The sequence below is a fragment of the Perlucidibaca sp. genome (assembly GCF_057084925.1).
In genome coordinates this window covers 1-55918 of the sequence record NZ_JBXMRC010000011.1, presented here as the reverse complement: position 1 = coordinate 55918, position 55918 = coordinate 1, and the positions used below count along the sequence as shown (strand labels likewise).

At 56.1% G+C, this 55918-nt stretch carries 58 protein-coding genes (1 of these 58 cut by a window edge); 38 read left to right on the top strand and 20 right to left on the bottom strand.

From position 1 onward, the window contains the following. A protein-coding gene (locus AC14IB_RS03535) for a LysR substrate-binding domain-containing protein (RefSeq protein ID WP_484230586.1) crosses the window boundary here: on the top strand, positions 1-546 show its 3' portion. The gene continues 369 nt to the left of window position 1, outside the view; only the last 546 of its 915 coding nucleotides appear in the window; its start codon lies beyond the left edge, outside the window; its stop codon occupies positions 544-546. A gap of 76 nt (positions 547-622) precedes the next feature. Here the strand turns inward: AC14IB_RS03535 and rpoD are convergent, their stop codons facing one another. From rpoD to rpsU, 4 genes are all read right to left on the bottom strand, one after another. Next, positions 623-2560 carry an RNA polymerase sigma factor RpoD gene (rpoD, locus tag AC14IB_RS03530; RefSeq protein ID WP_484230585.1) on the bottom strand — a complete coding sequence of 646 codons (1938 nt, stop codon included), beginning with the start codon at positions 2558-2560 and terminating at the stop codon, positions 623-625. A gap of 78 nt (positions 2561-2638) precedes the next feature. Next, positions 2639-4660, bottom strand: a complete 2022-nt coding sequence (dnaG, locus tag AC14IB_RS03525) for a DNA primase (protein ID WP_484230584.1) — start codon at positions 4658-4660, stop codon at positions 2639-2641. Positions 4661-4734: 74 nt separating this feature from the next. Beyond that, positions 4735-5178: a GatB/YqeY domain-containing protein gene (locus AC14IB_RS03520; RefSeq protein WP_068857968.1), complete on the bottom strand. Its 444-nt coding sequence runs from the start codon at positions 5176-5178 to the stop codon at positions 4735-4737. Positions 5179-5256: 78 nt separating this feature from the next. Further along, positions 5257-5472, bottom strand: coding sequence for a 30S ribosomal protein S21 (gene rpsU, locus AC14IB_RS03515; protein WP_068857969.1), 216 nt, complete (start codon positions 5470-5472; stop codon positions 5257-5259). A gap of 141 nt (positions 5473-5613) precedes the next feature. Between rpsU and tsaD the strand changes: the two genes are divergently transcribed. Next, the gene (tsaD, locus tag AC14IB_RS03510) at positions 5614-6636 is read left to right on the top strand and encodes a tRNA (adenosine(37)-N6)-threonylcarbamoyltransferase complex transferase subunit TsaD (RefSeq protein ID WP_484230583.1); all 1023 of its coding nucleotides are present in this window, start codon (positions 5614-5616) and stop codon (positions 6634-6636) included. Between the two features lie 7 nt (positions 6637-6643). On the opposite strand, the gene plsY is transcribed toward tsaD, so the two are convergent. Next, positions 6644-7231, bottom strand: a complete 588-nt coding sequence (plsY, locus tag AC14IB_RS03505; RefSeq protein ID WP_484230582.1) for a glycerol-3-phosphate 1-O-acyltransferase PlsY — start codon at positions 7229-7231, stop codon at positions 6644-6646. Between the two features lie 100 nt (positions 7232-7331). Here plsY and folB point away from each other — a divergent pair, with 100 nt between their 5' ends. Beyond that, a complete protein-coding gene (gene folB / locus AC14IB_RS03500) occupies positions 7332-7691 on the top strand; it encodes a dihydroneopterin aldolase (RefSeq protein ID WP_068857972.1) in 360 nt (119 codons plus the stop codon). Positions 7692-7694: 3 nt separating this feature from the next. Here folB and AC14IB_RS03495 read toward each other — a convergent pair whose 3' ends face one another. The 6 genes from AC14IB_RS03495 to pdxA are packed head-to-tail and all read right to left on the bottom strand — an operon-like array spanning position 7695 to position 12787. Further along, complete coding sequence (locus AC14IB_RS03495) at positions 7695-8456, bottom strand: pteridine reductase (RefSeq protein ID WP_484230581.1); 762 nt, start codon at positions 8454-8456, stop codon at positions 7695-7697. Positions 8457-8468: 12 nt separating this feature from the next. Beyond that, positions 8469-9728, bottom strand: coding sequence for a multifunctional CCA addition/repair protein (locus tag AC14IB_RS03490; protein ID WP_484230580.1), 1260 nt, complete (start codon positions 9726-9728; stop codon positions 8469-8471). After that, a complete protein-coding gene (locus AC14IB_RS03485; protein ID WP_484230579.1) occupies positions 9725-10549 on the bottom strand; it encodes a symmetrical bis(5'-nucleosyl)-tetraphosphatase in 825 nt (274 codons plus the stop codon). The genes AC14IB_RS03490 and AC14IB_RS03485 overlap by 4 nt, the downstream gene beginning before the upstream one ends. 12 nt (positions 10550-10561) lie before the next feature. Continuing rightward, a complete protein-coding gene (gene apaG / locus AC14IB_RS03480) occupies positions 10562-10957 on the bottom strand; it encodes a Co2+/Mg2+ efflux protein ApaG (protein ID WP_484230578.1) in 396 nt (131 codons plus the stop codon). Beyond that, entirely contained in the window at positions 10954-11784 is an 831-nt protein-coding gene (gene rsmA / locus AC14IB_RS03475) for a 16S rRNA (adenine(1518)-N(6)/adenine(1519)-N(6))-dimethyltransferase RsmA (protein ID WP_484230577.1), read from the bottom strand. The genes apaG and rsmA overlap by 4 nt, the downstream gene beginning before the upstream one ends. A gap of 13 nt (positions 11785-11797) precedes the next feature. Then, the gene (pdxA, locus tag AC14IB_RS03470; protein WP_484230576.1) at positions 11798-12787 is read right to left on the bottom strand and encodes a 4-hydroxythreonine-4-phosphate dehydrogenase PdxA; all 990 of its coding nucleotides are present in this window, start codon (positions 12785-12787) and stop codon (positions 11798-11800) included. A 285-nt stretch (positions 12788-13072) separates the two neighbouring features. Here pdxA and AC14IB_RS03465 point away from each other — a divergent pair, with 285 nt between their 5' ends. Further along, positions 13073-14149: a sensor histidine kinase gene (locus tag AC14IB_RS03465; protein WP_484230575.1), complete on the top strand. Its 1077-nt coding sequence runs from the start codon at positions 13073-13075 to the stop codon at positions 14147-14149. Beyond that, a complete protein-coding gene (locus AC14IB_RS03460) occupies positions 14146-14829 on the top strand; it encodes a response regulator (protein WP_484230574.1) in 684 nt (227 codons plus the stop codon). Before AC14IB_RS03465 ends, AC14IB_RS03460 begins: the two co-directional genes overlap by 4 nt. On the opposite strand, the gene AC14IB_RS03455 is transcribed toward AC14IB_RS03460, so the two are convergent. Beyond that, positions 14826-16229 (bottom strand): peptidylprolyl isomerase, encoded by a 1404-nt coding sequence (locus AC14IB_RS03455; protein ID WP_484230573.1) that lies wholly within the window; start codon positions 16227-16229, stop codon positions 14826-14828. The two genes, AC14IB_RS03460 and AC14IB_RS03455, sit on opposite strands and share 4 nt — an antisense overlap. Further along, a complete protein-coding gene (locus tag AC14IB_RS03450; RefSeq protein WP_484230572.1) occupies positions 16229-18847 on the bottom strand; it encodes an LPS-assembly protein LptD in 2619 nt (872 codons plus the stop codon). The genes AC14IB_RS03455 and AC14IB_RS03450 overlap by 1 nt, the downstream gene beginning before the upstream one ends. A gap of 77 nt (positions 18848-18924) precedes the next feature. Between AC14IB_RS03450 and AC14IB_RS03445 the strand changes: the two genes are divergently transcribed. From AC14IB_RS03445 to AC14IB_RS03395, 11 genes are all read left to right on the top strand, one after another. Continuing rightward, a complete protein-coding gene (locus AC14IB_RS03445) occupies positions 18925-19980 on the top strand; it encodes an aminoglycoside phosphotransferase family protein (protein WP_484230571.1) in 1056 nt (351 codons plus the stop codon). Next, positions 19977-20696 carry an N-acetylmuramate alpha-1-phosphate uridylyltransferase MurU gene (murU, locus tag AC14IB_RS03440; protein WP_484230570.1) on the top strand — a complete coding sequence of 240 codons (720 nt, stop codon included), beginning with the start codon at positions 19977-19979 and terminating at the stop codon, positions 20694-20696. The genes AC14IB_RS03445 and murU overlap by 4 nt, the downstream gene beginning before the upstream one ends. 18 nt (positions 20697-20714) lie before the next feature. Further along, a complete protein-coding gene (gene rpe / locus AC14IB_RS03435; RefSeq protein WP_484230569.1) occupies positions 20715-21428 on the top strand; it encodes a ribulose-phosphate 3-epimerase in 714 nt (237 codons plus the stop codon). An 8-nt stretch (positions 21429-21436) separates the two neighbouring features. Further along, complete coding sequence (locus AC14IB_RS03430; RefSeq protein ID WP_484230568.1) at positions 21437-22135, top strand: phosphoglycolate phosphatase; 699 nt, start codon at positions 21437-21439, stop codon at positions 22133-22135. A gap of 131 nt (positions 22136-22266) precedes the next feature. Further along, the gene (trpE, locus tag AC14IB_RS03425) at positions 22267-23760 is read left to right on the top strand and encodes an anthranilate synthase component I (protein WP_484230567.1); all 1494 of its coding nucleotides are present in this window, start codon (positions 22267-22269) and stop codon (positions 23758-23760) included. Positions 23761-23763: 3 nt separating this feature from the next. Further along, entirely contained in the window at positions 23764-24348 is a 585-nt protein-coding gene (locus AC14IB_RS03420) for an aminodeoxychorismate/anthranilate synthase component II (RefSeq protein WP_068857990.1), read from the top strand. Positions 24349-24359: 11 nt separating this feature from the next. Continuing rightward, on the top strand, positions 24360-25409 hold the full coding sequence (gene trpD / locus AC14IB_RS03415; protein WP_484230566.1) for an anthranilate phosphoribosyltransferase: 1050 nt from the start codon (positions 24360-24362) through the stop codon (positions 25407-25409). Between the two features lie 10 nt (positions 25410-25419). Next, on the top strand, positions 25420-26208 hold the full coding sequence (gene trpC, locus AC14IB_RS03410; RefSeq protein ID WP_484230565.1) for an indole-3-glycerol phosphate synthase TrpC: 789 nt from the start codon (positions 25420-25422) through the stop codon (positions 26206-26208). A gap of 42 nt (positions 26209-26250) precedes the next feature. Next, a complete protein-coding gene (locus tag AC14IB_RS03405; RefSeq protein WP_484230564.1) occupies positions 26251-26487 on the top strand; it encodes a type II toxin-antitoxin system Phd/YefM family antitoxin in 237 nt (78 codons plus the stop codon). Continuing rightward, positions 26484-26882 (top strand): type II toxin-antitoxin system VapC family toxin, encoded by a 399-nt coding sequence (locus AC14IB_RS03400; RefSeq protein ID WP_484230563.1) that lies wholly within the window; start codon positions 26484-26486, stop codon positions 26880-26882. The genes AC14IB_RS03405 and AC14IB_RS03400 overlap by 4 nt, the downstream gene beginning before the upstream one ends. Before the next feature lie 15 nt (positions 26883-26897). Beyond that, complete coding sequence (locus tag AC14IB_RS03395; protein WP_484230562.1) at positions 26898-27317, top strand: OsmC family protein; 420 nt, start codon at positions 26898-26900, stop codon at positions 27315-27317. On the opposite strand, the gene coq7 is transcribed toward AC14IB_RS03395, so the two are convergent. Both coq7 and AC14IB_RS03385 read right to left on the bottom strand, forming a co-directional pair. Continuing rightward, positions 27314-27952, bottom strand: coding sequence for a 2-polyprenyl-3-methyl-6-methoxy-1,4-benzoquinone monooxygenase (gene coq7, locus AC14IB_RS03390; RefSeq protein ID WP_484230561.1), 639 nt, complete (start codon positions 27950-27952; stop codon positions 27314-27316). The genes AC14IB_RS03395 and coq7 overlap by 4 nt on opposite strands. Positions 27953-27975: 23 nt before the next feature. After that, positions 27976-28320, bottom strand: a complete 345-nt coding sequence (locus tag AC14IB_RS03385; RefSeq protein ID WP_068857995.1) for a histidine triad nucleotide-binding protein — start codon at positions 28318-28320, stop codon at positions 27976-27978. A gap of 346 nt (positions 28321-28666) precedes the next feature. On the opposite strand from AC14IB_RS03385, the gene glnA reads away from it, so the two are divergent. The 8 genes from glnA to AC14IB_RS03345 all read left to right on the top strand — a co-directional run bounded on the left by glnA (position 28667) and on the right by AC14IB_RS03345 (position 37239). Then, positions 28667-30076: a type I glutamate--ammonia ligase gene (gene glnA, locus AC14IB_RS03380; RefSeq protein WP_484230560.1), complete on the top strand. Its 1410-nt coding sequence runs from the start codon at positions 28667-28669 to the stop codon at positions 30074-30076. A gap of 249 nt (positions 30077-30325) precedes the next feature. Beyond that, on the top strand, positions 30326-31192 hold the full coding sequence (gene rfbA, locus AC14IB_RS03375; RefSeq protein WP_484230559.1) for a glucose-1-phosphate thymidylyltransferase RfbA: 867 nt from the start codon (positions 30326-30328) through the stop codon (positions 31190-31192). Between the two features lie 93 nt (positions 31193-31285). Continuing rightward, the gene (locus AC14IB_RS03370) at positions 31286-32314 is read left to right on the top strand and encodes a glycosyltransferase family 2 protein (protein WP_484230558.1); all 1029 of its coding nucleotides are present in this window, start codon (positions 31286-31288) and stop codon (positions 32312-32314) included. Further along, positions 32311-33558 carry a glycosyltransferase family 4 protein gene (locus AC14IB_RS03365; protein WP_484230557.1) on the top strand — a complete coding sequence of 416 codons (1248 nt, stop codon included), beginning with the start codon at positions 32311-32313 and terminating at the stop codon, positions 33556-33558. The genes AC14IB_RS03370 and AC14IB_RS03365 overlap by 4 nt, the downstream gene beginning before the upstream one ends. After that, a complete protein-coding gene (locus tag AC14IB_RS03360; RefSeq protein ID WP_484230556.1) occupies positions 33555-34529 on the top strand; it encodes an NAD-dependent epimerase/dehydratase family protein in 975 nt (324 codons plus the stop codon). The genes AC14IB_RS03365 and AC14IB_RS03360 overlap by 4 nt, the downstream gene beginning before the upstream one ends. A 154-nt stretch (positions 34530-34683) precedes the next feature. After that, positions 34684-35436: an ABC transporter permease gene (locus tag AC14IB_RS03355; protein ID WP_484230555.1), complete on the top strand. Its 753-nt coding sequence runs from the start codon at positions 34684-34686 to the stop codon at positions 35434-35436. A gap of 1 nt (position 35437) precedes the next feature. Then, a complete protein-coding gene (locus tag AC14IB_RS03350) occupies positions 35438-36145 on the top strand; it encodes an ABC transporter ATP-binding protein (RefSeq protein ID WP_484230554.1) in 708 nt (235 codons plus the stop codon). 176 nt (positions 36146-36321) lie between these two features. Further along, entirely contained in the window at positions 36322-37239 is a 918-nt protein-coding gene (locus AC14IB_RS03345; protein ID WP_484230553.1) for a glycosyltransferase, read from the top strand. Between the two features lie 50 nt (positions 37240-37289). Here AC14IB_RS03345 and AC14IB_RS03340 read toward each other — a convergent pair whose 3' ends face one another. Then, positions 37290-37535, bottom strand: a complete 246-nt coding sequence (locus tag AC14IB_RS03340) for a hypothetical protein (protein ID WP_484230552.1) — start codon at positions 37533-37535, stop codon at positions 37290-37292. Positions 37536-37919: 384 nt separating this feature from the next. Between AC14IB_RS03340 and AC14IB_RS03335 the strand changes: the two genes are divergently transcribed. Then, complete coding sequence (locus AC14IB_RS03335) at positions 37920-38171, top strand: helix-turn-helix domain-containing protein (RefSeq protein WP_484230551.1); 252 nt, start codon at positions 37920-37922, stop codon at positions 38169-38171. Continuing rightward, positions 38168-39451 (top strand): HipA domain-containing protein, encoded by a 1284-nt coding sequence (locus tag AC14IB_RS03330; RefSeq protein WP_484230550.1) that lies wholly within the window; start codon positions 38168-38170, stop codon positions 39449-39451. Before AC14IB_RS03335 ends, AC14IB_RS03330 begins: the two co-directional genes overlap by 4 nt. Before the next feature lie 51 nt (positions 39452-39502). On the opposite strand, the gene wbaP is transcribed toward AC14IB_RS03330, so the two are convergent. Beyond that, positions 39503-40822 (bottom strand): undecaprenyl-phosphate galactose phosphotransferase WbaP, encoded by a 1320-nt coding sequence (wbaP, locus tag AC14IB_RS03325; RefSeq protein ID WP_484230549.1) that lies wholly within the window; start codon positions 40820-40822, stop codon positions 39503-39505. An 83-nt stretch (positions 40823-40905) separates the two neighbouring features. On the opposite strand from wbaP, the gene AC14IB_RS03320 reads away from it, so the two are divergent. The 12 genes from AC14IB_RS03320 to AC14IB_RS03265 all read left to right on the top strand — a co-directional run bounded on the left by AC14IB_RS03320 (position 40906) and on the right by AC14IB_RS03265 (position 52968). Next, positions 40906-42114, top strand: a complete 1209-nt coding sequence (locus AC14IB_RS03320; protein WP_484230548.1) for an O-antigen ligase family protein — start codon at positions 40906-40908, stop codon at positions 42112-42114. Beyond that, entirely contained in the window at positions 42104-44785 is a 2682-nt protein-coding gene (glnE, locus tag AC14IB_RS03315; RefSeq protein ID WP_484230547.1) for a bifunctional [glutamate--ammonia ligase]-adenylyl-L-tyrosine phosphorylase/[glutamate--ammonia-ligase] adenylyltransferase, read from the top strand. Before AC14IB_RS03320 ends, glnE begins: the two co-directional genes overlap by 11 nt. 1 nt (position 44786) lies before the next feature. Then, a complete protein-coding gene (gene rfbD, locus AC14IB_RS03310; RefSeq protein WP_484230546.1) occupies positions 44787-45692 on the top strand; it encodes a dTDP-4-dehydrorhamnose reductase in 906 nt (301 codons plus the stop codon). Between the two features lie 63 nt (positions 45693-45755). Further along, positions 45756-46028, top strand: a complete 273-nt coding sequence (locus tag AC14IB_RS03305; RefSeq protein WP_068857999.1) for a type II toxin-antitoxin system Phd/YefM family antitoxin — start codon at positions 45756-45758, stop codon at positions 46026-46028. Beyond that, positions 46025-46435 carry a type II toxin-antitoxin system VapC family toxin gene (locus AC14IB_RS03300; protein ID WP_068858000.1) on the top strand — a complete coding sequence of 137 codons (411 nt, stop codon included), beginning with the start codon at positions 46025-46027 and terminating at the stop codon, positions 46433-46435. The genes AC14IB_RS03305 and AC14IB_RS03300 overlap by 4 nt, the downstream gene beginning before the upstream one ends. 105 nt (positions 46436-46540) lie before the next feature. After that, entirely contained in the window at positions 46541-47464 is a 924-nt protein-coding gene (locus AC14IB_RS03295; protein ID WP_068858001.1) for a branched-chain amino acid transaminase, read from the top strand. Positions 47465-47521: 57 nt separating this feature from the next. Then, positions 47522-48445 carry a mitochondrial fission ELM1 family protein gene (locus AC14IB_RS03290; protein ID WP_484230545.1) on the top strand — a complete coding sequence of 308 codons (924 nt, stop codon included), beginning with the start codon at positions 47522-47524 and terminating at the stop codon, positions 48443-48445. Further along, entirely contained in the window at positions 48442-49272 is an 831-nt protein-coding gene (locus tag AC14IB_RS03285) for a polysaccharide deacetylase family protein (RefSeq protein WP_484230544.1), read from the top strand. The genes AC14IB_RS03290 and AC14IB_RS03285 overlap by 4 nt, the downstream gene beginning before the upstream one ends. Then, on the top strand, positions 49256-50263 hold the full coding sequence (locus tag AC14IB_RS03280; protein ID WP_484230543.1) for an ELM1/GtrOC1 family putative glycosyltransferase: 1008 nt from the start codon (positions 49256-49258) through the stop codon (positions 50261-50263). Before AC14IB_RS03285 ends, AC14IB_RS03280 begins: the two co-directional genes overlap by 17 nt. Next, positions 50260-51345, top strand: coding sequence for a glycosyltransferase (locus AC14IB_RS03275; protein WP_484230542.1), 1086 nt, complete (start codon positions 50260-50262; stop codon positions 51343-51345). The genes AC14IB_RS03280 and AC14IB_RS03275 overlap by 4 nt, the downstream gene beginning before the upstream one ends. Position 51346: 1 nt before the next feature. Continuing rightward, a complete protein-coding gene (locus AC14IB_RS03270; protein WP_484230541.1) occupies positions 51347-52144 on the top strand; it encodes a glycosyltransferase family 2 protein in 798 nt (265 codons plus the stop codon). Further along, positions 52141-52968 carry a glycosyltransferase family 8 protein gene (locus AC14IB_RS03265; RefSeq protein ID WP_484230540.1) on the top strand — a complete coding sequence of 276 codons (828 nt, stop codon included), beginning with the start codon at positions 52141-52143 and terminating at the stop codon, positions 52966-52968. Before AC14IB_RS03270 ends, AC14IB_RS03265 begins: the two co-directional genes overlap by 4 nt. On the opposite strand, the gene AC14IB_RS03260 is transcribed toward AC14IB_RS03265, so the two are convergent. The 3 genes from AC14IB_RS03260 to AC14IB_RS03250 form a co-directional block, all read right to left on the bottom strand. Beyond that, positions 52948-53991 carry a glycosyltransferase family 4 protein gene (locus AC14IB_RS03260; protein WP_484230539.1) on the bottom strand — a complete coding sequence of 348 codons (1044 nt, stop codon included), beginning with the start codon at positions 53989-53991 and terminating at the stop codon, positions 52948-52950. The genes AC14IB_RS03265 and AC14IB_RS03260 overlap by 21 nt on opposite strands. Positions 53992-54055: 64 nt before the next feature. Beyond that, a complete protein-coding gene (locus AC14IB_RS03255) occupies positions 54056-55219 on the bottom strand; it encodes an O-antigen ligase family protein (RefSeq protein WP_484230538.1) in 1164 nt (387 codons plus the stop codon). Positions 55220-55244: 25 nt separating this feature from the next. Continuing rightward, on the bottom strand, positions 55245-55918 hold a 674-nt coding region (locus AC14IB_RS03250; protein WP_484230537.1), incomplete at its 5' end, for a hypothetical protein.

Below are 55918 nucleotides of genomic sequence, written 5' to 3'. Positions count from 1 at the left end.
TTCCAGAGTGGCTTTCACGGCGATGCCCAGGATGATCTGCGAAACAGCCGTCTCGATTGGGTGGTCACTTCCAACCCCAGCCAGGTGCCAGGCATCAGCTATCAGCCGTTGTTCCAGTACGAGCCCTTGCTGGTGCTGAGCAATACCCATGCTCTGAACCAGAAGCGCGACCTTGTGCCGGCGGACTTGGCTGAGGAAACACTGATCACCTATCCCGTGGATAGCGACAGATTGGATATTTTCCAGCACTTCCTGACGCCGGCGGGTGTGATGCCGGCTAAGCTGCGGAGTACCGAGCTGACGCTGATGATGGTGCAGCTGGTGGCCAGTGGGCGTGGCGTGGCTGCGCTGCCGAGCTGGGCGGCGGCGGAGTATGTGGCACGAGGTTGGGTGAAGACGCGGCCGCTGGGCAGCGAGCCGGTGTGGTGCACGCTTTACGCAGCGATTCGCGAAGAAGACGTGGCCTTGCCGTATATGCAGGATCTGCTGACGACCATCCGCGACTGTAGCCAGCAGTTTCTCTCAGGCATCCGGCCCGCCCCCTGACGCTTGGCTGCTGCTATAAAAAAGGACCCCGAAGGGCCCTTTTTTATTCACCAAGCATTCATTAATCGCATGCAGCTCACTCGCTATCGAGGAATGAACGCAGGTGCTCCGAGCGGCTCGGGTGACGCAGCTTACGCAGCGCCTTGGCTTCGATCTGACGAATACGCTCACGGGTCACATCGAACTGCTTGCCGACTTCTTCCAGCGTGTGATCGGTATTCATGTCGATACCGAAACGCATGCGCAGCACCTTGGCCTCGCGCGGCGTTAGGTTTTCCAACACTTCGCGGGTGGCTTCGCGCAGGCCTTCGGCGGTGGCGGCATCGATCGGCGAGGTCATCAGCGTGTCCTCGATGAAGTCGCCCAGGTGGCTGTCTTCATCGTCGCCAATCGGCGTTTCCATGGAGATCGGCTCTTTCGCGATCTTCAGTACCTTGCGCACTTTGTCTTCCGGCATTTCCAAGCGCTCGCCCAGTTCTTCTGGCGTCGGCTCGCGACCCATCTCCTGCAACATCTGGCGTGACACGCGATTGAGCTTGTTGATGGTCTCGATCATGTGCACCGGAATACGGATGGTGCGCGCCTGGTCGGCGATGGAGCGAGTGATGGCCTGACGAATCCACCAGGTGGCATAGGTCGAGAACTTGAAGCCGCGACGGTATTCGAACTTGTCCACGGCCTTCATGAGGCCAATGTTGCCTTCCTGGATCAGATCGAGGAACTGCAGGCCACGGTTGGTGTACTTCTTGGCAATCGAGATCACCAGACGCAGGTTGGCCTCGACCATTTCTTTCTTGGCGCGACGTGCCTTGGCTTCACCGACGCTGACGCGGCGGCTGATGTCTTTGATTTCGGACACCGAAATGGTGTGCGCGGTTTCCAAATCGATCATGTTTTGCTGGGCACGAATGATGTCTTCGCGCTGAACATCCAAGGCTTTAGCGAGTGTTTTGCGCTTGGCAATTTCGTCGTCTAACCATGATAAGTTAGTTTCGTTGCCGGGGAAGTCCTGTAGGAACATGGAGCGTTCCATGCGGGCGCGACGCACACAGGAGATCATGATGGCGCGCTCTTGCGCACGCACCGTATCGACGCTGCTACGGATGTGTTCAGCAATGCCATCGTAGACGCGCGGGGTGAGCTTAAACATCATGAAGATGTCGGCCAGCTCTTTCATGTTGGTTTGCCAAGCCTTGGCGGAGCGACCGGTGCGGCCTTTCGCCTTCTCGGTCTTTTCCGCTTGCGTACGCAGAGCTTCGAAGCGTTCGCGCACCATCTCCATATCGAGACCAGTGTCGGCTTCTTCCTCTTCGGCATCGCCTTCTACTGCGGCTTCTTCTTCTTCGCCCACGACTTTAGCAACGGCGCCTTCGCCAACCACCAGCTCTTCTTCGTCGCCTTCAGGCAAAGAGATCGGTGCCGCAACAGGCAGGTCGGGATCTAAGAAACCGGCAATGACGTCGCCAATACGGCGCTCGCCAGCTTCAACCGCATCAAATTCGGAAATGAGTAAATCCACAGCACCAGGCCAGTAGGCCATGGCATGCAGCACATCGCGAATGCCATCTTCTATGCGCTTGGCAATGGCAATTTCGCCCTCGCGGGTCAGCAGCTCGACGGTACCCATTTCGCGCATGTACATGCGTACGGGGTCGGTGGTGCGGCCCGGTTCATTTTCCACGGAGGCCAACACAGCAGCGGCTTCTTCCGCTGCCAGATCGTCGTCGCGGGCTTCCGGTGTTTCTTCGCGCATCAGCTCATCGGCTTCTGGTGCGCGCTCATGCACAGGAATGCCGAGGTCGATCAACATCTGAATGATGTCTTCGATCTGTTCGCTTTCAGTAACAGTTTCCGGGAGATGGTCGTTAACTTCGCTGAAGGTCAGGAAGCCTTGTTCTTTACCCTTGGCGATCAGCGCCGCAAGTAATGAGTGACGCTGGTCAACGTTGTCGACCTCGGGCGTTTCATTTTCCGGTTTTTCGGGCTGTGCAGTATTGGTGTCGGTGCTGGTCATGCGGGCCCCCGGTTAAGCCTGTGCAAAATAAGAGCGGAATTATACCCGCAAGTGACTGAATTTGTCAGTAGAGCAAGCTTAGGTCGATGCTTCGCTTGCGGCCTGACGTTGAAGTTCAGCGTGTTGTCTTTTGATGTCAGTCAGCGCTTGCAAGATGCTGCGATCTGGTTGGTGTTGTAGTTGTTTGTTGAGGCGGTCGGCCTCTAATTCAAGGGCGCGTAGTCTCAGGCGGTAAGTGAGATGACGCGCTTCAATCTCAGGGTCCGCTGGCGTGAGCAGCCAAGCTTCTGCAGCAATAGCCGCAAGTGCATCACCTTCCGGCGTGCCGTGCCAGCTGCCGAGCAGGGCGGCCAAGCTGCGATCAGGGTCGCGCTGCAAGTCATGCAGTAATGCGTGCAGGACACTGGATTCAGGGTCATCAAGCGTGAGTAAAAGATCTTCGGGCCAGCGTGCGGCAAGCTTGGGTGCCTGAAGCAGCAGGCGAATCGTCTGCGCCGACAAAGAACGTAGTGCAGGGGGCTGCGTGCGCTCACGACGGGGCGTGAAGGGCTGCTTTTTGTCGTTACGACTAAATTTAGTCTCACCAAAAGTACCTTTACGCGCACCGAACTTGGGTGGATTTGCGTGTTGTTGGTCTTCGTGGTGCAGCCAAGCCATCGCGTCGGCATCTTCATCGGGGCCATGAGCCCAGTAGGGTTCATCCGAGCTCTGAGAGTCGCTTGTCGTGGCGGGCGGCTGTGCGCTGTACTGCGTGGTATCCACTGCCGCTTGCTGTTGCTGAACCACTTTCTGGACAGCGCGTTGGTTTAGCTGTTTTTCAATGACATCAACACTGAGCTCGGTTAGTTCACTGAGGCGTTGCAATAGCAGCGTTTTAAATAGGCTCTCGGGCACCAGAGCGAGCAAAGGTAACGCTTCGTTAGCAAGCTTTGAGCGCCCCTCCAGTGAAGTGAGCGTAATGCCCTCACTTAAATGTCGGAACAATTGCTCGGTGAGGGGTACGGAGTCAGCCTCAATTCGCGCCCGAAAGAGTTCAGGACCTTCGCGTCGGACCAGGCTGTCGGGGTCTTCCCCATCGGGTAAAAACAGAAAGCGGGCGCTAACGCCATCTTTTAAAGCGGGCAGGGCATTTTCTAGGGCACGCCAAGCCGCGCGGCGTCCGGCATTGTCGCCATCGAAGCAAAACACCACATCCGAAACAACCCGAAACAAGCGCTCGATATGGGCGGTGCTGGTGGCCGTGCCTAACGTTGCGACCGCTTCAGGAATGCCATTTTGGGCGAGAGCAACCACGTCCATATAGCCTTCCACGACCAAGAGTCGCGAGAGTTTGCCGGACTGGCGCGCCTCATACAGACCATAGAGCTCTTGGCCCTTATGGAAGACGGGTGACTCGGGGGAGTTCAGATACTTGGGCTTATCGTCATTGAGTACACGACCGCCAAAGGCGATGACGCGGCCACGGAAATCGCGGATCGGGAAGATCACGCGGTCGCGCAGGGCATCGTAGACGGAGTTGCGCTGCTCATTACGAATGAGCAAGCCGGCTTGCAACAGACGCTCGTTGGCAACAGGGTCTTGGCCTAAGTTCTGCAGCAGGTTATCCCAGCCGGGTGGGGCGTAGCCGAGACGAAAATGTTTTGCCACGGCGCCAGTGACACCGCGCTTTTTCAGGTAGCTCACGGCGCGATCACGCGCGGGGGCTTGGCGCAATTGCTGCTCGAAAAATTGCGCGGCTGATTCCAAGGCATCGTACAGGGGCTGTTGGGTATCTCGCGAGCTGTTGCCAGCTTCTCGGGTTTCGGGCAGTGTCATGCCGGCTTGGCCAGCCAGCTGTTTCAGGCCGTCCATGAATTCCAGACGATCATGCTCGATGAGAAAGCTCAGGGCATTGCCGGAGGCGCCACAACCAAAACAGTAGTAGAACTGCTTTTCGCGGTTGACGGTAAAGGAGGGCGACTTTTCTTGGTGGAATGGGCAGCAGGCGGCGTAATTCTTGCCGGCGCGTTTAAGTTTTACGCGGGCATCAATCAGATCAACGATATCGGTGCGCAGCAGCACTTCATCAATGAACGCTTGTGGAATTCGACCTGCAGACATGTCAGCTCGAGTCAGAAAAAGGCAATGCAGCAGTGTGCGATAGCATCACAAAGTGTGCAATGCAGGGCAAGGAATCAGCTGAGGCGAGTTTTCACTTGCTGAGAAAGCGCACCGACATCGGCGCGGCCTGCCACCATGGGGCGTAACAGGTTCATGACTTTGCCCATATCGCGAGCACTGGTGGCACCCGCTTCTGCAATAGCGGCAGAAATCAGCGATGCAAGTTCGGCATCACTTAAGGGCTCAGGCAAAAAAGTTTGCAAGATGGCAATTTCGGCCAGCTCTTTCACCGCCAATTCGGCACGACCACCTTGTTCAAAGGCAGCGGCAGATTCGCGACGTTGTTTCACCAGCTTTTCCAGCACAGCCAGTGATCGCGCATCGTCGAGCTCAATGCGCTCATCCACTTCAATTTGCTTGAACGCGGTTAGCGCCATGCGAACAACACCCAGACGATCTTTGTCTTGGGCGCGCATTGCGTCTTTCATGGCTTCGGTCAGGCGAGCTTTCAGAGACATGATGTAACCAGCATGCTAAAGGGATGCAACAACGAGAATTTCAGCGGGGCACATCGCATGATGCGCCCCGTGCTGAAATTAGTACAGGCGCTTAACCTTAACGGCTTCGCGTTGTACTTTCTTCGCGTGACGCTTTACAGCGGCAGCGGCTTTGCGCTTGCGCTCTTGCGTTGGCTTTTCGAAGAAATCACGCTTGCGCACGTCAGCCAGGACACCAGCCTTTTCACAGGAACGCTTGAAACGACGCAGGGCGACGTCAAACGGTTCGCCTTCTTTCACTTTAACTTGGGGCATGAATGCTCACCTGGGTTCAGAAATTCGATACGCCGACTGGGCGTGGGGCGCGGATTTTAGCCAGTTATCTTGCGAATGGCAAACCCCCTGTGTGCAGCGTTACACTGCGCGCCATCAAATAGCTTCAATTCAGGTGCCGAAATGCGTGTTTTGGGTATGGAAACTTCTTGCGATGAGACCGGCGTAGCGATTTATGACGATGCCGGCAGTGGGCAGTTACTGGCACATTGCCTCTATAGCCAAATCGATATGCATGCCGATTACGGCGGTGTTGTGCCGGAATTGGCCTCTCGCGATCACATCCGCAAAATGGTGCCGCTGGTGCGTGAGGTCATGGAGGCAGCGGGGTGCCAGCCGGGGGATATCGACGGCATTGCCTACACAGCAGGTCCTGGCTTGGCCGGTGCGCTGTTGACTGGGGCATTAATGGCACGCTCGCTGGCCTACGCCTGGGGTATCCCCGCGGTGCCGATACACCATATGGAAGGGCATTTGCTCGCCCCGTTGTTGGAGGCTGATCCCCCAGCCTTTCCGTTTGTGGCGTTGCTGGTGTCTGGTGGACATACCCAGCTCATGCGGGTCGATGGCATTGGTCGCTATGCCCTGCTCGGTGAATCGATTGATGATGCCGCGGGCGAGGCCTTTGATAAGGTCGCGAAAATGTTAGGGCTGAGTTATCCCGGTGGGCCGGCGGTTGCTCGCCTGGCGCAGACAGGGCGGGATGATGCGTTTAAGTTTCCGCGCCCGATGCTCGACCGACCCGGCCTCGATTTCTCGTTTAGCGGCTTGAAAACAGCGGTGCTCACCGCACGTCAGCAAACGGAGGACTACCCCAATAAAACGGCGGATATCTGTGCCAGCTTTGAGGCCGCGGCGGTAGATACGTTAATTCGTAAATGCATTCGCGCAATGCAAGAAACAGGCTTAAAGCGCATCGTCTTGGCGGGTGGCGTAAGTGCAAATAAGCGCTTACGTTCAGAGCTCGCGGAGGCGTTAAAGCCAATGCAGGCTAAGGCCTTTTACCCTGCACCCGAATTCTGCACAGACAATGGCGCGATGATTGCGTTTGCTGGCTGTCAGCGCTTACGGGCGGGTGAATCGGTTGGTTTAGGCGTGAGTGTGAGAGCGCGATGGCCGATGACGGAGCTGTCGGCCATCGGTTGAGCGATGCTTATTTAAAGCGCCGTTCAGTGCCTTTAAGCAGTGACACAATATTACTTTTATGGCGAGCCAGTAGTAGCACGCTCATGCCAACTACGCCGAGCATGGCTTGAGGCATGAGCCAGCTCGCCAGAAAAGGCGCGGCAATAAACGCAGTAATCGCCCCCACGGAAGAAATCCGCGTTAAGGCAAATCCGGCAACCCACAGTAGCACCACCGTCAAACCCAAACCCCAGTGAAGACTGAGCATCACGCCAAGCGCCGTGGCCACGCCTTTGCCGCCCTCAAAGCGGAAAAAGACCGGGTAGAGATGGCCTAGGAAAGCGGCAATACCAACGGCACTGAGCAAGACATCACTCATGCCATACTCGCGCGCTAGGAGCACGGGGATGACCCCTTTCAGCATGTCGCCGGTAAGGGTAAGCAAGGCAGCAGGTTTGCCGCCCAAGCGCAAAACATTGGTGGTGCCGGGGTTGCCGGAGCCGTCTGTGCGAGGGTCAGGCAGCCCCATCAAACGACAAACGATGATCGCCGCCGAGACAGAGCCCAGCAGATAAGCGAGAATCAGCGCCGTACAGGCAATTAGGTCGGGGCTCATGTCTGCTCCATGACTGAAAATGAATAAGTTGCAGTATCGCAGCTTGGCAAAAAACCTGTCGCAATCCTAGCAAGACAACCTGCGCGCGACGAGGCAACGAATGGATATTGTTTACATCCGAGATTTCAAACTCGAGACAGTCATCGGCATGTTCCAGTGGGAGCGCCGCATTAAACAGACCTTGAGTTTGGACTTGGAGATGGGCTGGGATATTCGCGCCGCAGCGGCTAGCGATGCCATTGCCGATGCGCTGGACTACAAGGCGGTATCGCAGCGTTTAAAAGCGCATGTGGAGACGGCGCATTACGAGCTGGTTGAGACGTTAGCGGAATCGATCTGGACCATCTTGCGAGAGGAGTTTCAGGTGCCCTGGATGCGACTGCGTGTCAGCAAGCCGGGCGCCGTGCGTGGCGCTCAGGACGTAGGTGTACTCATTGAGCGCGGTCAGCGCACGAGCTAAGCCTTAGCCCCAGACGCTGCGTCCACCATCTACCGCGATGATTTGGCCGCTGATGTAATCGCTGCCTTCAATCAGGAAGGCAATGGTGTCGGCGATGCTATCAAAACCGCCGACGCGCCCCAGTGGCACGCTGGCCAGAATTTTTTCTTGCAGTACCGGCGACATTTCGCCACTGCCCTCAGGCCACGCAATCGCCCCCGGCGCAACGCCATTAACGCGCACGCAGGGAGCCAGCTCTTTGGCGAGCGACTTTGTCATGGCCCCTAATGCGGCTTTCGCCATGCAATAGACCGTGTGCTCTGCTAGCGGGAACTCGGCATGAATATCAATGACATTGACGATGCTGCCCCGAGCGCTAGCTTGGAGGGCGGGAGTTAAGGCCTGGCTGAGAAAAAAGGGCGCGCGAGCGTTGCTGGCAAACAGGTCATCCCACTGCGCTTGTGAGGTTGTTCCTACGGGGGTGGGGTAGAACGAAGAGGCGTTATTCACTAGGGCGTCTAATCGCCCATAGGCATCAATGCTGGCGACTGCCAACGCGGTCACGGCACTGGCATTGCTCAGGTTGGCAATGAGCACACGGGCGCTGTCCGGGCGAAAAGCGTTGAGCTCATCGGCGAGCAGGTGAGCGGTGCGCTGTGAGTGAAAGCAATGTAGTAGCACGCGCCAGCCCTGTCGGTGCAGACGCCGTGCGGTGGCGGCACCGACGCGACGACCGGCACCGGTAATGAGCACTACGCGAGCATTTAACGGATCGTCATGAGTCATGGGCATCTCGTTTTAGCCTGGGCGAGGGCTCAGGTGTCGATAGTGGTTACGATAATCGGTGAGTTGACTCAGGCGTTGTTCGGCAATGGCTTTTGCCATATCAGCGCCTTTGAGGCCTTGGGCCAGCAGTGCAGGCATGTCGACCTGAGTGGCAGCAAATGCACCGAGCCAGTAATCCCGCTGCCAATAATCACGATCTTCCAAGCCGGTGCGGCCACGTGCATCCGCTTCACAGGCAGTCAGGAAGTCGGCAAAGCGTTCGGGGCGACGCCAAGCATCCAACAACGTCAATTTGCGCAGCAGCGTGTCTGGGCGTAATTCATCGGCGCGATGACAGTCGAGATGCCACTCGCCCACCAGCAGCGCCAGTTCCTGCCAGGCCTTGGGTGCGCGCAGGCGTTGGCCGATCGCGCGAATCAAAGGCAGGCCACGCGCTTCGTGGCCGGTATGGCGGGGCAGCACATCCGTGGGCGTGAGGCCTTTGCCAACATCATGGAGCAAGACGGCGTAACGTATCGCGGCATCGGTCGTTAGTCGCTCGGCTTGTTGCAGACTGAGCAGGGTGTGCAGGCCCGTATCCACTTCCGGGTGATAGTCGGCGCGCTGCGGAACGCCAAAGAGATGACTCACTTCCGGCAGCAAAATGGCAAGCGCACCGCAGTCCTGTAGGACATCAAAAAATACATCGGGGCGCGGCCCCGCCAATGCGCGTGACATCTCCTGCCAAACGCGCTCGGGTGTTAGCGTTTGCAGCTCGCCGCTGCGACTGAGCTGCTGCATCAGAGCAAAAGTTTCTGGCGCAATACGAAAACCTAGGGGTTTAAAGCGTGCCGCAAAGCGGGCAACACGGAGTACGCGCAAGGGGTCTTCGACGAAAGCTGGTGAGACATGGCGAAGCAGTCTTGCTGCCAGGTCCTGTTGCCCTCCACAAGGGTCGATGATGTTGCCATCGTCGAGTTCAGCCATGGCATTGATGGTCAGGTCGCGGCGTTGCAAGTCCGCCTCCAGCGTGACATCCGGCGAGAAATCACACATGAAGCCGTTATAGCCACTGCCGTGTTTGCGCTCGGTGCGAGCCAGCGCATATTCAGCCTGTGTTTGTGGGTGCAGGAAGACGGGGAATTCGTTGCCGACCTGGCGATAGCCCTGTGCCAGCAAGTCCTCTGGCGTGGCACCCACCACGACCCAGTCAATATCGACCACATCCAGGCCGAGCAGGCGATCCCGGACAGCGCCGCCGACGCGATAGGCTTGATAGCGCTGGCCGCTCATTGCAACCCCGGACGGCTGTGGAAGCGTCGGCCGTCTTCCAGCCGGTAGGCCGTGAGGTGGTTGCCCCAGACGCAGCCAGTATCCAGCGCAATGCACTGCGGCTGATGCGTGATGCCAAGAATGGCGGCCCAGTGCCCGAAAATAATTCGGGCGCTGCCCAAGGCATGGAGGTCGGCGGCATACCAAGGCTTCAGGCCACTGGGCGCGGTATTCGGCGAGTCCTTGTGCAGGAAATCGAGTGCGCCATCGGCATGCAGCAGTCGCATGCGGGTAAAGACATTGGTGATGGCTCGCAGGCGCGTCGTGCCGGCCAGATCGTCGCGCCAGATGGCCGGTTCGTTACCGTACATGTTGGCGAGATAGCTCAGGGCATCTGCGCCGCGAAGTGCCACTTCGACTTCCTGCGCGTGATCGCGAGCCTGTGCGGGTGTCCAGCCTGGGAGCCAGCCTGCATGGCAAAGCACATGCGGCTGCGCGGCGACATCCGGCAGCTCAATCAACAGTGGCCGTGCTTGTAACCACGTCATGAGTGCCGTGCGATCGGATGCGTCGAGAATGGGGAGCGTGCCGTCTTTCGCTTTCAGCGTGGCCAGACCGTGATGGGCGGCTAAGAGGTGTAAATCGTGATTGCCGAGCACGGTGTCTGCCGCCGCACCGAGGTCATGGATTAGACGCAGCGTGCCTAAGGAATCGGGACCACGAGCAACCAGATCGCCAGCAAAGTAGAGCCGATCTTGTGCCGGGTCGAAGGCGATGGTGTCGAGCAGGTTTTCCAGCGCGGCGCGACAACCTTGCACATCGCCGATGGCATAGTGCGCCATGCAATCTGCCCCTTAGTTGAGTACGCGCGGAATGGCCAGCGTAAAGGCTGGGATGGGCGATTCAAAGCGCTCGCCAACTTCGTTGATCATGCCGTAGCTGCCATGCATGCTGCCGACGGGGGTTTCTAGCACAGAGCCGCTGGTGTATTCGAAATGCTCGCCCGGTGCCAATGTGGGCTGTTCGCCAATCACGCCATCGCCCCGAACTTCCTGCACGCGTGCCTCGGCGTCGGTGATGATCCAATGCCGAGTCAGCAATCGCGCGGTGCGGACGCCTTCGTTACGAATTCGAATATGGTAAGCAAATACATAGCGCTTCTCGGCCGGATTTGATGGCTCCGCCAAGTACTCACTGCGCACTTGAATGCTGATGCCATGGGCATCGACCGAATGCACTGATTGGCTCATGGTTTGGCTTCCGCTAACGCATTGGTGATTGCGACATAGTCTGCCACGGACAATGTCTCAGGGCGACTGGTCAGGTTGACACCCGTACTTCGCAGGATTTCTTCGGGGTAGCGTCCGAGTGCATTGCGTAAGGTCTTGCGGCGCATGGTGAAGGCCGCCATGACCACCTCTGCCAGCAGCTTCTCGTCGCGGCAGGGGTAGGGCAGCTCGCTGTAGGGTGTCAGGCGCACGATGGCTGAGGTCACTTTCGGGGGCGGACTAAAGGCTTCTGGTGGTACATCGAACAGCCATTCGGGCTGGCAACGGTACTGCACCATGACGGACAGGCGACCGTAATCGTTGCTGCCGGGCTCGGCACAAAGCCGATCAACCACTTCCTTTTGCAGCATGAAATGCATGTCGCGAATCACACCCACATGGTCCAGCAAATGAAAAATTAGGGGTGTGGAAATATTGTAGGGCAGGTTGCCGATGACACGGAGGTCTGCCCCACCCAGGGCGGTTGCTAGGGGGGCAAAGTCGAACAGAAGCGCGTCGCCACTGTGAATAACGAGCTCGCCCATGCCGGCCAAGGTGTTGGGCAGGCGCGCGGCCAAATCCCGGTCCAGCTCGACCACCTGCATATGCCCTAGCGCGGGCAACAACACCTTGGTCAGCGCACCTAGGCCAGGGCCGATTTCGACCACATTTTGCTCTGTGCTGGGTTGAAAGCTGGCCACGATTTGCTGAATAACACGGTCGTCACTGAGGAAGTTCTGGCCGAAGCGTTTGCGCGCGACGTGACCTTCAACAACGCGACTGCCTTTCTTGCCCTGCGGATGACTCATGGTGTGTGGCTCATTAAGTTCTGTTTCTGGCGTGAATCATGTGGATGGCTTCCTGAACGGCAGCATGAAGACTGCCAACTTCAGCCAGGCCGGTGCCGGCCAGCGAGAGTGCCGTGCCGTGATCTACAGAAGTACGAATGATGGGCAGGCCGAGTGTGATATTCACGGCTTCGCCAAAGCCGGCGTGCTTGAGCACGGGCAAGCCCTGATCGTGGTACATCGCGAGCACGGCATCGGCATCGGCGAGCAGGCGTGGCGTGAACAGTGTGTCGGCGGGCAGTGGACCGGACAGGTTCATGCCCTGGGCCCTGAGTTGATTCAGGGTAGGCTCAATCACCTCAATTTCTTCGCGACCGAGGTGGCCGGACTCACCGGCATGCGGGTTCAGACCAGCGACCAAAATGTGTGGGTCGGCGATGCCGAAGTTCCTGCGCAAGTCATGATGCAATATCTGCAGGACCTGCGTTAGACGTTCCGGGGTAATGGCATCCGCTACGTCGCGCAACGGCAGATGCGTGGTGGCCAACGCGACACGCAATCCGGGGCAGGCCAGCATCATCACCACGCGAGGCACATTGCAACGGGCTTGCAGGTATTCGGTGTGACCGCTAAACGCGATGCCGGCATCATTAATGACCGACTTCTGCACGGGGGCGGTAATCATGGCGGCAAACTCATCGCTCAGGCAGCCATCGCAGGCGCGATCTAGCGTCGCCAACACGGCGTGCGCGTTGCTGACATCCAGATGCCCCGGTCGTTCGGTGTTCGCGAGGGGAACTTGCGCCACTTTCAGGGTGCCCGGCACATGTGCTGACGCGGCACTGGAAGGGTCATGTGACAGTAGCGTTAACGGGAGCTTTAGCCGTTGTGCTGCTCGCGTCAATAACTGAGTATCTGTGATGGCAATGAGTTCAGCAGGCCAAGCGGATTGTGCAAGCATGACCAGCAGATCGGGGCCGATGCCAGCAGGTTCGCCTGGGGTTAATGCAAGTCGGGGGATCATCGGGGGAAATCACATCCTGCGCGTCGGTCATCCACTCTATTGTGCCATAGCCAACCTAAGAGGAGTGGACACCGACGTCGGACATGCAATGACAAGACTTGCCGCATAAGACTTATCACCGGTAACCAGGGGTCCAGTTGACGCTGCTGGGTACAGTTGGCATTGTCTTGGTAGTACGCGGTGTCGCCAAGTAAAAATCCCGTAAAACTTCTCATGCCACCCGCTGCTCGTACTGCCTAAGGGAGATTCGCTATCCGCCGCCTATGGCCACATGCCAAGCCTTATTTGCTTGCCTTAATTACGGTCGCCGCGGCGAGCGCTGCGTCGTGGTTCTTGCAGCGTTATGTGTCCCTGCCGAATTTGGTGTTGCTCTTTATGTTAGCCGTGGTCTCTGTGGCCTACGTGGCGGGTGGGCGAGCGGCGCTATTGGCTTCGGTATTAGCCAGTTTGGCTTATGCCGGGCTGTATTTGCCAATCGGCTATTTGGATGCTGCTGAGCTCAGTCAGTATGCGATCACGGCAGTCATCACCATGGCCATGAGCGTTTTCATTAGCCAGCTCACCACGCGTTGGCGAGATAAGGCCTTGGAGTCGGCGGAGCGGGCTCGTGAGCTGGATAGACTCTATCGCTACACGCGTGAGTTGGAGACAGAGCGGCTACGCAACTCCGTGCTCAGCGCGTTATCCCATGATTTGCGTACGCCGTTGGCGGGGTTAATTGGTGCGTCTTCATCACTCATGTCGGATGAGGTCGTGCTCACACCAGCCGCGCGACAAGGCTTAGTCAGTCTCATTTATGACGAGTCTCGGCGTATGCAGGCGCTAGTGGAGAATCTGTTGGAGCTGGCTCGATTAGAGTCTGGGCCCGTGACGTTGCAGCAAGACTGGCAAGCACTGGACGAAATTATTGGCGCTGTGATGCCGACGTGGCGTGCGCAGCTGGCGCCAAGGCAGATCACGCTGAGCCTGCCGGATGAATTGCCCTTGCTGCGTTTTGATCCGCGTTTGATTGAACGCGTGCTGGTGAACTTATTAGAGAACATCGGCAAGTACACTCCACCCGAAGCCCAAGTTGTCATTTCTACACAGGTTTTCGAGGATCGCGTGGAGCTCGCCATTGCGGATGACGGCCCCGGCTTTAGTGAAGAGCCGGACCAACTGTTTAAAAAGTTTTATCGCGGCGATAGCGCAGGCCCCATTCCAGGAGCGGGTTTGGGTCTCGCGATTTGTCGCGCCATTTTAGAGGCTCATCACGGGCATATTCGTGCGGCGCGTGGGCAACCTCGAGGGGCTGTTTTTATCTTGAGCTTGCCTCGGCCTACGCAAGCAAGCCCCATCACTCAGGATGAGGACGTGTCATGACGGTTGATATTCTCATCATCGAAGATGACCCCAGCTTGTCCCGATTTTTATCGACCACATTGACTGCACAAGGCTATGCCGTGACCACGGCCATGCGTGCCGATGAAGCACTTGCTCGGGTCGCCTTAGATGATCCGGCGCTTATTCTGCTCGATTTAGGATTGCCGGATGGCGATGGCTTAGCGCTGTTGCCGGAGCTGAAGTCACGCTGTGATGCGCAAGTGGTCGTGGTTTCTGCGCGTTCGCAAGAGTCCGATAAAATCAGTGCGCTCGATGCCGGTGCCGAGGACTACCTTACCAAGCCGTTTAGTGTGGCGGAGCTGTTAGCGCGCTTGCGCGTGGCGCAGCGCCGACGCCTAGAGGCGATACCGGTTACCCAACAATACGCGGTGGGTGCATTGCGTGTGGACTTGGAGAAGCATCAGGTTTGGCTGGCTGAGGAGGCGTTGAAGCTAACGCCAAAGGAGTTTCAGTTGCTGGCCATCTTGGCGCAGTCTCGGGGACGCGTGGTCACCCATGCCCAGTTACTGCAGGCTATTTGGGGCCGTCACCACAGTGATGACACGCATTATTTACGGATTTATTTGCGACAATTGCGGCAGAAGATAGAGCCGAACCCGAGTGAGCCTAGGTATTTGCTCACCGAGCCCGGCGTTGGCTATCGACTCGCGGACGCTTAGCGCGCGCCGCGATAGTCCACATAAGCCTCGGAGCGTAGTTCGCGCAGCCAGGCACCCAGCTCTTCGTCATAGGCTCGAGCAAAGAGAATTTGGCGAGCGCGGTCTTTCAAAATGCTGTCGCGCATATCCTGCTTACGCTCGCCCTCTACACGCAAAATGTGCCAACCAAAGCTGCTTAAAAACGGCTGGCTGATCTGACCTATGGGCGTCTTGCCAATCATGCGGTCGAATTCAGGCACCATATCGCCGGGTGATACCCAGCCTAAATCGCCACCCTTTACCGCGGAGCCTGGATCTTGCGACTGCAAGCGTGCCAGCTCAGCGAAGTCGGCTCCCTTGGTCAGTTGGCGATAGATGCCATCCATGACTTGGCGAACATCGTCGCTGGACTGCAAGTCATTAGGGCGCATCAGGATGTGCCGAACCTGGCGTTGGGCCACGACCGTGGTGGGTGCGGGCGGCGGCGGCGGTAGTACCGACTCAGGCGCTTTCAGCTCACGGCGATCGAGCAGCCAAAGCAAGTGCCAGCCGCGCGGCGAACGAACTAAGCTAGGCTCCGTTCCTGCAATGCGTTGCTTAATGGGTTCAATAAGCAACGTGGGCATGTCCTCAAGCGCACGCCAGCCCAAAGGCTCAATAGCCGCGTCGCTGGTTTTGCCTTTCAGGCTATCAATGGCTTCTTCGGGCGTTACACCCGTGCGTTGCACGGCAAGTAGTCGCTCCGCTAGGGCAGTGAGCTGTAGCTGTTTACGCGGGGATGCGTCTTCTTCCATGGGCACGAGAATTTGTGTCACTAGGAATTGTTGAACGGCGGGTTTGACCTCAGGCGCTACGGGCTTTGCTGCGGGCTTGAGTTGTTCATCCAGCTGACGATTGAGCTCGGAGCCTGCAGGTGTAGACATAAACTGAGCGATGTCGGCATCGCTGATGCGAATACGCTCACCCATGCGCCGTTGACGCAGGCGTTCAATGACTTGCTCACGCTCTACTGCGGCGCGAACGCCAGCGAAACTGGTTCCGGGCGTGGAGTCGAGCTGGCTACGGAACTTATCCAGTGTCATGCCGTTTTGGCGCGCCATGCCATTGAGTGTGGCAATCACGGCGGTGTCGTCAGCACGAATGCCATTACGCTCAGCCAGCTGCATTTGCAGGGTCTCAAGAATGAGCTGCTCACGTGCTTGCTGACGCAAGGTTTTATCGTCAGGAACGGCGGCTTTGCGCTGCTGAGCTTGGAAGCGGAGATCTGCAACTCGCGTGTCGATGTCGGAATTCAGGATGACACCATCATTCACAATAATCGCGATTTGATCTAAGGGTTTGGCGGCAGCCCAGAGGTTGCTCGAGAGGCCCGAAATCAATAGGGTCGAAGTAAATATGAGTTTTGTTAGCGGGCGCCACATTAGAAGCTGTCCTCAGTTTTTGCGAGTTGTGAGTAACCAATTACGTTGCGTTCGAGCAGGGCATCTACGCGACTGCCAATACCAGCAAGACCCTTCAGTGTCACTTCAATAAAGAATGTGCTGGAGTTGCGGTCGGTATTCGCTTGTGCGGTCGTGTCAGTCACGGCGATATAGCTGCGCCTAAACACACGCACCTGCCAGCAACACGACTCATAAGAGACACCGAATAATGCTTCCTGGGACTCCTCAGCCAGCAGGTCGTATTGCCAAAGGCCAATGACTTTCCAGTTCACTCCAAACGGTTGAACGAAGGACACTTGGCTTTGGCTTACCTGCTTCTGACCAATGGTGGGGTCGTCGCGGCGGAAGCGATAACCTGCGTTATACACGCGCCCGGCATTTAACGGTAAATAGCTCGCGCCTACGCTGTATTGCGTGAATTTGCTGTCGTCTGGGTTGAACAGGAAGTCCGCGTAGACGCTGGTTTCCTCATTAGCCCGCAGGGTGATGTTGCCGGCAAAATCCGAGCTGCTGGAAATGCCGGGCTGGCCAACGCCGGAGCTGCAGGCAATGGAACTTGAGCCCGTGCAGCTAATTGGCAGGGTGACTAAGCGATCCCGGAAATAGTAAATCTGGCCTAAAGACGCTTGCAGGTGTTCAAAACCGGTATCGTCGAGATGACGGGTGGTGACGCCGAGCGAGAGCTGGTGTGCGTCATCGATACGGTCGTTGCCCGAGAAGCGCGTGTCGCGGAATAGTTGGTCGTAACTAAACGTACGCGTTGCTGTATCGAACACAGGCAGTGACGATTGGTTTCGATACGGCGAGTACAAATACAGTGCCCGTGGTTCGAGCGTGACACTGCTTCCGTTGTCGCTAAAGCGTTCAAAGAACAGACCAGAATCTAGACTGAGCGTGGGTAAAGTGAAGCTCGGTGCATCGGCTTTGCCCGCGGTGCCACTGCCCGTTAAGGCGTACTGCAAGTGCGACACACGCACGCCAGGACGCACAAATCCCCAAGGCTGATTGAAGTCGTAGCGTAACTGTGGGTCCAAGCGTAAGCGCACGCCGTTCACTTCATCGGCACTGCCATCATTAATGCTGCGTTGGAAATTAGTGATTTCCGCGCGCAGTTGATGCTGCCAGCCCGGCATTAGCGACGGGTCTGTGGTGAGCAATATCTGAGGCAAGCGGGTGAAGGGCTTGTCACCATCCGCGAGCGTGGGATCCAGCGTTTGGAAGCCTTGAGCGCGCGCTAGAAGATGCCAATTGCCTTGGTCGTAACGGACGTCACCAACACGCTCTTGGTAGGTTTGGTTGGCAATTTCTAAGCCGCTACCCAAGTCTGTCAGATAAAATGGATCACTCACATAGTTCAGGTCCGTGCGGGCGCTCCAGCCACTGTCCCACTGCACATCATGACGGTAACGACCGGATTTACGGTCTTCGCCAGTTTGTTTGTCATTGGCTAAGAGGGCACCACTGATTTCGCCACGGCCCAAGCTCTCGGTGAGGTAGCGGAACTCACCCTTCATGAGCAGACCCCGCTGCGTGTAGAGCGTGGGGGTGAGGGTGGCGTCGTAGTTGGGGGCCAAGTTCAGGTAAATCGGCTGGGCGTAGACAAAGCCGCCATTGGTTGACGTACCAAAGTGCGGTGGTAGCAAGCCGGTTTGGCGTCTGTCGTCAATCGGGAAGCGAAAGTAAGGCGTGTATAGCACCGGCACATCATTAATGCGTAGCTTGGCATCGTAGACCTTGCCCACGCCCGTATTTGGATCGAGCACGATGTTGCTGGCGAGAAACGACCAGCTGCGCTGACCTGGCGCACAGGTGGTGTACATGCCTTGATCGATACGCATGGAGCCATCGCTGAAGCGACGAATGCGCTCGGCGCGACCATGCGCATGCATGCTGCTGGAAACAAATTCGCTGGATAGCAATTGCCCGGCAGAGGTGTTGACGTTAACGACGCCCTGATCGCCCGTAAGGAGCAAGCCGGGCTCAGCTAAGCGAATATTGCCATCGAAGCGTGCGTAGTCACGATCTTGGGTGAGGTAGCCACTGTCGGCCTCGACCAAGCGCCCGGACTGTTGTAGGCGTACTTGGCCCTCCAACACGGCTTCGCCATTGTCACGATAGCTCAGGCTATCCGCCATGGCCTTTACGTCGGATTCGTTGAGCTTGCCGGCAATCACGGACGGGCCAATGGGTGTAACCCAAGCGCCTTCGCAGGTGGCATCCATCGGCGGCTGATCAATGGCGGGTAATTGCGCGATCTCTGCACGCGTCAGCCAGCCTAGTCGTTCACCGGCGGTGTCAATGTTGGGCAGGCCTGCGTTGGGTTTGGGCGGTAGACTGGGTTCGGTGTTCGGCGCTGCTGCTGTTGCTAACGCTGCACTAGGGGCTGCCGGCACTGAGGTTGGCGTAGCGACGGAGGCTGGCTCCGATGATTCTTGCGCAGCATAAACTGGCAATCCGGCTATGCTGTCTTGGCCATAGCCAGGTGCTTGAGCGGCTGCCCACAGCGGCGCAGCAGACAGCGCTAAAATAGCAGCCGATAGCGGGCGTAGCTGCAAGCGCAGCAAACACGTATTTTTAGCACGACGGCAATCAGTCATGGCAGGAGTCGTTGGGTCATGTCAGGATTTGCCGGATAATAGAGTCATTGCCCCTTTTCAGCTAGGAAAATCCCAAGATGGCCTTAGATGCCCGCGCCCAACGCCTTCAAGAATGGACGCAGACCTGGCTTAGTCGCCAACCCCATGGGTCACCTGCCGTGGGTGATCTGCAGGTGGTATCCGGTGATGCCAGCTTTCGACGTTACTTTCGTCAGCCCCTGAGTCAGGGCTCATTGATTGCTGTAGATGCCCCGCCAGAAAAAGAGAATTGCGGCCCCTTTGTGGCATTAGCCAAGGCGCTGCACGGCCATGGCCTGTGCGTGCCCGAGGTGCTTGCATGGTCGTCCAGTGAAGGCTTTATGTTGCTCACGGACTTGGGCGACACCCTGCTGCGTAGTGAACTCGCCGACGACACCGTGAATACGCTTTACGGCGCAGCCATGACCGCGCTGGTGCAAATGCAATCTTGCCCGTCCACGCCAGAGTATTTTTTGTCCAGCTACGATCGTGAGCGTTTGCTCACGGAAATGCGGCTGCTAAGCGAGTGGTTTATTCCTCAATTTCTTGGGTTGCAATTGAGCGAAGAGCAAGCAGAGACACTGGAGCAGCAGTTTGCCCTCATTGCCGAACGTGTCTCGCAACAGCCCTCGGTGTTCGTGCATCGCGATTACCATTCGCGCAATCTCATGCTGACGCCGCAAGGTGAGCTCGGCATTATCGATTTCCAAGACGCAGTACGCGGGCCGATCACGTACGACTTGGCCTCTTTGCTTCGCGATGCCTATGTGCAGTGGCCGGCCACCGATGTGGCACGCTGGGTTCAACAGTTCCGCGAAGAGCTACTAGCCAATGATGCGCTGGATGCCTCGGTCTCTGCAGACACGTTCCAAGCCTGGTTTGACTGGATGGCCGCTCAGCGACATCTAAAAGTCGTAGGCATTTTTGCGCGCTTAAGCTTGCGCGATGGTAAGCATGGCTACTTAGCAGACACCCCATTGGTGTATCGCTACTTGCTAGACGAAATCGCTGATTACGACGAATTGCAGCCATTGCATCAGTTATTAATTGCGATGCTGCCAACGTATGTGGCGCGTTATCCGGAGGCAAATCAGCAACTCGGAGGCTATTTGTGAGGGCGATGATTTTGGCGGCTGGCTTGGGCACACGCATGCGACCGCTCACTGATAACACGCCCAAGCCCCTACTTGTGGTGGGCGGCAAGCCTCTCATTGTTTGGCATATTGAGGCATTACGCGCGGCGAGCATTACCGACATTGTCATCAACACCGCGTGGCTGGGTCATAAATTGGAAGCCGCATTAGGGGATGGTCGCCGCTATGGGGTGAAAATCCACTGGTCGCATGAGCCGGATGGCCAGCCCTTAGAAACTGCCGGCGGCATTGTGCAGGCGCTGCCCAAGCTGGGTCATGAGCCTTTTGTCTTGGTCAATGGCGATATTTGGTTGCGCAAACATCTCACGCCTCTGCGCGCTGCACTGACCCCGGGTCGCCAAGCACATTTGGTACTGGTTGATAATCCGGCACATCATCCGCAGGGTGACTTTCTGATGGCGTGCGGAGAGGCTCAGCCCGTCACCGGTGAGCGCTATGCGTTATCTTCGCGTGATACTGCGCTGGGAAGGCGCCTGACCTATGCCGGACTCGCGGTATATTGTCCCAGTTTGTTTCAGGGCTTGCCGCGGGGCATTAGGCCGCTGGCTCCTTTACTGCATGAAGCCATTGCGGATGGCTTGGTGAGTGGCGAGTACTTCCCGGGTCCGTGGGTAGATGTGGGTACCCCGGAACGTCTGCGTAGCCTGGATGCAGCCATTCGAGATGGATCAATTTAATTTTATTTTGAGGTCGTTATGGCATTAGTTGCCGCTGCAAACCCGGCGCTTCAGCAGCCCGATTTTTTGATCGCTCCCTCCATTTTGTCTGCCAATTTCGCGTGTTTAGGTGCAGAAGTGGATGCGGTGTTGGCCGCCGGTGCCGATGTGGTGCATTTTGATGTGATGGACAACCACTACGTGCCCAATTTGACCATAGGCCCCATGGTCTGCAAGGCGCTACGCAAGCATGGTGTGACAGCGCCGATTGATGCGCATTTAATGGTGCGTCCGGTGGACCGCCTGATCGGTGACTTTATTGAGGCCGGCGCGAGCATTATTACCTTCCATCCTGAGGCGTCGGATCACATCGATCGTTCGCTGCAAATGATTCGCGATGGCGGCGCGCAGTGTGGCCTCGTATTCAATCCCGGCACGCCACTGCACTATCTCGACTACGTCATGGATAAAGTCGATGTGATTTTGCTGATGAGCGTGAACCCCGGTTTTGGCGGCCAGAAATTCATTCCGGGTACGTTGCAGAAATTGCGCGATGTGCGTGAGCGTATCCGAGCCAGTGGCCGGGCCATCCGCCTCGAAATTGATGGTGGTGTGGGCGTACAAAATATTCGCGAAATAGCCGAGGCGGGTGCCGATATGTTTGTCGCCGGCTCTGCGATTTTTAATGCCCCGGATTATGCGGATGTGATTGCCAAGATGCGTGCCGAACTGGCGCTGGCGGTGCGCTCATGAGCGCTCTCATGAGCACGCTGAAGCCCCTGGCCGACTGGTTCGGTGAGCTGCCCCAAGTTATTTTAATGGACCTCGATGGCACGCTAGTCGACAGCGCTGCCGACATTGCGCTGTCTTTGAATCGGGCGCTAGCGGACCTCGGCTTGGGCTCGGTCTCCGAGGCGCAAGTCCGAGACTGGGTGGGGCGAGGTGCTGCACGTCTAATCGAAGTGGCACTTCAGCATGTGGTGCCACATCACGCGCAAGACCCACAAAAGCACGCGGTAGAGGCGCGACTGTTGGCGGCTTTTATGGCGCGCTATCAAGACTCCGTCTGTGAGGCCAGCACGGTGTATCCGGGCGTGGCAGAGTTTGTTGCGGCGGCGCGGTGCGCAGGTATTCGCCTCGCCTGCGTGACGAACAAGCCCTATCGTCCGGCGGTGGCATTGCTGGAGGCGTTGAATTTGCTGGATGCCTTCGAGATCGTTATAGGCGGCGATACCCTCGTGCATAAGAAGCCTCACCCGGAGCCGTTGCTACATTGCCTGCGTCATTTTCAGGTCACGGCTGCGCAGGCGCTCATGGTGGGCGACTCCCGCAACGACGTGGATGCCGCCAGAGCCGCAGGCATCAAGTCCCTGGCGCTGCCCTATGGCTACAATCACGGTGAGCCGATTGAAGCCTGTGCGCCGGATCGTTTGGTTGCGTCCTTGGCCGAGTTAATTTAACTTCCTCACATTAATTCTGAAGGCTACAGCCATGTGTGACGTGCTTCTCAAGCTTGGCAGCATCGGTTGGCGATGGTGACGCATCCGCCATTGCCTGTTGTGCTGTCCTGATTTTGTTTGAGTGAGTGCTCATGAACGCTGAAAAATTCGCCGCGCTGGCTGCGCAAGGCTACAACCGCATTCCGGTAGTCCGGGAAATCCTCGCGGATCTCGACACCCCGCTGTCTTGCTATTTAAAGGTCGCTGACCAGCCCTATACCTATTTGTTTGAATCCGTCCACGGCGGCGAGCAATGGGGGCGTTATTCCATGATTGGCCTGCCTGCGCGCATTTTGCTGCAGGTGCGCGGCTATGACGTGACGATTCAGGTGGATGGCGTGGTCACCGAGTCGCTGAGCGTGACCGACCCGCTGGCCTTTGTCGAAACCTTCCAGCAGCGCTATCGCGTGCCCGAGCTGAGCGATCTGCCGCGCTTCACCGGCGGCTTGGTCGGCTACTTCGGCTACGACACCGTGCGCTATGTCGAGAAACGACTGGCCGGCGTGGTCAAGCCTGATCCCATCGGCACGCCGGACATCTTCTTCATGGTCTCTGATGAGGTCATGGTGTTCGACAAGGTCAAAGGCTCGCTGTTTCTGGTGGTGCATGCCGACCCGTCGCAGCCGGATGCCCTGAGCCGTGCCGAGCAGCGCCTGAGCGAACTGGTGACGATGATTCGTGCCCCGCGCGGCCAGACCTCAGTCGATGCCTTTGTGCCCGGCCAGGTCACCCGCGAGCAGGACTTCGTGTCCAGTTTCGGCGAGCAGAATTTCAAGGCGGCGGTGAATCGCATCAAGGATTACGTGCTGGCCGGCGACATCATGCAGGTGGTGCCATCGCAGCGTCTGAGTGCGCCCTTTGTGCAGCCGCCGCTGACGCTGTACCGCGCCTTGCGGCATCTGAATCCGTCACCGTATTTGTATTTTCTGCACTGCGGCGATTTCCATATCGTCGGCTCCAGCCCGGAGATTCTCGCGCGCTCGGAAAATGGTCAGGTGTCGGTACGTCCGATTGCCGGCACGCGCAAACGCGGCAGCACGCCGGAGCGCGACCGTGAGCTGGAGGCCGAGCTGCTCGCCGATCCCAAGGAAATCGCCGAGCATCTGATGCTCATTGACCTCGGCCGCAATGATGTCGGCCGTGTTGCCGAGATCGGTCAGGTGCGCGTCACCGAGAAGATGGCCGTCGAGCGTTATTCACATGTCATGCATATCGTGTCCAACGTCGAAGCCACGCTGAAGCCGGGCGTGACCGCGCTCGATGTGCTGAAGGCGACGCTGCCAGCCGGTACGCTGTCTGGCGCGCCGAAAGTGCGTGCCATGGAAATCATCGACGAGCTGGAGCCGGTGAAGCGCGGCATCTACGGTGGCGCGGTCGGCTATCTGGCGTGGAACGGCAACATGGATACCGCGATTGCCATCCGCACCGCCATTCTCAAAGATGGCCAGATGCATGTGCAGGCTGGCGCGGGTGTTGTGGCCGATTCCATTCCCGAACTGGAGTGGATGGAAACCCAAAACAAGGCGCGGGCGCTGATGAAAGCGGCCGAGCTGGCCTCGACCAATCTGGTCAAGGCGGAGGACTGAACCATGCTGCTCATGATCGACAACTATGACTCCTTTACCTACAACCTCGTGCAGTATTTTGGCGAGCTGGGTGAAGAGGTGGTGGTGTATCGCAATGATGAAATCACGCTCGACCAAATCGCGGCGCTGAAGCCCGATCGTCTGGTGATTTCACCCGGTCCCTGCACGCCGACCGAGGCCGGTATTTCCATCCCGGCCATCGCACGGTTTGCTGGCGAGATTCCACTGCTCGGCGTTTGTTTGGGGCACCAAAGTATTGGTCAGCACTACGGTGGTGATGTGGTGCGCGCACGGCAGGTCATGCATGGCAAAACATCGCCGATCTTCCACAAGGACACGGGTGTTTTTGCCGGCCTCAACAACCCGCTCACCGCCACGCGCTATCACTCGCTGGTGGTGAAGAAAGAAACCTTGCCGGCTTGTTTAGAAATGACCGCGTGGACGCAAACCGAAGACGGTGCTGTCGATGAGATCATGGGTCTGCGCCACAAGACGCTGGCCGTGGAAGGCGTGCAGTTTCATCCGGAATCCATCCTCACCGAGCAGGGTCATGCTCTGCTGAAAAACTTTCTGACACAGACGCGCTGAGTTTCAAACGCATGGATATCAAGCAGGCGCTGGCCCGCGTAGTCGAGCGCATCGACCTCAATACCGCCGAAATGCAGGATGTGATGAAAGCCATCATGAGTGGGCAGTGCAGTGATGCACAGATTGCCGCACTGTTGGTGGCGCTTCGCATGAAGGGCGAGTCTATCGATGAGATCGAAGGCGCAGCCCGCGTGATGCGCGACTTAGCAACGCCGGTCCACATCAGCCAAACGCAGTATCTGGTCGATATTGTGGGAACCGGCGGCGATGGGGCCAATTTATTCAATGTTTCCACGGCGGCGGCAATGGTCGTTGCGGCGGCCGGTGGTCGCGTGGCGAAGCACGGCAATCGCGCCGTGTCGTCGAAGAGCGGCAGTGCCGACCTGCTGGAAGCTGCTGGGATTAATCTCGCGATTAGCGCGGAAGAGGTCGCACGTTGCATCGACACCGTGGGCGTCGGCTTCCTCTTTGCCGTGAATCATCACGGCGCCATGAAGCATGCCATTGGTGCGCGACGCGAGATCGGCTTACGCACCCTGTTTAACATGTTGGGTCCGCTGACCAATCCGGCCTTTGTGCAGCGTCAGGTGGTCGGTGTCTTCAATCCGGCACTCTGCCGCCCGATGGCCGAAGTGCTGGGTCGTCTCGGCAGCGTCCATGCCCTGGTCGTGCATGCGTCCGATGGCCTCGATGAGGTATCGCTCGCCACGCGTACGCATGTGGCGGAGTGGAAAAATGGCGCCGTGAAGGAATACAGCGTGGTGCCGGAAGATTTAGGTGTTGCCAGCCAGAGCCTTGTTGGGCTCATGGTGGGCGATTCGACAGAATCGCTGGCACTCATTCTCGATGCTCTCGGCAAGCAAGCTACCGAACAGGGCCGAAAGGCTGCGGACATCATCGCGCTCAATGCCGGTGCGGCAATTTATGTTGCCGGCCTCACAACGAGCTGGAAGCTGGCCGTAGCCCTCGCCGAGGATGTCATTAGCACGGGTCAGGCGCTGGAAAAACTCAATGACCTGCGCTTGTTTACGCGCGCCTTATTGCCTCAAAGCCCGACGTGAGCCCAGCCGTATGAGCACCATTCTCGACAAGATCATGGCGCGTAAGCGCGAAGAAATCGCAGCACGTCGCAAGCGTCATTCCCTGAAGGATCAAGAGGCCTTTGCCCGTGAGGCCGACCCAGTGCGTGGCTTCACTCGCGCCTTGCAGACGACCATCGCCTCCGGCCGCCCCGGCGTCATCGCTGAGATCAAGAAGGCATCGCCGTCCAAGGGTGTGATCCGTGCGGATTTCCAGCCCGCAGCCATCGCCGAGTCGTATCAGAAAGGTGGTGCTAGCTGCCTTTCAGTGCTCACCGATGTCGACTTCTTTCAAGGCAGTGATGACTACCTCAAGCAGGCGCGTGCTGCTTGCGATCTGCCGGTGATTCGCAAGGATTTTCTCTGTGACCCGTATCAGGTCATCGAGGCGCGGGCACTCGGCGCCGACTGCGTGCTGCTGATTGTCGCGGCCTTGTCGGATGCACAGTTGCAGGAGCTCAACGCCTGTGCCATCGAACAGGGGCTGGATGTGCTGATCGAGGTGCATGATCGTGCCGAGCTGTTGCGTTCGCTGCCGCTGAGCAGCCCGCTGGTCGGCATCAATAACCGCAACCTGCACACCTTCGAGGTCAGCCTGCAGGCCACGCTGGACCTGCTTGGCGATATCCCGCGTGACCGCACCGTAATCACCGAAAGCGGCATCTTCACCCGCGATGACGTGGCGCGCATGCGCGATAACGCTGTGCATGGTTTCCTTGTGGGCGAAGCGTTCATGCGCGCTCCAGAGCCGGGCGAGAAACTGGCGGAATTATTTTTCTGAGCCTATACTGACTATTTGAAGTAGTCATTTTGGAGGCGAGCCATGTCGGCCTATCTGTCTCAGATATCGAAAACGGAATTCAAGGCCCGCGCGCTGGAGCTGTGTCGTCAGGTTGAAGACAGCGCCCAGTCACTGATCATCACCGATCATGGTCGCCCCACGCTGGAGCTTCGCCCCTGCCAGCCCGCGCAAGATCCCCTGCTGATGCTGCGCGAAACGGTATTGCGCTATGACAATCCGCTGGAGCCGGTGGATGTGGACTGGTACGCCAACCTGTGATCTTGCTCGATACGCATGCGCTGATCTGGTGGGTGAGTGGCGATGCTCGCCTGCCTGAGTCAGCCGAAACGCTGATTTGTCAAAATCTGGCCGAGAACGCTGTACTCATTTCCGCGATCTCGGCGTGGGAAATAGCGCAGCTGGTGGCTCGAGATCGCCTGGTGTTATCGCGCCCCGTCAGCGATTGGCTGGATTTGGTGCAGGCTATCAACGGGGTTCGTTTTGTGCCCATTGATCATCGCGTAGCGGTGGAGTCGGTGAACTTGCCCGGTGACTTTCACAAAGATCCGGCAGATCGTTTCCTGGTGGCGACGGCGCGTTTGTTGGGTGCCACGCTACTCAGTTGTGACGATAAAATTCGCGCCTATGCGCATGTAAATACTTTCTGGTCTTGAGACGAGGTTCTTACTGTGGAAGCACGAATTACGTGGAATGGCGAAGTGAGCTTCAAGGCAAAGTCCGGCTCTGGTCACGAAGTTATTATGGACGGCCCGCCCGATCTCGGTGGTCGCAACCTCGGTGCCCGTCCCATGGAAATGATGCTGATGGGCATGGGCGGCTGCACCAGTTTTGATGTCATGACCATTTTGAAAAAATCACGCCAGCAAGTCACCCACTGCGAAGCGGTTCTGCAGGCTGAGCGTGCGGATGCCGTGCCAGCCGTGTTCACGAAAATTCATGTGCACTTTGTGGTGACCGGAACGGATCTGAAGGAAGCGCAGGTGAAGCGTGCCGTGGAGCTGTCGGCCGAGAAATACTGCTCGGCCTCCATCATGTTGCAGGCTGCCGGCGTGGTGATCACGCACAGCTACGAGATGATTGCTGCCTAAAGGTAGTACGTTGTTCCCGTCATCACCGTCGACATTGCCTGCATGGCTTTTTGAATGGGCTCGGGCAACGTGGCTGCCCCAGCTTTCAGGGCCATGTCGCGATGCTCTGCTTCATCGCTATGCATCTGCGCTAGAACGGCGCGCGTGCGCAGGTCGTTTAACGGCAAGCGCGTGAGATGCCCCTGCAAATGCTCGCAGACCTGACGCTCGGTCTCTGCCACAAATCCCAGACTCCACTTGTCACCGGCCATGCCGGCCAAGGCGCCAATACTGAACGACGCGGCATAAAAAACGGGGTTTAGCACGCTGGGCGATGCCCCGAGCTCGTTGAGACGTTGCTGGCACCAGGCGAGGTGGTCGACTTCTTCCTGCGCCGCGTGCTCCATGTCTTGGCGCACCGTGGGTAGGCGGGCCGTGAGGGCTTGGCCGTGATAGAGCGCTTGCGCGCAGACTTCGCCGGTATGGTTGATGCGCATGAAACCGCTGATTTGGCGCTGTTCCTCTGCGCTTAATCCCGCTTCGGGTAAATGCTCCGCCGGTGAGGCTCGGCTGGCGGACACGGCGTCGTGTGCGAGCGTGCGCAGCACCTTGTCGGCTTCGCCAATCAGTCGATCAAAAAACGTGTAACGGCGCATGAGTTTAGATCTCTTGTTTGGGTTTAGCCCGGAGGCCAGCTGAGTCGGCGACCGGCTAATAGATGCAAATGAATGTGATACACACTTTGTCCGCCATCCTGATTGCAATTCATCACCACTCGGTAGCCCTCTTCAGCGAAGCCATACTCTTTTGCCAGCGCAGTGGCTGTGGTCATGAGCTCGCCAAGCAGCGCAGCCTCGCTGGCCGGTACATCATTGAGCGTCGTGAAATGCTGTTTCGGGATGATCAGCAAGTGCGTGGGTGCGGCCGGGAATAAATCGTGAAAGGCCACCACGCGCTCGTTCTCAAACACGATGCGGGCATTCACTTCATGATTAGCGATTTTGCAAAAAATACAATCGGTCATACCGTTAGGCTCGTTAAACGCAGAGGGAAGTTTTCGCTGCCTAGACTAAGGGGTCTGCAGTGTAGACTCAATCAATGCTATGCTTCTGCGCCGGTTAAGCTGTGTGCAAAGCGAGCAATTTGCACCAAATTGGGGCATATACAGATTAATTGCACTTTTTTGGTGACTATTGAGCTGCTTATGCACCGAGTTGGCGCAACTGTGGGTGCTGGTTTCGTGGCACGCAATTTGCTAAAACCGTCCAGTGATGCTGGCACGCCCTCCCGTTCTAACCAACGGGCCGCGGCCTGAGTGTCCCGACGAATTCAAATCAAAGTCTGTGCAATGCTCTGTGGAGGAGCTAAACATGTCGAACAAAGTGCTGAAACTGATCAAGGAAAACGAAGCCAAGTGGGTCGATTTCCGTTTTACCGATACCAAGGGTAAGGAACAGCACGTTTCCTACCCATCCCACACCATTGACGAAGAAACCTTCGTTAACGGCAAAATGTTTGACGGTTCGTCGATCACGGGCTGGAAGGGCATTGAAGCGTCCGACATGATTTTGCTACCAGATCCAGAAACCGCTTTCATGGACCCCTTCTTTGAAGAGTCCACGGTTGTTGTGACCTGTGACGTTATCGAGCCGTCCACCATGGAAGGTTACGAGCGTGACCCACGCTCCATCGCCAAGCGCGCTGAAGCCTACCTGAAGTCCACCGGTATCGGTGACACCGCTTTCTTCGGCCCAGAGCCTGAGTTCTTCGTATTTGACGAAGTAAAGTGGGACATCAGCATGGCGGGTTCGTCGCATAAGATGATCGCTGAAGAAGCCGCTTGGTCGACCAACAATGACTACGAAGGTGGCAACACCGGTCACCGTCCACGCGTGAAGGGTGGTTATTTCCCCGTACCGCCAATTGACTCCGCTCAGGATCTGCGCGCTGCCATGTGCACCGCCATTGAAGCCATGATGGGCGTTGGCAAAGTTGAAGTTCAGCACCACGAAGTGGCTTCCTGCCAGTCCGAAATCGGTGTGACATTCAACACGCTGGTACGTAAGGCTGACGAAGTTCAGGTGCTGAAGTACGCTGTTCACAACGTCGCTCACGCGTTCGGCAAGACCGCGACATTCATGCCTAAGCCCATCGTTGGTGATAACGGTTCCGGTATGCACGTTCACATGTCCATCTCCAAGGATGGCAAGAACCTGTTTGCTGGCGACGAATACGCCGGCCTGTCGGAAATGGCGCTGTTCTTCATTGGCGGTGTGATCAAGCACGCTCGCGCGCTGAACGCCATCACCAACCCAGCGACCAACTCCTACAAGCGTCTGGTTCCACACTACGAAGCGCCAATCATGCTGGCCTATTCGGCTCGCAACCGTTCGGCATCGATTCGTATTCCATACGTCGCCAGCCCGAAGGGTCGTCGTATCGAAGCCCGTTTCCCGGATCCAGCAGCTAACCCATACCTGTGCTTCGCTGCTTTGTTGATGGCTGGCCTCGACGGCATCCAGAACAAGATCCACCCAGGCGCCGCAGCCGACAAGAACTTGTACGACCTGCCGCCAGAAGAAGAAGCCAAGATCCCAACCGTGGCTCACAACCTGGAAATGGCTCTGGACGCCCTCAAGGCCGACCACGAGTTCCTGACCAAGGGTGGCGTGTTCACCAAGGAAATGCTGGACGCCTACATCGAACTGAAGACCGAAGAAGCGCGTCGCGTAAGCACCTTCGTATCGCCGATCGAATTCGATCTGTACTACTCGGTGTAAGGCTCGGCGAGAGCCCGCTTTGGCGGGTGATCGAGCGGTTTAAAAAGCCCGCGAAGAGATTCGCGGGCTTTTTTATGGTTTTAGCGCGCGGTTTTGCGCGGTCATATCTAGCCCAGCCTAGCCTGTGGCTAAGTAGATAGGTCATTAATTTCGCTAGGCTAAAAGCTAAGGCGCCGTGAAATTTGGACATGCCAGCTTTATTTGGCTCTGCTACAATCCGCGCCACAAGAAAGAAGCTTGGAAGCTCACATGAAAGGAATCATTCTTGCCGGCGGTTCCGGCACTCGGCTGCACCCCATCACGCTGGGCGTGAGCAAGCAGCTTCTGCCTATCTACGACAAGCCGATGATCTACTACCCCATTTCAGTGCTCATGCTGGCGGGTATTCGTGAAATTCTGATCATTTCCACGCCAGATGACCTGCCGCAGTATCGCAAATTGCTGGGCACAGGCGAGCAGTTCGGTGTGCAGTTCAGTTACGCCGAACAACCGCATCCGGATGGCTTGGCGCAGGCGTTTCTGATTGGTGAAGACTTCATTGGTGAGAGCCCGGTTTGCCTAGTATTGGGCGACAATATTTTTCATGGTCAGCACTTCAGCGAGCAGTTGCAGCGTGCGGTAGCGCAGCCAAGCGGTGCCACGGTGTTTGGGTATTGGGTGAGTGACCCTGAACGCTTTGGTGTGGTGGAGTTTGATGAGCGTGGTAAAGCCATTTCCATTGAAGAGAAGCCGCTGCAGCCAAAATCCAGCTATGCCGTGACCGGCCTGTATTTCTACGACAACGATGTCATCGACATTGCCAAGGCGGTGAAGCCATCGCATCGCGGTGAGCTGGAAATCACTTCAGTGAACAATGCCTACCTTGAGCGTGGCGACTTGCGTGTGGAGCGGCTGGGCCGTGGTTTTGCCTGGCTCGACACCGGCACGCACGACAGTCTCCTTGAGGCCGGCATGTATGTGCAGACCATCGAGCATCGCCAAGGCTTGAAGGTGGCTTGCCTCGAAGAGATTGGCTATGCGAATGGGTGGCTGAGCAAGGCGCAGGTGTTGGTTCAGGCCAATGCATTGGGCAAGACAGCTTATGGTCAGTATTTGAAGGGGCTGGTCGGCAAGTAAGTGATGCAAGTAATTCGAGTCGTAATACCCGATGTACTTTTTAGAGCCGAAAGTCTTTGGTAATAGCAGTGGCTTTTTCATGGAAAAGATTACATGCATCCAAATGAGACAAATAATGTGACTTCCATAGTCCCCAAAGTTACCGTACTGATCCCGACCAAGAATGGTGGAGCTATCTTCGAAAAAGTATTGGAGCGTGTGGTTTCACAGTGCACGCCATGGCCTTTTGAAGTGCTGGTTATTGACTCGGGATCGAGCGATAGTACCCCTGAGGTCTGTAGCCGCTTTCCTGGTGTGCGCTTGCATGCCATTCCGCCGAAGGAATTCGGGCACGGCAGAACCCGTAATCTCGGTGTCAGCATGGCGCGGGGAGAGTTTGTTGCGCTGATCACCCAGGATGCGTTGCCAGTAAACGAGCAGTGGCTTGAGGCAATGGTAGCGGCGATCGAGCAGGATCCGGCTATCGCGGGCGTTTTTGGCCGACATATCGCCTATCCCGATGCCAATCCGTTCACTGCCCATGAACTTGAGCTGCATTTCGCCCGCTTTGACGCGTGGCAAGTGGTGCAGATGGACAGCCCCGAACGCTACGCCCGTGACCAAGGCTACCGCCAGATATTGCACTTCTTCTCCGATAATAATGCGCTGATCCGGCGCAGCGTGTGGGAGATGCTGCCATACCCGGACGTGGATTTCGCCGAAGACCAATTTTGGGCAAAGAAGATCATCGAGGCCGGCTACAAGAAGGTCTATGCCCGAGATGCCGTGGTGGTGCATAGCCATAACTATACTCTGTTTGAGCGGCTGCAGCGTAGCTTCGATGAGGCCTATGCTTTCCGCCGCCTGTTCGGTTATGTGATGTGCGCTGGGCCTTGGTCTCTGATGCGCTCGTGGCTAGCGCTGACCCATCGCGACATGACATACGCACGCCGCCACGGACTATTCGGTATGCAGACCATGGCTGTATTTCGGGCACCGTTCGACAATTTCATGCGCTTGGCGGGGCACTATCTGGGTTCCTATGGTGACCGCTTGTCTGAGGGGCTGCGTCAACGCCTGTCACGCGATAAAAGACTGATGTTGGGGCTGCATGCAGCCGATGGGAGAGGCGAAGCCCAATGACATTCAATTCGAAGTTTCACATGCTGCTACGCCGTTCCCGCGCTGCGCTGCATTACGGTCGCCAGAATGGCGTTGGTGCACTTATGGCGCTGATTATGCAGAAGTTGCGCAGCAGCCGTGGTGGGCTGCTAGCAAAAACACGAGTTATCGACCACTACGATTTCGTACATAATCGTCCGGTTGGCTCCCCAATTGTGCCTGACAGCGTGCCGCGCACGACCATTAACTGGGTGGTGCCGCCATGTGGTTACGGCTCTGGCGGCCACCTCAATATCTTCCGATTCGTCAAATTCCTTGAGAAGGAAGGCTTTGACTGTCGCATCGTGGTGGTTGGTGATCCGCAGCCGCTGTCAGCGGATCAGGCACGCAAGCAGATCAATGACTGGTTCTTCCCGCTGAGGGGCAAGGTCTACCTGGGCATTGAGTCGGTGCCGCCTGCCCACATCACCATCGCCACCAGCTGGCACACGGCCTATTACGTGCGCCGCTTTCAGCCCACGGTCCACCGCTGCTATTTCGTCCAAGATTATGAGCCGTATTTCTACGCTGCTGGGGCCGAATATGAGTGGGCAGAGGAAACCTATCGCTTCGGTTTCTTCGGTATCACTGCTGGCACATGGCTGAAGGACAAGCTGGCGGCCGAGTTCGGCATGCGGACCGAGGCTTTCGGCTTTTCTTTCGACCGCCACCTATATGCTCCACGCAAGCGCAAAGAGCCGAAAATCCGCCGCATCTTCTTCTATGCCAGGCCGCCGACTCAGCGCCGCGCCTTTGAAATGGGGCTGCTTGCTCTGGATGAAGTTGCGCGCCGTTTGCCGGATGTGAAAGTGGTTTTTGCCGGCTGGGATATCTCCAATTACCACATTCCGTTCGCCCACCAGAATGCCGGCACTCTCAGCCTAGACGCGCTGCCTGATCTGTATAGCCAGTGCGACGTGGCGCTGGTGCTATCATTCACTAACCTATCTCTGTTGCCATTAGAATTGATGGCCTGTGGTACGCCGGTGGTGAGCAACAGAGCCCCCTGCACTGAATGGCTACTGCACGACGGCAATGCCCGACTTGCTGTGCCGACGGTGGAGACCCTGGCTGACGCGCTGTTCGCCGTGCTGGAGAACCCGGCCGAGGCGGAGCGCTTGCGACAGGCGGGCTTCGCCACAGCCGCCGCGACCGATTGGCAGGTGGAAGCCCGCAAGGTTGGTGATATTCTGCGTAGCCTAGACACACTGGAGAGCGTGATATGACCAGCGCCACTGTCGACCTGTCGCGCTTACGCTGCGCAGTGCTAGGCGCTGGCGGCTTCATCGGTACCAATCTGTGCCGATCCTTGGTAGGGCGGGTCGACTCCCTGCGGGCCTTTGGTCGCCGTCAATCGTTCCCTGAGGCGTTGCGCGGCTGTGACTGGATCCCGGGGGACTTTGCCGATCCCACTTCTCTGCCTGCAGCTATCGCCGGCTGCGATGTGGTTTTCCATTTGGTGAACGCTACCACGCCGGCTAGTGCTAACGTCGACAAGGTCGCTGATCTCAACGCAAATGTCGCAAGCACCCTGCGGTTGCTCGATGCCTGTCGTGAGACTGGCGTGCGTCGGGTGGTGTTTGTGTCCTCCGGCGGTACCATTTATGGCATTCCAGGCGAGGTGCCGACGCCGGAGACAGCGCCAACCAACCCGATCACTGCCTACGGTATCAGCAAGCTAGCGATCGAGAAGTACCTTGGCCTTTACGAATATCTTTACGGGTTGGAATATCGTGTGCTGCGAGTTGCCAACCCCTTCGGCACTTACCAGTCGGCGCAGAAGAGTCAGGGTGTCATAGCCGCCTTTATGCGTCGGGCCCTGGCCAGTAAGCCAATCGAGATATGGGGAGATGGCAGCGTTACTCGAGATTACATCTATATCGATGATGTGATTGAGGCGCTGATGCTAGCTGCCACTCATCAGGGTGCGGGGCGTATCTTTAACATAGGCAGTGGAGAGGGTCGTAGCCTTAGTGACATCGTCGCTGCGATTAATGGGCTACTTGGAGCCGACACTCCGGTAGAATATCGGCCGAGCCGTCAAGTTGACGTGCCAGTCAGTATTCTCTGCGGTGCGTTTGCCGACAGTGAGCTGGGCTGGCGACCGCGCACCCTATTCGAAGAGGGGCTTCAATCCACTATTGCATGGATGAAATCTATAGAAACACTTTCTGATTGTAGTGATATTGTCGCTTGATGTTGTTGCGGTGATCCCGACGCGCAAGAATAGCCAATCTTGGAAAGGGGAAAGCTTCTCGCAGAGATGCAATTGCACAAATGAGCCGTTCGCCTGACACAGCGGGCTTTGTTATAATTTATATTTGTGGCAAAAAACTGTTAAGGCTCTCTCTTTGAAAACTACGCTACTAACTAACGCCATTTATCTGGCCTGGGCAGATACCAAGGCTCGCTATAAGAAAAGTGTGCTTGGTCCATTTTGGATCGTTCTCACGAATTTCATTGGGGTCATCGGCCTAAGTGTCATCTGGGCTAGTCTGTTCAAATTGTCATTGCAGGAATTTGTCCCTACGCTGGCCATTGGCCTCATTGTTTGGCAGCTAGTGTCTTCCTGTCTCATGGATGCCCCTGGAGCATTCAGTCGTGAAAGCCGCATGATTCGTAACCTGCCCATGCCGATCTGGTTTTTCGCATTTCGTCTGCTGGCCAAGCATGTCATTACTTTTCTGCACAACCTGCTCATCTTAGCGGGTGTCATTTGGTATTTTCATCTTCCGCTTGGGTGGGGGCTGTTGGAGTCTCTGCTGGCCATGGGGTTGGTCATTGCTAACCTATTCTGGGTCATCTGCCTTCTGGGCCTCGTTGGCGCGCGTTTTCGTGATGTGGAGCTGGCAGTCCAGTCATTCATTCCGTTGCTGTTCTTTATTACGCCGGTCATGTTCAAAGCCGACAAGCTGCCCAATGCCCAAGCACTAATCTGGGCTAACCCGTTCTCGTATTTCATTGAAAGTGTGCGAGCACCACTGCTCGGTCAGGCTGCGCACGCTAACACGCTGCCGGTGCTAGTGGGCATGTTGGTGGTCGGAGGTCTAGCCACGTTCTGGGTCATGAAGACGACCGGTCGTCGCATCGCATTCTGGGTTTGATATGACATACATGATTTTCGACAACGTGACACTGCAATATCCTATCTACGACTCTCATGGTATGAGTCTGCGCAGCCACTTAGCCCGTGTAGCCACAGGTGGAATGATCGAGCGTAATGCCGCTAATGTGACAGTAATCACGGCGTTGAAGGACGTGAGTTTCGAGTTGCACGACGGTGATGCCGTGGGCTTGGTGGGCCACAATGGGGCGGGTAAGAGCACCCTGCTGCGCGCCATGGCTGGTATCTACCCACCCACAAAAGGGCTCGTACGGCGTCGGGGCAAGGTGGCTACAGTGCTGGAGATTGGCGCGGGTCTGGATCCTGAGCTCACCGGTTATGACAACATCATTAACTTGGGCTTGATGATGGGTATGAGCTATGCCGAAGCCAATGCGTTGACGCCTGAGGTCGAGGAATTCACGGAGCTGGGCGACTTCTTGGAGATGCCTGTGCGCACCTACTCTTCAGGCATGACTATGCGGCTCATGTTCGCTGTGGCCACGGCGGTCATCCCAGAGATTTTTCTGCTCGACGAAATGTTCTCCACCGGAGACGCTGGCTTTCGCGAAAAGAGCGAGGCGCGTATCAGCAACATGATTCGTGCCTCGCGCATATTCGTATTTGCATCGCATGATTCGTCACTAATCGAAAAATACTGTAATCGGATCTTCACGCTGGAGCACGGTCGGCTCACAGAAGTGCGATAATCAACCGCACTAAGCGCTGCCGAGAATGGCATTGAACTACCCTTTTGCTGGGCAGATTGTCGCCTGAGTCCTCTGCCCGTCCTAATGCCCGGTCTTGCGTGGTGAGCAGTAAGGTCGGATAGTTTCCGCGTTGTTCGACTCGACAGCTTAACTCGTGCTGTTTACGGAGTATTTAGATGGTGCCTGTAACTGTACTCCTCTGCTCCTACAACGGTGGCTGCTATCTGCCGGCACAGCTAGATTCCATTTTGCCGCAGCAAGATTGCATGCCAATCCTTGTGGTTTCCGATGACGGCTCCTCGGATGGCAGTTGCGAAGTGCTTCAGCGCTATGCCACTGACCATCCTCAAGTGTCCTGGCGATCAGGGCCTGCTGAAGGCTTTGTCCGCAACTTCTTTAGCCTGATCAACGATGTCTCGATCACGGGAGAGTATTTTGCCTTGGCTGATCAGGATGACTTTTGGGCGCCGGATCACCTGGCACGTGCTTTGCGCTTTCTGGCCGCTGTGCCCGTTGATGTGCCGGCGCTTTACGCCTCCCGTACACGCCTAATTGATGCCGCAGGTGTGCCCATCGGCTGGTCTCCGCATCATCCGCGGCAATCGTCATTTCAAAACGCCCTGATCCAGAACATTGCCTCAGGTAACACCATGGTCTTCAATCTCGCGGCTCGCGACCTGCTAGCCAAGCTCGGCGCTCATGCCATGCCGGTCTGGCACGACTGGGCGCTCTACCAAGTCGTGACCGCCTGTGGTGGCCAGGTGTTCTACAGCCAGGAGCCCACGGTGCTGTATCGCCAGCACGGCAACAACGCGATTGGTGCGCAATGGACCTTAGCCTCGCGCTGGCACCGCGTGCGCCAGCTGCTGCGAGCTCGCTTCCGTGACTGGAATACCCAGAACTTGCACGCACTGGAAGGCATTGCCGAGCACATGACCCCGGAAAACCGTGCGCTCATGGCGCGCTTCGCCGAAGTGCGACAGCGCCGTACGCCATGGGGGCGCGTGATTGGCCTGTACCAGCTTGGGCTTTATCGTCAAACACGAGTGGGGCAGTTGGGGCTGTATGTGGCGGCGTTTCTCAAGCTGATGTAGTGGCGGCAGTTGTAGTGGTCAAGCACTTTAAGTGTTGTACTGCTCATGCATTACTTCAGCTCATACCAGACTCCGCGCCCACCACCCTGTTGGCTGAGATGGCACCGATCGACCAAGCTGCGAAAATACTGCTTCAAGGTATTGCGGTTGGATCTGGTGACCCGCCAGTGCTCGCGCGCGAACTCGATGATCTGCAACGACAGCTCCGGCAATGCAGCCAGCACAATTTTCTCTCGTTCGACCTTCTTCTCTTTGCGGCGCACCTGCTCTGCAAGCGAGCGCAGAAAGAATACCAACCACGGCTGCCAATTGGGTGTCGCCGTTCGTATCGTGTCCTGAGTTGGCTATTGCCGTCCCGGAAAGGGTGTATCTCCAGAAATACCACCACAAAGATACTGATGATCAGCAGCGGCTGAGCACCTCATTGGCGAATGTTAGTCAAAAGCTGAGGGGCACCAGCAATCTCACGCTGCGCACTGTGGCCGATGGACTTGAGGCCTGTGCTCAGATTGGAGGACTCTTGTCATTGCCCTGTTTCGGCTTGAGCTTAAATCGAAACAATTAATTCGATTTAAGCGCTTTCAGTGCCACTATCGTACATATCTAAATAATTCTTTCTATTTTGGTAAAATCGATCTTAAATCGACATAATCTAAAAAATTATTTCGTTCGAGATCGCTATGCTAGTCAAAGCTCATTCGACTGAACTCATCGGCCGCCTCGCTCGCGCCGAACGCAAGCGGCAAGGCCTGCGACAGGACGACTTCGCCGCCATGATCGGCAGCAGCCATGTCTTTTTGCGCGCAGTAGAGCAAGGCAAGCCAGGGGTGCAGCTTGGCAAGGTGCTACAAGCGTTAGAGGAGCTGGGAATTACGGTCTACCTCGATGTCGCCGAGGAAAGTGCCAGTATCATCAAAGAGCCAAAGGCATGAGCAGGCCGGAAGCCCGCACGCTAGCCATCTGGTTCAACGCGCAACGGGTAGGACAGTTGCGAGAGCAAAACGGCTTGTGGGCCTTGGACTATGACCCGGCATGGCAAGTATCTGCCACCGGTTTCGACCTCGCTCCTTCTCTGCCCCGAAGGGCTGGCTCCATTGTGGATGGTGCCAGCCAGCGACCCGTACAGTGGTTCTTCGACAACCTGCTGCCTGAAGAAGGCGCACGGGAGCTGTTGGCCAAAGATGCCCGTCTGAGCAAAGCAGACGCTTTTGGCCTGCTGGCTTGGTACGGTGGTGAATCAGCCGGCGCACTCGCCTTGCTGGCACCTGACGAGACACCTGAAGTGGAGGAGGGCAATGTGCTCCTGACCGACGAGGCACTGTCGGCACGCATACGTCAGCTACCAACTGTCTCGCTGACACATGGCGCACCCAAGAAAATTTCTCTGGCCGGTGCCCAGCACAAACTGGCTGTAGTATTCACTCCAGAAGGTTTGTTCGAGCCGCGCGGCAACACACCGTCCACGCACATCTTAAAGCCCGAACATCAGGACAAAGACAATTACCCGCACAGCGTCATCAACGAATGGTTTGCCGTGACGCTGGCCAAACGTGTCGGGCTGCCGGTTCCAGAGGTCATGCTGCGACATGTCCCCGAGCCGGTCTACCTCATCGAGCGCTTTGACCGTGCCTTATCGGCAGCCGGCATCATTCGGCTGCAAACGCTGGATGCCTGTCAGCTTTTGGGTCTGGACAAGTCATTTAAGTACACGCAGGCAACTCCTGACTCGCTGAACCGGCTGATCGACGCATGCCGTGAGAAGGCGCGTACCCGTCTGGCGCTATATCGCTGGGTCGTGTTCAATACCCTGATCGGTAACGACGATGCTCACCTGAAAAACCTATCGTTCTATGTTGAAGGCAGCGAAAGAGAGGCAACCGTGCGGCTCGCACCACACTATGATCTGTTGTGCACATCTGTCTACCGGAACGGCAATGACTGGGCAGGTGCCGAGCTTTCATGGGCGATGGGCGATGTCGAGTATGCGCATCAGCTGACAAATGAGCATGTGATTGCTTTTGGCGTGGATATTGGCTTGCCAGAGAAATTAGCGAGGAAAGAGCTAGACTTGTTAGCGAGTAACACAGAGGCCAATGGCATCAAGCTGTTAGGTGAGTTGCCAGCAGGTTCACATGCCGGAGAAGTTCGTTTTACCCGACAAATTGTGTACGGAGTCATTAAAGATATGAGCACCCGCCTCCGCATGAAATGACTCCGGTGCGGGTAAGCTGACTCAAAGTCATGCAGCTTGTGCGCTGCGGCCTCAATAAGCCCCTTTCCGCTGAATCACCACGCTCGCCGTCTTCAGCAAAATCACCACGTCGGTCCAGAGTGACCAATTCCGCACATACCACACATCAAGCGCCACGCGCGTGGGGTAGTCGGCTTCGCTGCGGCCGCTGACCTGCCAGAGACCGGTAATGCCGGGGAGTACTTGCTCGTAGTATGTTCTGTTTTCGGCATAGTGCGGCATTTCAGCGGCCGTGACGGGGCGAGGGCCGACCAGGCTCATGTCGCCTTTCAGCACGCACCAGAGCTGAGGAAGTTCATCGAGGCTGGATTGGCGCAGAAAGCGACCCAATGCTGTTACGCGGGGGTCGTCACGTAGCTTTCGGGTGGCTTCCCACTCGTCGCGACTTTTTTCGCAGCGGTTAAGTAGGGCTTCCAGTTGTGCATCAGCATCGATGGTCATGGTGCGAAACTTCGGGCAGCGGAAGATTTTTCCGTGCCGGCCTACGCGGTCATGCCAAAAAATGATGGGGCCGCTTTCTTGGCTTAAACGCAATGCAATAAGCAAGAATAGCGGGCTCAAAATCAGTAATAAAACGCATGACACCAAGTAATCAAACAGGCGCTTAATGATTTTTGAGGGTAGCTGTTTTAGGTGGTTGCTGGCGCGAAGGAGCAGGACCTCATGACTCAGCGTGTGAAAGCTGGTTAGGCCTTGTAAAGGTAAGCCACGAATGGCTGGGGCGATGAGGTAGTCGCGGCTTTGGCTTATCAACTGCCTGAGTAAATTATTAAGCGTATCAGCGTCTTCGTGTTCAAGCGCCAGCGCCACCAGTGCATGTGGGTGCTGTTGGAGGTAGGGCTGAGCCCTGTCAGGGCTGCATTGCACGATGACGCGATAGCCCAGCGTATTTTCGCTTTCCAGTGCTATTTTCGCTTCCGTACTGTTGCTGCCGGTGCCAATAAGAATGACGGGCTGAAACCACAGATTGAATCGGCGCAGCGTTTGGCGTGTTAAGCCTCGAGATAGGGGGAGGCCAATGATCACAGCGCACCAGGCAAGCATGGGATGCGCGCTAAATGCTTTATCCGTAGAGATGAGCAGGGCCGCATGTACCGCGGCCATGAGTAAGCCCGTGACCAATAACTCCTGTAGCTCATCCCAAAAGGGACGGCGCATAGAGTAGTGACTTAACGTCACGGCCAGTCGGTAGTAGCCCAGCCCCACACTGATGGCCAACAGACTAAAGGCCTCCGAGCTATGAGAGGTCAATAGCCAAAGTAATAAGCCGGTAAGACCTAAGTCAGTTAAGAATTGCAGTGACTTAATCAAGCGTTGTTGAAGTGGGGGCATCGTTCCTTCGAGGCGAGTTAGCGCTTATTTTTGGTATCCCGCATACTACCAGAAAATGGAATTAACGCTGATTAGGAATAGGTATGTTGAGCGCAAGTTTGCTGGGTCACATCGCACTTTTTATGACAGGGATACTCTGCTTAATTGTGAACTCTGGCTATAGCTATGGCCCCGCTATTTTGGCGCTAATGGGGTTATGGGCATCGCGGCAAAGGCCTTTTTTGCCAGACTTCACCAGCAAACTGTTCGCAGCCATTGTTGTGTTTGCTGTGGGGCAAGCTTCATTGGCGTTAGGTTGGGATGAAGGCTGGCGGCGCGCGGAAACCTATTTGCAGTTTCTCTTCATTATTCCCTTGATTTGGGCTGTGGTGAGGCTAAGGCTCGATGCAACGTATTGGTTTGTTGGTGTAGCACTGGGGGCCATGCTGACGATGTCGTGGTCACTATGGCAGCGTATTGTGTTGGGGGTGGAGCGTGCGGGTGGGCATACCTATGTCATCCAGCATGGTGATATCGGCATGTTGATGGGCTTTACGGCGCTGATGGGGGCGTTGTATTTCCGAGGGCGCCGAGGCTGGATGGTACTTATGTTAGTCGGTGCTGTAAGTGGCCTCCTGGTGTCGATTTTGTCAGGCACGCGCGGTGGTTGGGTGGGCTTGCCAATCGTGGGTTGGGTGGCTTGGCGAGCCTTTTCGCCAGAGCTTAAGCGAAGTGTACATCTCAGTGTTTACGGGGTGGTTTTATTGGCATCTGCGATAGTAGTGGCTGTGCCGGCTACGGGTGTGCAAACCCGAATCGGGCATGCGGTAGATGAGTTAGCGCGTTTGCAGCAGGGCGACTACTCTGGTGAATCGGTCGTGCCAAGGCTCATGATGTGGCAAATGGGCGTAGGGCTGATATTGGATAAGCCCCTACTAGGCTGGGGAGCAGAGGCCTTTGAAGCAGAACGCGATCGTCAGATTCAAGCGGGTGAGACTCGCCTCAGGATTCCGACCAATCATTTGCATAACGAGTTGATTGATATTGCTGTTAAGCACGGCTTGGTGGGCGCTGCGCTACTGCTTTGGCTTTATTGGTCTTCTGCTGCAGTGTTTCGTCGCGATCTTGGCGAGAAATCTGTTCAGGTGCGAGCGCTGGCGACCTCTGGGTTGTTATTGGTTCTTTTGTATATCGATTTTGGGCTTTCTCAGACCATGTTTTACCGCAACAGTGGGCGAGTGGTGTTTATTGCTTGGTTGGGTATTACGTATGGCTTATGGCTTAACGAAAGGCGAAAAGCACATGCAGGCTAGTTACTGCTCCCCCTGGCTACAGGAACGCTTGCAGCGAGGGTTGAGCTGCGCACCCGACCGTCCTGCCGATGAATCGTGGTTGCAGCGCGTGCAGCGAGCCGTGGCGCATTTGCCCCGATCTGAAGCGCGACCGCTCACGGAGCTGGCGCGGGGTGTCGATCCGGCCTGGCAGGCCGCCTTGCGCCAGCTGCGCACGCAAGAGCAGATGCGTTTTATCTCCCGCGACTTAAACCGGCTTTGCTCTCTGCCGGAATTAACCCGGGAACTGTCTGAGTTTGCCGATGCCGTGCTTGAAGTCGCGTTAGCGCAAGCTCATGCCGATGTTGCGCTACTGCATGGCGAGCCTATCGGCGAAAGCTCGGGTCAGCCTCAGCAAATGATCATCATTGGCATGGGTAAGCTCGGCGCGCATGAGCTGAATTTGTCTTCCGATATCGATCTCATGTTCAGCTATGCCGAAGAAGGTGAAACGCAGGGTCGCCGGTCGATCAGTAATCGCGAGTTTTTCATTAAAGTTGGGCAACGCATTATTCAATTGCTCGACCCCATCACGGCCGATGGTTTTGTTTTTCGCGTGGACATGCGCTTGCGACCGTGGGGTGATGGCTCAGCGTTAGCCATGAGTGTGGATGCCATGGAAACTTACTACGAGCGTCATGGCCGCGAGTGGGAGCGTTATGCGCTGATTAAGGCGCGTATTTGTGCCGGTGATCGCGTCGCTGGCGAGCAATTAATGCGAGCGCTGCGTCCTTTTGTATTTCGCCGCTACATTGACTTCGGCGTGTTTGAATCCTTGCGCGAAATGAAGGCCATGATTGAGCGCGAGGTGCGCCGCTTGGATCGGGAAGACAACATCAAGCTGGGTCGGGGCGGTATTCGCGAAGTCGAGTTTATTGCGCAGGCCTTTCAGCTTATTCGCGGCGGCGTGGATACGGCATTGCAAGAGCGTGAGCTACTCAACGTGTTGCCGATGCTAGGCGAACGCGGGTTGCTGCCCGCGAGTGCCGTGCAAGCGTTAGTTCACGCGTATTATTTTTTACGCGACAGTGAGCATCGTATTCAAGCCTTGCATGACCAGCAAACACAAATGCTGCCTGTGGATGCCGCGGATCGCCAGCGTCTTGCCGAGGCTATGGGCTTTGCTGATTGGACGGCCTATCGCGTGGCGCTTGCGAACGAGCGCGAGGTCGTGCACCGACATTTCCGCGATGTGATTGATGCCCGCGAGCCAGAGCCTGAGCAAGCAGCTCTTACGCCAGAACAATGGCCGCCCGCCATCCAAGCCCTGCTCGACAGTCGTGCGCTGGCCCAGCTCAGCGTGACTGGGCGCGAGCGCCTTGAGCGCCTATTGCCAACGTTGGTACGCGAGTGTGAGGCCCATGACAATGGCGAGCAAGCCTTGGCGCGTATCCTGCCCCTGATTGAAGCCACGCTGAAGCGCTCGGCCTATTTGGTGTTACTGAGCGAAAACCCGGAAGCGCTGAAGCGCTTAATTGACCTGTGCGCGGCCAGTCCGTGGATGGCTCAGCTGCTGGCGCGTTACCCGGCTCTCTTAGATGAGCTGCTCAATGCCGCCACGCTGTTCGCGCCACCCTCGCGCAGTGAGTTATCGGCAGACTTACGGGCGCAGTTGGCGCGAGTGCCAGAGGATGATCTGGAGCGGCAAATGGATATTCTGCGCCTATTCCAGAAAGGCCAAGTGCTGCGCGTTGCGGCTTCGGACCTTAAAGGTACTTTGGCGCTGATGAAAATTAGCGATTCGCTGACGTGGATTGCTGAGGCCGTTTTACAGGAAGTCTTACACCTGAGCTGGCGGCAGTTGGTGGCCCGACATGGCACGCCGTTGAATCGTCAAGGCCAGCCCTGCGATCCCGGCTTTATCATTGTTGGCTACGGCAAGCTCGGTGGCCTTGAGTTGGGGTATGGCTCTGATCTCGACCTCGTGTTTATTCACGATGCCGACGCCCAGCGCGACACGGTGGGTGGCGTTAAGCCCCTAGACGGCGCGAGTTTCTTTGCGCGCCTCGGCCAAAAAATCATTCATCTGCTCACCACCAGCATGGGCAGCGGCCTGCTTTATGAAGTGGACATGCGACTCAGGCCGTCGGGCGCATCGGGCCTGTTGGTGACTTCATTGGATGGCTTCGCGCAGTATCAGCGTGAGCAGGCTTGGACGTGGGAGCATCAGGCTCTGGTGCGCGCACGTGTCGTTGTTGGCGATCCTGCACTGGCGGTGCGGTTTGATGAGGTACGTGCCTCGGTGCTCTCACAAGCACGCAGTGACACGATGCTGCGCCAAGAAGTCCGCGAGATGCGGCAAAAAATGCGCGATCACTTGGCACCGAAAGACCCGGAAGAAATTGATCTCAAGCACAGCCCCGGCGGCCTTGTAGACATCGAATTTCTCGTGCAATACCTCACGCTGGCGCACGCCCATGCCCACCCTGAACTCACTCAGTGGCCGGATAATGTGCGTCTGCTCGATACCTTGGCGCAGGGGGGATTGATGCCTTTAGCTGATGCAGAGGCGCTGAAAGCGGCGTATCTGGCGCTGCGCCGAGCCGGACATGCGCGAGCCTTAGCGGGGGCCGACAAGGGCTTGCAAGCGGATGAGTTATTGACAGAGCGGACGCTGGTGCAGCGGCTGTGGTCCGACATTATGGAGCGTTGATTTGAGGATTTTGATAACGGGCAGCACGGGTCAGGTCGGCTATGAGCTTCAGCGTCAGCTTGCTGACATGGGCGTTTTAACCGCAGTCGATCGCCAGCAATGCAACTTGGCAGATCCCGACAGCATTCGCGCCTGCGTTGAGCGTGTGCAGCCCGACTGGATCATTAATGCCGGTGCCTGGACAGCCGTAGACAAAGCGGAAACTGAGCGTGATGCCGCTTTTGCCGTCAACGCCGAAGCGCCACGTCTGCTCGCCGAGTTAGCGGCAGCGCGTGGCGCCCGACTGGTGCATTACTCCACGGACTACGTCTTTGCCGGCGATAAGCATGGGCGCTATCGCGAAGATGATCCGGTTCAACCGCTCAATGTCTATGGCGCTAGCAAACTCGCGGGCGAGCAGGCGATTGCGGCAGTGATGGCGACGAGCCATTTGCAGGCTTGGACCTTCCGCACGACCTGGGTGTTTGGTGTGCACGGCAATAATTTTTTGAAGACCATGCTGAAGTTGGCGCAAACACGCGACAGTCTGTCCGTGGTGAATGACCAGTTTGGCGCTCCGACAAGCGCAGCCCTCATTGCCGCGGTCACCGCCCAGCTGATTCAGCAGGTTACTGCCGGGAAGCTGGTGGAGCCCGGCCTGTATCATCTGGCGGCAGCTGGCGAGACGCACTGGCAGGCGTATGCCCAGCGCGTTATTGCCCAAGCACAAAAACAAGGCTTGAGCACCCACATTGCCCCCGAGCAGGTGCAAGGCATTCCGGCTGTTCAATACCCTACGCCAGCTGCGCGGCCGGCTAATTCACGGCTGGATTGTCAGCGCCTAGAGTCTGCGCTGGGCATGAAACTGCCGGATTGGACCATAGGCGTAGATGCCGTAGTGGCGGATGTGGTGCGTACAGGGTTTTGACGCTGCAATGTTGTTTCGGGCGGCTTTTATAGGTACTATTTTCAGTATCAAAAGGAGTCGACCATGAATATCGTCAGTGCACAAGATATCAAGCGGCGTGGCATGGTGGTTATTGAGGAGGCCTTGCTGCAGGGGCCGGTGCGTATTCTCAAGTACAACCGGCCGGCGGCGGTGGTGCTTTCGGAAGAGGACTATCAGCACTTGCTGCAGGGCCAGCAGACGTACTCGCACTCGGTGCAGGAGTGGTTGGCTGCCTATACGCCCACGGGTGGCCGCAGCCGTGCCGACATTGATCGTGAACTGGCGCAAGAACGCGCCGACTGGCCTGATGCGTGAATGTTTTTCTCGATGCCAATGCGCTGATTTATCTCTTCGAAGGTGATTCCACGCTCTCGACCTCGGTGCAGCAGGTGATCTCCCGCTGCTTACAACCCAGCCATGCCGCGCTAATGATCAGTGCATTGACGTTGCTGGAGTGTCGCGTGCGGCCAATGCGGCATCAACAGCACGCGTTGTTGCAGCAGTACGATGCGTTTTTTGCCAGCACCAATCTGCGGATTGCCGAGCTCAGCCCGGCCGTGATGCAAATTGCTACGGTTCTTCGCGCTCATCATGGCCTGAAAACGCCTGATGCCTTGCAAGCGGCGAGCTGTTTGGCGCAACCAGATCAGCATGTGTTCATTACGGCGGATGCCGGCTTCCAGCGTGTACCCGGGCTGCAAATCGAATGGCTGCTACTGTAATCGCCCAGTATCCGAAAGCCCCTGCTTTGTGGTGCAATACGCAACCTGAATTTTCATGACGTGCTGGCCAGCGGCTGGCGCACAAGCCCTGTGGAGTGATTCAAGATGTCGATGTCTGATCGTGATGGCGTGATCTGGTATGACGGCAAGCTGGTGCCGTGGCGCGAAGCCAAGACCCATGTGCTGACCCACACGCTGCACTACGGCATGGGTGTCTTCGAAGGCGTGCGTGCCTACGCGACTGAGCAAGGCCCATCGATTTTCCGCCTGAAGGAACACACGAATCGTCTGTTCAATTCGGCGCATATCATGAACATGGCCATGCCCTACAGCCAAGACGAAATTAATGAAGCCCATCGCATGGTGGTGCGTGAGAACAAGCTGCCGCACGCCTACCTGCGTCCGATGGCATTCTACGGCTCCGAAGGCATGGGTCTGCGCGCCAGCAACCTCAAGGTGCATGTGATTGTGGCCGCCTGGGAGTGGGGCGCCTACATGGGCAAAGAGGCGCTGGAGCTGGGCATTAAAGTGCGCACATCCAGCTATACGCGTCATCACGTGAATATCTCGATGACCCGTGCCAAGGCCAACGGCAACTACATCAACTCCATGCTGGCCTTGCAGGAAGCCATCTCCGGTGGTGCTGAAGAAGCCCTGATGCTGGATCCGGAAGGCTATGTGTCTGAAGGCTCGGGCGAGAACGTGTTCATCGTGAAAGATGGCGTGATTTTTACCCCGGATGTGACTTCCTGCCTCGACGGCATCACCCGTAAAACGGTGATCCAGATTGCCGAAGAGCACGGCTACACGGTCAAGGAAAAGCGCATCACGCGTGATGAAGTTTATATCGCCGATGAAGCGTTCTTTACCGGCACCGCCGCTGAAGTCACGCCGATTCGTGAGCTTGACGGTCGCGTTATTGGCGCTGGCCGTCGTGGCCCGATCACCACCGTATTGCAGAAGGCTTACTTCGAGACGGTGACGGGCGTGCGCAAGGAGCACAGCGACTGGCTGACGCCCGTGGCATAACGCAAATGGCAAAAAGAGGGGCATAACGCCCCTCATCACTTTAAGGCGCCAGCTCGCATGCAAGATGCCCCTATTCAGCCTCTCGTCGTTTGGCGTCTCATGGATGGTAAGCCCGGCCACGAGAGTCAAACGCTGGGTCTGGTCAATGCCCTGAAAGGGCTCGCCGCTGAACAGGGATTTGCTGAGCCGCGTTGCATCGATATGCCCCTGGGTGACTATCCCTACACCCTTTGGGATTGGCTGTTTAAGCGCTTTCGCCCCGGATTCCTGCAGCCCCGCCCGGACTTCATTATCGGCGCAGGGCATCGCACCCATTGGCCCATGTTGTGCGCTCGGCGCAGCGTTGGCGGTAAGGCCATCGCGCTGATGTCCCCGACCTTGCCCTCTTGGTGCTTCGATTGGGTGGTCGCGCCTGCCCACGACGGCCTCAAGGGTCGTAACGTCATTGTCACTCAAGGCGTCCTTAACGCCATGCAGCCAGCCGCCGTTAAACGCCCCGGCTACACCGTGGTGATGGTTGGGGGGGTGAGTAAGCATTTTCTCTGGGATGACGCACAGGTGCTGGCGCAGTTAGAGCAAATCATGGCGCGACACCCCCAAGTACGCCTGACCGACTCGCGCCGCACACCCGCCGCACTGCGCACCACCTTGGCCGCGCGCTGGCCAGTCGAGTATCAGCCATGGGAACAATGCCCGCCGGGCTGGCTCGCCAGTGAGTTGGCCATCGCTGAGAATGCGTGGGTCACCGAAGACAGTGTGTCGATGATTTACGAGGCGCTGACGGCGGGGTGTGCGGTGGGGCTGGTGGGGCTGCAGCGACCCGAGGGTAAGCCGGGGAGGTTGGTGCGGGGTGTGGAGGGGTTGCTGAAAAATGGGTTGCTTTGTAAGCACCCAGGAGCGCTCGTTTCTCAAACCATTAACCGAACCGTTTTGGCAGAGGCACGTCGAGTAGCTTATGTCATATGGGGTACTCGCACATGACGGGAATGATGCTGGGCGGAATGATACTTGGTGCAATTCTGCTGTGGTTTTCCCACCGTTATGCGTGGTGGCGACCTGTCGTGAATTGGCAGCGTCCGCGCATCCTGATGTACCACATGGTGCAACCGCATCGTGCGGGTGCGAAATTCAATGGCCTGCGCGTCACGCCAGAGCGCTTCGAGGCGCAGGTTCGCTGGCTGCGTGAGCAGGGCTTCAGCTTCTACACCATGAGCGAGCTGTGGGCACAATGGGATCGCTTGCCCGAGCGCGCTGTTGCCATCACCTTTGATGATGGCTATGCCGACAATCTTCACTATGCCTTGCCGATCCTTGAGCGTTATAACGCCAAGGCCACCATTTATGTCGTGGTTGATCGCCATGATCGTGACTGGTCGACCTACAAGAAAGCACATCACAATTCCGGTGAGTTGGCGCGCGAAACCAAGCTCAGTGACGAAGAGATTCGACAGCTGATCGCCAGTGGCCGCGTTGAAATCGGCTCGCATACGTTGACGCATTGCAACCTGCGCACCACGCCTGAAGACGCCAGACGCCATGAGTTACTGGCATCGCGCGAGCAGCTGGAGGCTCTGACGGGCAAGCCTGTCCGCAGCTTTGCCTACCCCTTTGGTATTTATAGTGCGGATGATGTGCGGCTGGCACGCGAGGCTGGCTACGAAACTGCTGTCACCACGATCGAAGGCATTGATGAGCTCATGCCTCGCCCGGAGCCGCTGGATCTGAAGCGAGTCAAGGTCAGTGGAAAGGATAACCGGCTGGCATTCGTCATGAAAATGCGCGGAGGTCGGCGTGGCTGGAGCAAATAAGCTGAAGCTGTGGCTACTCACGGATGGCGCTCCTGGCCATTGGAGTCAGAGCCAAGGAATCGCGGATGCGCTTGCACAAGCGTATGAGGTCGAGATACTGCGTGTCATGCTCAAGGTCCGCAGCTCACTTTGGAAGCGTCTGGGGCGGCTTTGCTTGCCGTGGATACGCAATCCTGCATTCTGGCTGGCCCGGGTTTACGACCTGAAGCTGCCGGTCGGCCAGCCGGACTTGATCATTTCATCCGGTGCCAACACTTTGCTGGCCAATGCCTTGCTGGCACGCCAGCGGCAAGCTCCCAATACATACAGCGGTACGCTCAAGGGCTATGACGCCAGTGCTTATCGCGTCATCTTTACAGTGGTCGGTCTGGGCGTGCCGAATAATTATGTGCTGCCTTTGCCGCCTGTTCCTGCCGATATTTTCAATGTGCCAGCGTTGACGACGGGTGCCGAGCCCTTGGTGGCGGTGCTTGTTGGCGGCGACGGTGCTGGCTATGAGTTTCGGGAGGCGGACTGGCAAGCCATGGCGGCCTGGCTCAATGCTCTTGCAGCCGAGCGTGGTGCCCGATTGCTGCTGACCACATCACGACGTACGGGTGTCGACGCCGAACGTTTGCTCAAAGCGGCTTTGCCAGCTGACGTATTGGCGCAAGCTGTCTGGTGGTCAGAGGCACCGCAGCCGGTTGTGCGTGACTTCTTGAGTCGAGCGTCGTGCGTCGTCGTGACCGAGGAGAGTCTGACCATGGTGGCTGAAAGCATTTATGCTCGCCGCCAGGTATATACATTGATGCCACGAAGCGCGGCTCCCAATGACAATGATGGCCGGGCATTGGCAGCTTATGCCGAGGCCGGGCTGATTCAGCGTATTCCTCTGGAGCAGCCAATTCAGGCCATTCCGGGCGGTCCCGAGTTAGCCGGTGGGTTTCCGGATGTGCCACAGTTGATTCGGTCGGCTCTTGAGCCTTATTTAGCCGGGAAGCAGGTGTCATGAAGAGCGTCTTGATTTGGGGGCGTTACGGCAATTACGGTCCGGACTATCCGCGTAATCGGGTTATCGAGAGTGTGCTGCGTGAACTGGGCCATGAGGTTACGCGCTTTCTGCCTCGGCTCTCGTTTCTGGCCGACTGGGAATATGCCTGGCGTGGCGGCAGAAAGCCTGACCTGATCTGGGTGCCCTGTTTTCGTCAGCGTGACTTGCCTGCGGCCAGTCGCTATGCGCGACGGCACCAGATTCCGTTGGTGTTCGATCCGCTCATCAGCTCGTATGACAAGCAGGTGCACGAGCGTCACAAGTTCGCCGCCGAGAGTGCCAAGGCCCGCCGCTTGCTGGCGTGGGAACGTGGACTGTTTCAACGAGCCGATTGGCTCATTGCGGATACAGCCGGTCATGCAGACTATTTTTCCGATGAGCTCGGTGTAGCCCGCGAGCGTCTGGTCGTTATTCCGGTGGGCGCCGAAGAGGCTGTTTTTGCGCCGCAGCCTTGGCCTGCCAAGCCGCCTGGCTCACCACTGGAGCTGACATTCTTTGGTACGTTTATCGGGCTGCAGGGGGTGGATGTTCTGGCGGAGGCCATCCGCACTTATGAAGGCCCACCGGTGCGTTGGCGCCTGATTGGGGAAGGGCCGATGCGAGAGGCCTGCCAAACACTGCTGGCAGATTTGTGCATTGATGGCGCTGGTCCGGGAGTTATCTTTGAGCCTTGGGGGCCGTTGCTGGAGCTGCCGGGTCGACTCGCCAGCAGTGATGCCATTCTGGGTATCTTTGGCTCCACCGAGAAGGCGCGGCGGGTTATTCCGAACAAGGTTTACCAGGGCTTGGCGATTGGCCGCCCTGTCATCACCGCCAGTACACCAGCGTATCCGGATAGTTTGCGGGCCGATGAGGATCAGGGCTTGTTCTGGGCCTTGCCGGGTGATCCGGCCAGTATTCAGGCGGCTGTTCATCGCCTGCATGAGCGACATAATTATTTAGTCTCGTATGGATTATTGTCTCGATCTACGTATGAGAAATATTTTTCCAATGCACTAATTGCCCGGCAGCTGACACGATTGTTGGCGCTTACTGGAGCTTGAGATGAGTAGTAAGGTATCGGTAATAATCCCGAACTTCAATTACGGCCGCTATGTGGCTGAGACACTGGATTCGGTGCTGGCCCAGACTTATCTTGATTACGAGATTATATTTATTGATGATGGCTCTACTGATAACAGCCTTGAGGTAGCTCAGAGCTATCCGGTTAAGGTTCTTGCTCAGCCTAATCAGGGGGTCTCCGCGGCACGTAATAACGGCGCTGCCTATGCTTCAGGTGACTATCTGTTATTTCTGGATTCTGATGATTTGCTTTACCCAGATACGCTCGCAGTAATGGTTGAAGCTCTTGATGTGGCTCCAGCCTCGGTGGGTTATGTCTATGGTCAGTTGCAATACTTTGGAGAGAAGAATGATATTTTCCCATCTGGCCCATTTGACCCCGTTCGACTCTCTCATGCGAACTATATCCAGACAAGTGTAATGATCCGAAAGTCTGTTTTTGATGCCGTAAACGGCTTTGATCGTGGTTTTGACCTCCGCGAAGACTGGGAGCTTTTCATTCGTTGTTGGCACCATGGCTATTCAGGTCAGTTCATGGAGCGCCCTTTGATTCGTTACCGTAAGCATCGCCCAAAGCAGGTTGTACGAAGCATGAGTAAGCGTCGCAAGCGCCTCTCGGATGTAAAGCTGGTCTGGCTGTACCCGCAATTCTTCTGGCGCAAGTTGCTTGGTAGTCCATTGCGATTGCTGTATCACTATGTGTTCTTTTTTCACAAGGACATGGTGGGGCGTTTGGGGCCAACAGGGTTGCTAACCCCTTCCAAAGAGGTCACGAAATGAATGTGGTTTATTGCGTTCATGATGAGTCTGATTACAGCAAGAACTTGTTGCCAGCGCTGGCTGCGTTGTATGAAAATAACCGGAAAAATGATATTCAGGTTACTATTATTCATCTCGGCATCAGTTGGGTAAGTGAAATCAATGCGCTCGCATCAAGTTATCAGCGGCAAGTGAACTATATTCATGCTACTGATGAAGATATCGCGCAGCTCAGAAGTCTGCCAGTAATCGGGTTCTTGAACATTGGTACTAATCTTCGATTCCTAATCTTTAAGTACTTTCAAGAGCCTGTTCTGTATCTTGATGTTGACACATTGGTGGTCACGGATATTTCTGTTTTGCTGTCGGCTTCACAAGGGCCCGTTTTGGCTGTATTGGAGCCCAGTGCGGATTTGCGTCGTGAGAAAGCAGAGTCTCTAGCTGTCACAAGTTATTTTAATGCCGGTGTGATACGCATAGATGCTGCTGCATATGATTATGATGATGTCATGAGTTCTGTTAGTGAAATCTTGCGGAGATATGGCGAAAAAATCACATGGGGCGATCAAGATATTCTAAATATTCTGTTCGCACGAGATAAGCAATTACTTGACGGGGCTTACAATTTCATACCATTTCTGAGTGTCGGAGAGCCGTGTATCATTCATTATGCTGGGCGCAAGCCATGGTCTATACGATACCGCTTCTGGCAGCCAGGTGCGCAGTATCGTACTTACATGGGCTACCGAGAGATGACTCTGCTGCGTGACCAAGCCTTGTCGGATTTCAACTTTAGGCGCTGGTTGCAATATAAGTTCTATGCCCTATTTTTCGGCTATCAGTGAGGAGCAGAACATTTCTAGCTGTTGCGCAATGCTTGAGTCTGAGTGCTCGCGCAAAGCCTTGGCTCGACCGGTGGCTGCGAGAGATTGACGCAAAGAGCTGTCGTCGCGCAATGTCACAATGGCACGAGCTAGCGCCGGAGCATCTTGAGGTGTCACCACATAGGCGGTTTCTCTGTGAATATACATGCTGGATGGGCCGTCAATGTCTGTTCCAATCAAAGGCTTGGCGTATGCAAAGCTTTCAAGAATCACCAGTGGCTGAACATCCCATTCCGAAGTGAAGCACATGACGTCGACACTGTTATAAAAGTCGGCCTTCCCGTTGGCTGGAATCCATCCAATGAACTCGACCTGCTCCTCCAGCCCGTATTGCCGGCATTGTGCTTGCAATTGATTGCGCTCCTCGCCATCTCCTGCGATTCGCGCATGCACCCTGATGCCTTCTTGTTTGAGCAGATGCAGTGCATCCAGCAAGTGATGCAGGCCCTTGTTACGAGCCATGCGGGCGATAGCGCCAACCGTGAATACCTCATTTTGAGCCGGGCGCAGAAGCTCGGGATCCGGGATTGAGACTGCATTGGAAATAACTTGGCAGGGCTTTCCAGCTGCTCCGGCCTGCTCAATGAGCGTTTTCATGAAAGGGGTAATGCAGATGAAGGCATCGGCAGGCAAAGTGCGCTTGATATTGTGACTGTGGTTGAAGGCAACGACCGGCCCGAGTCCTCTGGAAGCGCGCTTGAGCATGTAGATGGCCCGCCCGCTATGACAAATGCAAAGATCAATGCGACTGGCGCGGAGCAGCTGACGGGCTCGCCAGCTGGCGATTAAATCGTAGTGACCATGATTACGCAGTGTATGCACCGTGATTCCCGCAGGGAAGTCGATTGGAATTTTGCGTTGGTCTTCCGGGTCGATTAGCAGGGTGACTTCATGTCCAGCTGCCGCGAGCAGTTCGGCTGTCTTCAAGGTGGCGATCCAGCGACCGCCGGTGGAGTCGCCATAAACAGCATTTACTATTCTCATGATGCTCTCTGGAAAGATGATCTTCGTTAAGTTAATGGTGGGTCGCTCAGCAACGGGCTGAAAGCTAAGAGTGAAGCTTTTTTGGGGACATTCTTAGGTCATGACTTATCATCGCGACACCTAGGCCAATGTAAAGACCAGAAAGGCTGCTAAAAAACTTTATGTCGAAAAAGCCAAGCAAGAAAAAGAATATAAGAGCGGCGGCACTTATGACACGGATCTCGTGTCTATTTTTACGAATTAGAGAGAAAATCAATAGTATTGCCGCCATGAATATAGTTAGCGACAATACGCCGCCCGAAAAAAGAACCTCAAGATATATGTTGTGCGGCATTTGTAACTGGCCGCCCTGCAGGTATTGATTGGGTATTTTCTTGAAAACATTATTCCCAAAGCCTAGCCATGGGGACTCTTGCCATATTGAGATGGTGTGTCTCCAGAGCTCGAATCTTCCGCTATCGCCCATGCCGCGATTTGTAATATTACTGATTATCATAAATATAATTGGTGCGCCTGTCAGTATGGCCAGAATGCTGACTATCATAGCCTTTATTTTCAGTCTGATAAAAATATAGCCTAGAGTTATGGCAAGAATTGCGCATAAAATTGGGCCTCGAGAGCTGGCCCAGAGCTCGATTTGAAGATAAGTAATAAATATTGTTATTTGGATTAAAAGATTATTTTTTAAGGGGGTTTCTTTGAGCGAATAAATGGCGCAAAGCATGATGAGGAAGCATATACCACCTAGTCTGGCTGGGTGTGCAAACCACTCCAGTTCCATGGAAAATATAGCCTCAGAGCGCAGAAGACTGTCTGCGGAGAAAAGATGAACGAAGAAAACTGTCGCCAAGCTAGTTATGGCGGCAACAAAAAGCAGCTGCGCCCCTTGTCTGCTGTTTAGCAAAATAAATATGGCCGTTCCGGCCAGAAATCCTCGAAATAAATCTATTGTCCCTTTGATGGAGGTCGCATAATTGGAGGAAAAAAATAGGCCGACTGTTATGCTTAGAAGTAAATAAAACGCGGGCCTGAAGTTGTCATATATTCTGCGTGCAGAAACGATAAAATCTGAATGCAATATGGCGCCAATGATGCTGATGGAACACCATGGCATCCAAGGGAATGGAGACAGAAAAAATCCAAGTGCGATAACAAGCATGGCAATGCTATCCCGCAATGACTGCGGCTCTTGTTGCACTCTGGTAGTACCTCTGATCCAGTTATTCAATTTACATTCCTGCACGGGGTTAATGCTATTTAAATAGATTGCTAGTCTTTATTTTTAGTAGCGCTGTCCATCTTATGTCAAGTCTCGATAGTGGCCATGATAGTGCCAATATTAGTGCGAGTGTGATAATGAAATTTTCTTGAATGCTTATGTTGCCTTTTATATAAATAAAGCTTGAGAAAGAAAGAATTATAATTGTGTGTAATGCGTAAAATGGGAAAGATAGTTCTCCTATTATTCTTCCGAAGCGACCATCGAGCCATGTTTTTTTAGGATAGGCGAGCAATGTTATTAGTAGCAGTGTGCTGCCTAGGGTTTGAATTAGTACTCTGAGATAGTTTTCTGAAATTATTGGCATAAGGGTAAGATTCAGTGCCCAAGAGAAATCGCCAGTTGGTTTTGAATATGAAAGCAAGAAAACTCCAGTCAGCGCGATCGAAGTTGTCCTCAGAGGGCTCAAAATGAGGCTTCTCTTGCATAGGAGTAGTGCAATTAAAAATCCGGAAAAAAAGGGAATAAATTGTTTGGATATCCCGATTGCTATGGCAGCTATGAAAAAAAGTAGCCAGAATTTTGTGTTCTCGGTTTTTATTTGAAGCGCAGTGATGATAAATATGAAGTAGCTGCCTAATATTTCGCGAGGCATTGTCCATAAGTTTGTATTTAAATAATTTTCTTTTGAGAAGAAAACATCAAATA

What these genes read in the sequence shown, in the direction of transcription:
- AC14IB_RS03305 (WP_068857999.1), top strand. Translation starts at nt 45,756, where the DNA reads ATGAATATCGTCAGTGCACAAGATATCAAGCGGCGTGGCATGGTGGTT.
- glnE (WP_484230547.1), top strand. Translation starts at nt 42,104, where the DNA reads ATGCAGGCTAGTTACTGCTCCCCCTGGCTACAGGAACGCTTGCAGCGA.
- AC14IB_RS03270 (WP_484230541.1), top strand. Translation starts at nt 51,347, where the DNA reads ATGAGTAGTAAGGTATCGGTAATAATCCCGAACTTCAATTACGGCCGC.
- AC14IB_RS03460 (WP_484230574.1), top strand. Translation starts at nt 14,146, where the DNA reads ATGACGGTTGATATTCTCATCATCGAAGATGACCCCAGCTTGTCCCGA.
- plsY (WP_484230582.1), bottom strand. Translation starts at nt 7,231, where the DNA reads ATGAGCCCCGACCTAATTGCCTGTACGGCGCTGATTCTCGCTTATCTG.
- AC14IB_RS03335 (WP_484230551.1), top strand. Translation starts at nt 37,920, where the DNA reads ATGCTAGTCAAAGCTCATTCGACTGAACTCATCGGCCGCCTCGCTCGC.
- AC14IB_RS03265 (WP_484230540.1), top strand. Translation starts at nt 52,141, where the DNA reads ATGAATGTGGTTTATTGCGTTCATGATGAGTCTGATTACAGCAAGAAC.
- AC14IB_RS03290 (WP_484230545.1), top strand. Translation starts at nt 47,522, where the DNA reads ATGCAAGATGCCCCTATTCAGCCTCTCGTCGTTTGGCGTCTCATGGAT.
- AC14IB_RS03365 (WP_484230557.1), top strand. Translation starts at nt 32,311, where the DNA reads ATGACATTCAATTCGAAGTTTCACATGCTGCTACGCCGTTCCCGCGCT.
- rpe (WP_484230569.1), top strand. Translation starts at nt 20,715, where the DNA reads ATGGCATTAGTTGCCGCTGCAAACCCGGCGCTTCAGCAGCCCGATTTT.
- rpsU (WP_068857969.1), bottom strand. Translation starts at nt 5,472, where the DNA reads ATGCCCCAAGTTAAAGTGAAAGAAGGCGAACCGTTTGACGTCGCCCTG.
- AC14IB_RS03450 (WP_484230572.1), bottom strand. Translation starts at nt 18,847, where the DNA reads ATGACTGATTGCCGTCGTGCTAAAAATACGTGTTTGCTGCGCTTGCAG.
- AC14IB_RS03385 (WP_068857995.1), bottom strand. Translation starts at nt 28,320, where the DNA reads ATGACCGATTGTATTTTTTGCAAAATCGCTAATCATGAAGTGAATGCC.
- AC14IB_RS03350 (WP_484230554.1), top strand. Translation starts at nt 35,438, where the DNA reads ATGACATACATGATTTTCGACAACGTGACACTGCAATATCCTATCTAC.
- AC14IB_RS03430 (WP_484230568.1), top strand. Translation starts at nt 21,437, where the DNA reads ATGAGCACGCTGAAGCCCCTGGCCGACTGGTTCGGTGAGCTGCCCCAA.
- AC14IB_RS03405 (WP_484230564.1), top strand. Translation starts at nt 26,251, where the DNA reads ATGTCGGCCTATCTGTCTCAGATATCGAAAACGGAATTCAAGGCCCGC.
- AC14IB_RS03485 (WP_484230579.1), bottom strand. Translation starts at nt 10,549, where the DNA reads ATGGCGCACTATGCCATCGGCGATGTGCAAGGTTGTCGCGCCGCGCTG.
- apaG (WP_484230578.1), bottom strand. Translation starts at nt 10,957, where the DNA reads ATGAGCCAATCAGTGCATTCGGTCGATGCCCATGGCATCAGCATTCAA.
- AC14IB_RS03360 (WP_484230556.1), top strand. Translation starts at nt 33,555, where the DNA reads ATGACCAGCGCCACTGTCGACCTGTCGCGCTTACGCTGCGCAGTGCTA.
- AC14IB_RS03495 (WP_484230581.1), bottom strand. Translation starts at nt 8,456, where the DNA reads ATGACTCATGACGATCCGTTAAATGCTCGCGTAGTGCTCATTACCGGT.
- AC14IB_RS03320 (WP_484230548.1), top strand. Translation starts at nt 40,906, where the DNA reads ATGTTGAGCGCAAGTTTGCTGGGTCACATCGCACTTTTTATGACAGGG.
- wbaP (WP_484230549.1), bottom strand. Translation starts at nt 40,822, where the DNA reads ATGCCCCCACTTCAACAACGCTTGATTAAGTCACTGCAATTCTTAACT.
- AC14IB_RS03455 (WP_484230573.1), bottom strand. Translation starts at nt 16,229, where the DNA reads ATGTGGCGCCCGCTAACAAAACTCATATTTACTTCGACCCTATTGATT.
- trpE (WP_484230567.1), top strand. Translation starts at nt 22,267, where the DNA reads ATGAACGCTGAAAAATTCGCCGCGCTGGCTGCGCAAGGCTACAACCGC.
- trpD (WP_484230566.1), top strand. Translation starts at nt 24,360, where the DNA reads ATGGATATCAAGCAGGCGCTGGCCCGCGTAGTCGAGCGCATCGACCTC.
- rpoD (WP_484230585.1), bottom strand. Translation starts at nt 2,560, where the DNA reads ATGACCAGCACCGACACCAATACTGCACAGCCCGAAAAACCGGAAAAT.
- glnA (WP_484230560.1), top strand. Translation starts at nt 28,667, where the DNA reads ATGTCGAACAAAGTGCTGAAACTGATCAAGGAAAACGAAGCCAAGTGG.
- AC14IB_RS03445 (WP_484230571.1), top strand. Translation starts at nt 18,925, where the DNA reads ATGGCCTTAGATGCCCGCGCCCAACGCCTTCAAGAATGGACGCAGACC.
- trpC (WP_484230565.1), top strand. Translation starts at nt 25,420, where the DNA reads ATGAGCACCATTCTCGACAAGATCATGGCGCGTAAGCGCGAAGAAATC.
- AC14IB_RS03345 (WP_484230553.1), top strand. Translation starts at nt 36,322, where the DNA reads ATGGTGCCTGTAACTGTACTCCTCTGCTCCTACAACGGTGGCTGCTAT.
- pdxA (WP_484230576.1), bottom strand. Translation starts at nt 12,787, where the DNA reads ATGATCCCCCGACTTGCATTAACCCCAGGCGAACCTGCTGGCATCGGC.
- AC14IB_RS03295 (WP_068858001.1), top strand. Translation starts at nt 46,541, where the DNA reads ATGTCGATGTCTGATCGTGATGGCGTGATCTGGTATGACGGCAAGCTG.
- AC14IB_RS03285 (WP_484230544.1), top strand. Translation starts at nt 48,442, where the DNA reads ATGACGGGAATGATGCTGGGCGGAATGATACTTGGTGCAATTCTGCTG.
- AC14IB_RS03260 (WP_484230539.1), bottom strand. Translation starts at nt 53,991, where the DNA reads ATGAGAATAGTAAATGCTGTTTATGGCGACTCCACCGGCGGTCGCTGG.
- AC14IB_RS03520 (WP_068857968.1), bottom strand. Translation starts at nt 5,178, where the DNA reads ATGTCTCTGAAAGCTCGCCTGACCGAAGCCATGAAAGACGCAATGCGC.
- AC14IB_RS03420 (WP_068857990.1), top strand. Translation starts at nt 23,764, where the DNA reads ATGCTGCTCATGATCGACAACTATGACTCCTTTACCTACAACCTCGTG.
- coq7 (WP_484230561.1), bottom strand. Translation starts at nt 27,952, where the DNA reads ATGCGCCGTTACACGTTTTTTGATCGACTGATTGGCGAAGCCGACAAG.
- rfbA (WP_484230559.1), top strand. Translation starts at nt 30,326, where the DNA reads ATGAAAGGAATCATTCTTGCCGGCGGTTCCGGCACTCGGCTGCACCCC.
- AC14IB_RS03330 (WP_484230550.1), top strand. Translation starts at nt 38,168, where the DNA reads ATGAGCAGGCCGGAAGCCCGCACGCTAGCCATCTGGTTCAACGCGCAA.
- tsaD (WP_484230583.1), top strand. Translation starts at nt 5,614, where the DNA reads ATGCGTGTTTTGGGTATGGAAACTTCTTGCGATGAGACCGGCGTAGCG.
- rsmA (WP_484230577.1), bottom strand. Translation starts at nt 11,784, where the DNA reads ATGAGTCATCCGCAGGGCAAGAAAGGCAGTCGCGTTGTTGAAGGTCAC.
- folB (WP_068857972.1), top strand. Translation starts at nt 7,332, where the DNA reads ATGGATATTGTTTACATCCGAGATTTCAAACTCGAGACAGTCATCGGC.
- AC14IB_RS03275 (WP_484230542.1), top strand. Translation starts at nt 50,260, where the DNA reads ATGAAGAGCGTCTTGATTTGGGGGCGTTACGGCAATTACGGTCCGGAC.
- AC14IB_RS03490 (WP_484230580.1), bottom strand. Translation starts at nt 9,728, where the DNA reads ATGAGCGGCCAGCGCTATCAAGCCTATCGCGTCGGCGGCGCTGTCCGG.
- AC14IB_RS03370 (WP_484230558.1), top strand. Translation starts at nt 31,286, where the DNA reads ATGCATCCAAATGAGACAAATAATGTGACTTCCATAGTCCCCAAAGTT.
- dnaG (WP_484230584.1), bottom strand. Translation starts at nt 4,660, where the DNA reads ATGTCTGCAGGTCGAATTCCACAAGCGTTCATTGATGAAGTGCTGCTG.